The 57,671-nt window shown below is 50.6% G+C and carries 45 protein-coding genes (2 of these 45 cut by a window edge); 29 read left to right on the top strand and 16 right to left on the bottom strand.

The window, feature by feature from the left end:
- From B880_RS0103575 to B880_RS0103565, 3 genes are all read right to left on the bottom strand, one after another.
- Positions 1-364: the 5' end (the start) of an alpha/beta fold hydrolase gene (locus B880_RS0103575; RefSeq protein WP_017346000.1), read on the bottom strand. The gene continues 464 nt to the left of window position 1, outside the view; only the first 364 of its 828 coding nucleotides appear in the window; it begins with the start codon at positions 362-364; the stop codon falls past the left edge of the window.
- A gap of 63 nt (positions 365-427) precedes the next feature.
- Positions 428-883: a nuclear transport factor 2 family protein gene (locus B880_RS0103570; RefSeq protein ID WP_017345999.1), complete on the bottom strand. Its 456-nt coding sequence runs from the start codon at positions 881-883 to the stop codon at positions 428-430.
- A gap of 11 nt (positions 884-894) precedes the next feature.
- Positions 895-1,449, bottom strand: a complete 555-nt coding sequence (locus B880_RS0103565) for a VOC family protein (RefSeq protein ID WP_017345998.1) — start codon at positions 1,447-1,449, stop codon at positions 895-897.
- A 139-nt stretch (positions 1,450-1,588) separates the two neighbouring features.
- Between B880_RS0103565 and B880_RS0103560 the strand changes: the two genes are divergently transcribed.
- The 3 genes from B880_RS0103560 (at position 1,589) to B880_RS0103550 (ending at position 3,463) form a co-directional block, all read left to right on the top strand.
- Entirely contained in the window at positions 1,589-2,506 is a 918-nt protein-coding gene (locus B880_RS0103560; RefSeq protein ID WP_026042404.1) for a LysR family transcriptional regulator, read from the top strand.
- A gap of 129 nt (positions 2,507-2,635) precedes the next feature.
- Entirely contained in the window at positions 2,636-3,037 is a 402-nt protein-coding gene (locus tag B880_RS0103555; protein WP_017345996.1) for a nuclear transport factor 2 family protein, read from the top strand.
- A 33-nt stretch (positions 3,038-3,070) separates the two neighbouring features.
- A complete protein-coding gene (locus B880_RS0103550) occupies positions 3,071-3,463 on the top strand; it encodes a putative quinol monooxygenase (RefSeq protein WP_017345995.1) in 393 nt (130 codons plus the stop codon).
- Between the two features lie 233 nt (positions 3,464-3,696).
- Here the strand turns inward: B880_RS0103550 and B880_RS0103545 are convergent, their stop codons facing one another.
- Entirely contained in the window at positions 3,697-4,110 is a 414-nt protein-coding gene (locus tag B880_RS0103545) for a cupin domain-containing protein (RefSeq protein ID WP_017345994.1), read from the bottom strand.
- 673 nt (positions 4,111-4,783) lie between these two features.
- Here B880_RS0103545 and B880_RS0103535 point away from each other — a divergent pair.
- The gene (locus tag B880_RS0103535) at positions 4,784-4,999 is read left to right on the top strand and encodes a YdgH/BhsA/McbA-like domain containing protein (RefSeq protein ID WP_017345992.1); all 216 of its coding nucleotides are present in this window, start codon (positions 4,784-4,786) and stop codon (positions 4,997-4,999) included.
- A 60-nt stretch (positions 5,000-5,059) separates the two neighbouring features.
- Here the strand turns inward: B880_RS0103535 and B880_RS0103530 are convergent, their stop codons facing one another.
- Positions 5,060-5,656, bottom strand: a complete 597-nt coding sequence (locus tag B880_RS0103530) for an undecaprenyl-diphosphatase (protein ID WP_026042403.1) — start codon at positions 5,654-5,656, stop codon at positions 5,060-5,062.
- Positions 5,657-5,926: 270 nt separating this feature from the next.
- On the opposite strand from B880_RS0103530, the gene B880_RS0103525 reads away from it, so the two are divergent.
- The 4 genes from B880_RS0103525 to B880_RS0103505 all read left to right on the top strand — a co-directional run bounded on the left by B880_RS0103525 (position 5,927) and on the right by B880_RS0103505 (position 10,879).
- Positions 5,927-6,322 carry an acyl-CoA thioesterase gene (locus B880_RS0103525; protein WP_017345990.1) on the top strand — a complete coding sequence of 132 codons (396 nt, stop codon included), beginning with the start codon at positions 5,927-5,929 and terminating at the stop codon, positions 6,320-6,322.
- 779 nt (positions 6,323-7,101) lie between these two features.
- Positions 7,102-7,668 (top strand): sorbitol dehydrogenase family protein, encoded by a 567-nt coding sequence (locus B880_RS0103515; protein WP_017345988.1) that lies wholly within the window; start codon positions 7,102-7,104, stop codon positions 7,666-7,668.
- Positions 7,669-7,805: 137 nt separating this feature from the next.
- Positions 7,806-9,230, top strand: coding sequence for a cytochrome c (locus B880_RS24665; RefSeq protein ID WP_017345987.1), 1,425 nt, complete (start codon positions 7,806-7,808; stop codon positions 9,228-9,230).
- 17 nt (positions 9,231-9,247) lie between these two features.
- A complete protein-coding gene (locus tag B880_RS0103505) occupies positions 9,248-10,879 on the top strand; it encodes a GMC family oxidoreductase (protein WP_017345986.1) in 1,632 nt (543 codons plus the stop codon).
- Positions 10,880-10,927: 48 nt separating this feature from the next.
- Here B880_RS0103505 and B880_RS24660 read toward each other — a convergent pair whose 3' ends face one another.
- Positions 10,928-11,200: a DUF905 family protein gene (locus B880_RS24660; RefSeq protein ID WP_017345985.1), complete on the bottom strand. Its 273-nt coding sequence runs from the start codon at positions 11,198-11,200 to the stop codon at positions 10,928-10,930.
- Positions 11,201-11,873: 673 nt separating this feature from the next.
- Between B880_RS24660 and B880_RS0103495 the strand changes: the two genes are divergently transcribed.
- Positions 11,874-12,623 (top strand): LuxR family transcriptional regulator, encoded by a 750-nt coding sequence (locus tag B880_RS0103495; RefSeq protein WP_017345984.1) that lies wholly within the window; start codon positions 11,874-11,876, stop codon positions 12,621-12,623.
- Here the strand turns inward: B880_RS0103495 and B880_RS0103490 are convergent.
- From B880_RS0103490 to B880_RS0103475, 4 genes are all read right to left on the bottom strand, one after another.
- Positions 12,595-13,227: an acyl-homoserine-lactone synthase gene (locus B880_RS0103490; RefSeq protein ID WP_017345983.1), complete on the bottom strand. Its 633-nt coding sequence runs from the start codon at positions 13,225-13,227 to the stop codon at positions 12,595-12,597. The genes B880_RS0103495 and B880_RS0103490 overlap by 29 nt on opposite strands.
- 1,033 nt (positions 13,228-14,260) lie before the next feature.
- The gene (locus tag B880_RS0103485; protein WP_017345982.1) at positions 14,261-15,313 is read right to left on the bottom strand and encodes a RepB family plasmid replication initiator protein; all 1,053 of its coding nucleotides are present in this window, start codon (positions 15,311-15,313) and stop codon (positions 14,261-14,263) included.
- 947 nt (positions 15,314-16,260) lie between these two features.
- Positions 16,261-17,196, bottom strand: coding sequence for a ParB/RepB/Spo0J family partition protein (locus tag B880_RS0103480; RefSeq protein WP_036645313.1), 936 nt, complete (start codon positions 17,194-17,196; stop codon positions 16,261-16,263).
- Positions 17,197-17,231: 35 nt separating this feature from the next.
- Positions 17,232-18,434 (bottom strand): AAA family ATPase, encoded by a 1,203-nt coding sequence (locus B880_RS0103475; RefSeq protein ID WP_017345980.1) that lies wholly within the window; start codon positions 18,432-18,434, stop codon positions 17,232-17,234.
- A 685-nt stretch (positions 18,435-19,119) separates the two neighbouring features.
- Here B880_RS0103475 and B880_RS0103470 point away from each other — a divergent pair.
- Together B880_RS0103470 and B880_RS25865 are read left to right on the top strand one after the other, a co-directional pair.
- Positions 19,120-19,335 (top strand): DUF6500 family protein, encoded by a 216-nt coding sequence (locus tag B880_RS0103470; RefSeq protein WP_017345979.1) that lies wholly within the window; start codon positions 19,120-19,122, stop codon positions 19,333-19,335.
- Positions 19,336-19,613: 278 nt separating this feature from the next.
- Entirely contained in the window at positions 19,614-20,153 is a 540-nt protein-coding gene (locus B880_RS25865; protein ID WP_026042402.1) for an ATPase AAA, read from the top strand.
- Between the two features lie 1,023 nt (positions 20,154-21,176).
- Here B880_RS25865 and B880_RS0103455 read toward each other — a convergent pair.
- A complete protein-coding gene (locus tag B880_RS0103455) occupies positions 21,177-21,776 on the bottom strand; it encodes a hypothetical protein (RefSeq protein WP_017345977.1) in 600 nt (199 codons plus the stop codon).
- A gap of 531 nt (positions 21,777-22,307) precedes the next feature.
- The gene (gene ydiJ, locus B880_RS0103450) at positions 22,308-25,364 is read right to left on the bottom strand and encodes a D-2-hydroxyglutarate dehydrogenase YdiJ (protein ID WP_017345976.1); all 3,057 of its coding nucleotides are present in this window, start codon (positions 25,362-25,364) and stop codon (positions 22,308-22,310) included.
- A 367-nt stretch (positions 25,365-25,731) separates the two neighbouring features.
- Here ydiJ and B880_RS0103445 point away from each other — a divergent pair, with 367 nt between their 5' ends.
- The 12 genes from B880_RS0103445 (at position 25,732) to B880_RS24645 (ending at position 45,650) form a co-directional block, all read left to right on the top strand.
- Positions 25,732-27,834 carry a hydantoinase/oxoprolinase family protein gene (locus B880_RS0103445; RefSeq protein ID WP_017345975.1) on the top strand — a complete coding sequence of 701 codons (2,103 nt, stop codon included), beginning with the start codon at positions 25,732-25,734 and terminating at the stop codon, positions 27,832-27,834.
- Positions 27,835-27,857: 23 nt separating this feature from the next.
- Entirely contained in the window at positions 27,858-29,528 is a 1,671-nt protein-coding gene (locus B880_RS0103440) for a hydantoinase B/oxoprolinase family protein (RefSeq protein WP_017345974.1), read from the top strand.
- Between the two features lie 26 nt (positions 29,529-29,554).
- The gene (locus tag B880_RS0103435) at positions 29,555-30,760 is read left to right on the top strand and encodes a pyridoxal phosphate-dependent aminotransferase (RefSeq protein WP_202813416.1); all 1,206 of its coding nucleotides are present in this window, start codon (positions 29,555-29,557) and stop codon (positions 30,758-30,760) included.
- Positions 30,761-30,817: 57 nt separating this feature from the next.
- Positions 30,818-31,627: an NAD-dependent epimerase/dehydratase family protein gene (locus tag B880_RS0103430; protein ID WP_017345972.1), complete on the top strand. Its 810-nt coding sequence runs from the start codon at positions 30,818-30,820 to the stop codon at positions 31,625-31,627.
- A gap of 20 nt (positions 31,628-31,647) precedes the next feature.
- Entirely contained in the window at positions 31,648-32,835 is a 1,188-nt protein-coding gene (locus B880_RS0103425; RefSeq protein WP_017345971.1) for an NAD(P)/FAD-dependent oxidoreductase, read from the top strand.
- A gap of 14 nt (positions 32,836-32,849) precedes the next feature.
- A complete protein-coding gene (locus B880_RS0103420) occupies positions 32,850-34,526 on the top strand; it encodes a thiamine pyrophosphate-binding protein (RefSeq protein ID WP_017345970.1) in 1,677 nt (558 codons plus the stop codon).
- A gap of 306 nt (positions 34,527-34,832) precedes the next feature.
- Entirely contained in the window at positions 34,833-36,269 is a 1,437-nt protein-coding gene (locus B880_RS0103415; RefSeq protein WP_017345969.1) for an aldehyde dehydrogenase family protein, read from the top strand.
- Between the two features lie 25 nt (positions 36,270-36,294).
- The gene (locus B880_RS0103410; RefSeq protein ID WP_026042399.1) at positions 36,295-37,044 is read left to right on the top strand and encodes an electron transfer flavoprotein subunit beta/FixA family protein; all 750 of its coding nucleotides are present in this window, start codon (positions 36,295-36,297) and stop codon (positions 37,042-37,044) included.
- 2 nt (positions 37,045-37,046) lie between these two features.
- Positions 37,047-37,976 carry an electron transfer flavoprotein subunit alpha/FixB family protein gene (locus B880_RS0103405; RefSeq protein WP_017345967.1) on the top strand — a complete coding sequence of 310 codons (930 nt, stop codon included), beginning with the start codon at positions 37,047-37,049 and terminating at the stop codon, positions 37,974-37,976.
- Between the two features lie 134 nt (positions 37,977-38,110).
- Complete coding sequence (locus B880_RS24655) at positions 38,111-39,709, top strand: APC family permease (protein WP_051005674.1); 1,599 nt, start codon at positions 38,111-38,113, stop codon at positions 39,707-39,709.
- 230 nt (positions 39,710-39,939) lie between these two features.
- The gene (locus B880_RS24650) at positions 39,940-44,715 is read left to right on the top strand and encodes an NAD-glutamate dehydrogenase (protein ID WP_017345965.1); all 4,776 of its coding nucleotides are present in this window, start codon (positions 39,940-39,942) and stop codon (positions 44,713-44,715) included.
- Positions 44,716-44,882: 167 nt separating this feature from the next.
- On the top strand, positions 44,883-45,650 hold the full coding sequence (locus tag B880_RS24645; protein WP_017345964.1) for a FadR/GntR family transcriptional regulator: 768 nt from the start codon (positions 44,883-44,885) through the stop codon (positions 45,648-45,650).
- A 30-nt stretch (positions 45,651-45,680) separates the two neighbouring features.
- Here the strand turns inward: B880_RS24645 and B880_RS0103385 are convergent, their stop codons facing one another.
- A complete protein-coding gene (locus tag B880_RS0103385; protein WP_017345963.1) occupies positions 45,681-47,315 on the bottom strand; it encodes an electron transfer flavoprotein-ubiquinone oxidoreductase in 1,635 nt (544 codons plus the stop codon).
- A gap of 325 nt (positions 47,316-47,640) precedes the next feature.
- Here B880_RS0103385 and B880_RS24640 point away from each other — a divergent pair, with 325 nt between their 5' ends.
- On the top strand, positions 47,641-48,978 hold the full coding sequence (locus B880_RS24640) for an MFS transporter (RefSeq protein ID WP_017345962.1): 1,338 nt from the start codon (positions 47,641-47,643) through the stop codon (positions 48,976-48,978).
- Positions 48,979-49,026: 48 nt separating this feature from the next.
- On the opposite strand, the gene B880_RS0103375 is transcribed toward B880_RS24640, so the two are convergent.
- Positions 49,027-50,391 carry an MFS transporter gene (locus B880_RS0103375; RefSeq protein WP_017345961.1) on the bottom strand — a complete coding sequence of 455 codons (1,365 nt, stop codon included), beginning with the start codon at positions 50,389-50,391 and terminating at the stop codon, positions 49,027-49,029.
- Positions 50,392-50,675: 284 nt separating this feature from the next.
- A complete protein-coding gene (locus B880_RS0103365; RefSeq protein ID WP_017345959.1) occupies positions 50,676-51,602 on the bottom strand; it encodes a LysR family transcriptional regulator in 927 nt (308 codons plus the stop codon).
- A gap of 604 nt (positions 51,603-52,206) precedes the next feature.
- Between B880_RS0103365 and B880_RS0103360 the strand changes: the two genes are divergently transcribed.
- From B880_RS0103360 to B880_RS0103350, 3 genes are all read left to right on the top strand, one after another.
- Positions 52,207-52,956, top strand: coding sequence for an SDR family NAD(P)-dependent oxidoreductase (locus tag B880_RS0103360; protein WP_017345958.1), 750 nt, complete (start codon positions 52,207-52,209; stop codon positions 52,954-52,956).
- The gene (locus B880_RS0103355; RefSeq protein WP_017345957.1) at positions 52,949-53,692 is read left to right on the top strand and encodes an SDR family oxidoreductase; all 744 of its coding nucleotides are present in this window, start codon (positions 52,949-52,951) and stop codon (positions 53,690-53,692) included. Before B880_RS0103360 ends, B880_RS0103355 begins: the two co-directional genes overlap by 8 nt.
- A 329-nt stretch (positions 53,693-54,021) precedes the next feature.
- The gene (locus tag B880_RS0103350) at positions 54,022-54,717 is read left to right on the top strand and encodes a GntR family transcriptional regulator (protein WP_017345956.1); all 696 of its coding nucleotides are present in this window, start codon (positions 54,022-54,024) and stop codon (positions 54,715-54,717) included.
- A 223-nt stretch (positions 54,718-54,940) separates the two neighbouring features.
- On the opposite strand, the gene B880_RS0103345 is transcribed toward B880_RS0103350, so the two are convergent.
- The gene (locus B880_RS0103345; protein ID WP_017345955.1) at positions 54,941-56,566 is read right to left on the bottom strand and encodes a GMC family oxidoreductase; all 1,626 of its coding nucleotides are present in this window, start codon (positions 56,564-56,566) and stop codon (positions 54,941-54,943) included.
- Positions 56,567-56,770: 204 nt separating this feature from the next.
- Here B880_RS0103345 and B880_RS24635 point away from each other — a divergent pair, with 204 nt between their 5' ends.
- Together B880_RS24635 and B880_RS0103335 are read left to right on the top strand one after the other, a co-directional pair.
- A complete protein-coding gene (locus B880_RS24635; RefSeq protein ID WP_017345954.1) occupies positions 56,771-57,232 on the top strand; it encodes a MarR family winged helix-turn-helix transcriptional regulator in 462 nt (153 codons plus the stop codon).
- 290 nt (positions 57,233-57,522) lie between these two features.
- On the top strand, positions 57,523-57,671 hold the beginning of the coding sequence (locus B880_RS0103335; protein ID WP_237760981.1) for an MFS transporter. 1,081 nt of this gene lie beyond the right edge of the window; only the first 149 of its 1,230 coding nucleotides appear in the window; it begins with the start codon at positions 57,523-57,525; the stop codon falls past the right edge of the window.

Here is a 57,671-nt window from a genome sequence, read left to right as displayed (position 1 = left end):
CCACCAGTACGGCTTTTGCCACACGGTCGGTTCCATGACGTCCGATATAACGAGCCACTTCGCCGCCCCCGGTGGAGTGGCCGACCAGCACCGCGTTTTTGATCTCCAGCGCATTCAGCAGTGTTGCCAAATCATCCGCGTAGGTATTCATATCGTTACCATACGCCGGTTGATCAGAGCGGCCGTGTCCACGTCGGTCATGGGCAATAACACGGTAGCCCTGTTGCAGCAGAAACAGCATCTGCCCGTCCCATGCGTCTGAACTCAACGGCCAACCGTGGGAAAAAATCACCGGCTGGGCATTTTTGTCGCCCCAGTCTTTATAGAAGATGCGGGTGCTGTCTGATGTGGTAATAAAGCTCATGATGATATCTCCAGTAATTCTGTTTTTAGGGGGAATACTTATCTGACTTAAATGCTGACGACGTTACTGGCTGAGGAACACCCGGGCGCTCGAAAGCTTGCCGTGGCTGACGGTAAAAATATCCTCACCCCGCACCTGAACCGGGTTCTCCTTCGGGCCGTAACCCCAGGTCACACGGGCTATGCCGTGGTTCCACTCCACCGGGGCGGGGGTAAAACGGAAGCCGGGATGCTGTGACTGCACGTGACTGATGGCGGCATTAACCCGTTCTGCACCTTCATTCAGGCCGCCGGGATCAGCGACGAAAAAGTCTGATGTGTAAACTCCGGCGAACGCCTTCGCCCGTTCTGCGGCATCGGTGTTGTTCCAGATAGCAAAGTGGCGATCGATAAGCTGTTGCAGGCCCACAGGTGCTGCCTGAGTGGTTGTCACGTTCATGGTGATGTTCTCCGCAAATACGTTATGGGTGCCTGCCAGCAGCGCTGCCAGGAGTAAACCTCGGGTGATGTGCTTGTTCATATCGCCTCTTTTCACTGCGCTGTTTTCACTTTGCCGACCAGCTCAATCTGCGCACCCCATGGCGTCAGGAAGTAAAACCACTGGGTGCCATCGGCGTTAGTCACCGGCTCATTCAGGGTTTTCAGACCGGCTTGTTTGATGGCCCGATAGCTGGCGGCGACGTCATCGGTTTTCAGCGCGAGATGGGTTTCTGCATCATCATCCTGATGCGGGCGTTCATGGCTGATTTGCGCGCCACTGTACTGGAACAGCTCTACTCCAGTGCCATTCGGCAGGCGCATCATGACAAAACGCTTGAGTTCACTTGAGGTGCGCCAGTTAAAGGCGGTTTTCCACGCATCCGGGATAGCGCCGGGGGTGATGTCTGACGCCAGTTGTGCACCAAAGGTCGTCTGGAAGAAGCTGATGGCCTTGTCCAAATCCGGTACGTTGATCCCCACGTGATCCAGCCCAGCAACGGTGACCAGCGGTGTCTGAGTCGCACTGAAGGCCGGTGCGGAAAGGCTGATTGCGCCCACTAACAGTGAAGAAGCGAAAAGTGCAGAAGCGATGTGTTGGGTTTTCATAGCGTTAGTCCTGTTATGTCCATGAGCAAATGGCTGTGTGTTATCTGCGACAGCCAGCGTTGTTGCGATGGAAGAAGCATATCGACGGAAAGGGATTTTCAAAATAGAATGATTTGAAACTCATCATTGCAGATTTGAAATGACAAAATTCCCCGATTTCGAAGGACTCGCGATGTTTGCGAAAGTGGCAGAGGAAGGATCTTTTGCGGCAGCAGCTCGTGTCATGGGCGTTTCCGTGCCTACCGTGTCCCGCGCAGTGGCCCGTCTGGAGGAACGTCTGGGCGGAAGACTGTTTAACCGCACCTCACGCCAGATTGCGTTGACGGAGTTCGGCCAAAGCATGGCGGCCAAGGCCTCAGAAATGTATCGCCAGGCGGAGGAAGTAGAGAGTGAAGCCCATGAACTGTCGGTACAGCCGCGCGGCCAGGTCCGCTTAGCGGTGCCGATGTCGTTTGGCTTACGCTGGGTTGCTCCGCTGATGCCAGAGATTATTCGCCAGTTCCCCGAACTCAGCGTCGACTTACACCTGTCAGATGCGTCGGTTGATCTGATTGCAGAAGGCTTTGATGCCGCATTACGTATTGCGGCACTGCCGGACTCCTCTCTGGTGGCGCGTAAGTTATGTTCCGTCACACAGTATCTGGTTGCCTCTCCCGCTTACCTTGCTGAACACGGAATGCCTGAGCATCCGCGTGAGCTTTCGGCGCGGCAGTGTTTCAGTTATGCCTATCGCGCACGCAGTCAGGTATGGCGATTTACTCACCAGTCTGGTGCACAGGAAGATATTGTGCCCAGTGGCCCGCTTCGGGTGACAAACTCAGACGCGCTGATCCCGCCGCTGCTGGCAGGACTTGGTATTGCAGAGCTGCCTGAGTTTATGGTTGCGGAGTATCTGCAAGATGGTCGGCTGGTCCACCTGCTGAATGAGTGGTCCATGACGCAGGGTGGCCTGTACTTTGTCACGCCAACCTCGCGGAGTCGCCCGTTGAAAGTGAAAGTGCTGTCGGACTTTTTTGCCAGACATCTCGGCAATCCGGAATGGCGCTGGCCGCAGTGATCAGACCCTTTATTACAATAATGAAATGATGAGTTTCATTCTTTGCTATTTTGTGTACTCCTGATTTTCCCTATTGTTGTCCCATGTCGCCGATACCGGCCCGACACCGACAATGACAGGAGCACTCTGATGAAAACCGCCATACAGCTACTGCAAAGCTACCTCGACAATATCCAGGAACCTAAAGCCGCCGCAGCCTTCTTCGCCGCCGATGGCGTGCTGGAACTGCCTTACCTGGCAACACTGGGTCTGCCTCACCGCGTGCAGGGACCTGCTGAAATCGAAGCATTTATCGCCGGATTGCTGGTGAAAGTGCCTGATTTTCGCTTCCGCAATATTCAGTTTTTTATCGATACCCCGACCCAGGCATTCGGAGAGTACAGCGTAGAAGCCCCTCTCATCGGGACAGACCGGGTCTATAAACAGACCTATGCTGGCCGTCTGGTCGCTGAGGACGGAAAAATAAAACTGCTGCGTGAATCACTGGATACGCTGGCCGCATGGCGCGCTTTTAACGGCGAGCACGCCTGATCTTCCCTTTATTCCCTTTCTGGAGAGCAAAACATGAGTCTGAATACCTTTGATGCACGCATTTCAACCGCAGGCGATCACGATAAAACGCAGCCCACTGAGATTATAGTGAGTGCTTACTATCGAGTGCATCCTGATGATCGCGAAACCTTTATTAATGCCGTGAAACCGGAAATGCAGGCCGCCCAACAGCTGCCAGGCTGTGTGTTTTACGCCTTTTCGCAAGATCTGGTTAACCCTGATGCTTTCCATCTGTCCGAAGGCTGGGCAGATATTGACGCCTATGAGCGGCATGAGCACTCAGAAACCTTCTTAACCGCGCTGGCGACCGTGGTCCAACAGGTGCGGATCCTGCATCGCGAAGGCATTCGTTATGATGTGGCTAAGCAGCACATTGACGACCCGCGTGGCAAAGTATCTGGCTAGCCGGTGACGCACAAACGTCTCAATGTCTTGTTTGGGTAGGTTCCTGAGGTATTCATCTTCCGTTTGATGACTTCAGACTCTGCTGCGCGATATTTTCTGTCGCGCTGATGCCAAATCCTCACGACATCGGCCCTGCGACATTCAAAGCCAGGGCTATCTCTTTTCAGAGCAGATAGCCCCGTTTATGACCAGAGCACTCTGTCAGAGGAATGATATGTTCTGGTCACCGTCAATTACTTAACCGGTTGGGACAATGGCTGACCTTTAACACCGGCATAGAAGACAACTAATTCAACGGGTTTATCGCCCGTGGTAGCACGATAAGCGGCATCGACCATTTCAGGCACGGCCTGCCCGGCAACCAATTTTTCTGTTTTACCCGTCGCTTTTGATTCGACTGTGATCTCGCCCGAAATAATATAGCTGGCGTTTGGCATAGGGTTCGTGTGCCACGGTAAAGCCGAGTGCGGCGGAAGCGCGACTTTCAATACCGTCAGTTCCGGCTTTCCTGTTGCATATTCTTTATAGTCAGCGCCATCCCACGCTTTATCGCTTTGCATCAGAATTTCACTTTTAGCTGCCGTCGGTTGTGCCGCGACTGCCAAGCCAGAACATGCCAAAGCGAGTACTGCAATCATATATTTCATTCTAAGTCCTTAATTGACTACGGAATTATCAGAGCAGAGATAGTAATCAAATGCGAATGAGACGATTTCTTGTTTTAAGCTGTGTGGCTTTCGATAATGTTGCCAGGCAACTCAGGGATAACTGCCCTCCCTTCCCCAGACCTGATCAGCGCCGTTGGTGTGGCCATCCGCGTTAACTGACAGGGAAACTAACGCGCACTTTGCACAACCTCAACGCAAAAACTGGTCAAAATAGTTACACCATGCATAAAATTTACTCAATACCAATGCCCCCTTCGGGGGCACGCGGGCCGCCTTTTAGGGTGGAATTGGGCTTGATCCGTCATGATTCAGCGCGGGTCTCGGCTGAGAGGGGCAAGATCACTGCTGGAACCGGCTAAAGTTAGTAGAACGTGTAACGCGTGTTGTAACTAAGATGAAGACCGGCAGCAGGATTATAAACTTAGTCGCGTCTATTTCCACCCTTCCCTTTTCCCTAAGGGCAGCATGTGCCGCATGCATTGATGCCTTTTCCCATGGCAAATACTTTTGAGAAAACTTTCGCCTATCGCCGTGATAGTTACCACGATAACAATATCCGCATTTATTGTTAATTTGCTAATAGTAACCATAGGTATCATTATCTCATCGAAAGCAAACAGGCTTTCAACCATACCCACTAAGGATTCAGACCATGAAAACTATCAAAGCAATGTCTATCGCCGCTGTAGCCGCTCTTTCACTGATGTCTGCTGCAACCTTTGCTCAGAGCGTATCTGTTACCTCCTCTACCCTGGACGGTGCGGAAGCCCAAATCGCCGCTCAGGCAAAACAGAACGGTGAACACTACAAAATTACCGAAGCCAGCAACAACAACTTCGTGCACATGACCGCTGAACTGTACAAATAAGGAATGGTCGCAAAAGGAAGTGCCGGAAGAGGTCGCCCCCAGGGGCGGCCTTTTTCGCTTTTAGGGGGTTAATCTGGCTGGCAGCCAGGAGAAAAGACGGATGCTGAGGCTTTCACAAAGCGCAGTCAGTGCATCTCCCCAGCGATCCCAGAGCGGCCGGACGACCACACAAGCCAGCAAGGCCATTAGCGCAGCACCCACCATGTCCAGGGGGAAATGTACGCCAAGGAAGGCGCGTGACCAAGCGACAAAACCTGCGAGTATCAGTATGAAGATGCCACTTCTTTTTGCGCCTGACAGCAGCAGTGACAGCCCTGCACTGAAGAACAACGTCCCGTGATCGCTGGGGAATGAGTTGTCCGCAGCATGATAAATCCACGTATGACCCAGCGAAATCATAAACGGACGCGGATGCGGCCATAACATCGAGCAGATAAAGCCCAGCCCCATTGCCACTAAAATTGTCACCAGCGTCGACAAGACCAGACGGTGGCCCGTTTTTCCGCCAAGAAACCAGTGTCCCAAGAGGATCAATGGGATAACGGGCAAGGTATATTGCGCGCAAAACGTGGCGAAGGCTACCCAGCCCGCGGACGTTCCGGGCACGGCATTTAACAGCAGAAAGCCTTGCTGATTGAGGGATTCCAGGGAATTCATCATAGGATGACGATCTCCGGTCAGGTTAAACAATAAAACCGCATTCTGACCGGCGAAGATTAATAAAACCTTAACAGGGGCTTAAGCCTGAATTTGGCAAGATACAATACAAAAGAGCATCTCACCGCCCTCAATGCTGAGCCTTTTCGCACTTTTATCCTCTGACAAGACACAGGCGCTTTTCAACGCCGGAAAAACTGTAGTACCGTTCAAGCAGCTTGCCGAACCACACCGCATTTTTTCACGTCAAAATGACTTTAAGGGTTTGTAATGTTTACAAAAAACTATAGCGTAGATGAACAACACATTGATTTTCAGGGCGTCGTCGACGGACTTTACTATCCGTTTTATCTGGAGTGGGCACGTCACGCCTATATGAAGGAAGCTTTAGGTCTGGATTTGGAGCAAGAGTTTGCGGAAGGTCGTATGCACATGATCCTCGAGTACAATTTGCGCTTCAGAAAAAGCCTTGTGAAAGGCGATGAAGTGACCGTAACTTGTACTCTCGCGGCGAACGAAAAGCGTAATCGGGTTAACTTTATTCAACAAATTCTGGTAAATGACACCGTCTATGCCGAAGCGGTATTTGTTGCCACATGCCTGGCGAACGGCAGACCGGTTGTTCCCGATGCGGTTCGCAAGGCACTGGAGGCGTTAACCGCTTAATAATCCGCTACTGATTAACCAAACTGGTTGTCTTGAACTTCACAAAATAGCAGCCAGTTTAATCAAATTCCCGCCCGGTGTGCAGCAAAGTGCTTGCAACATATTTTATTGGACATCACCCCTGATACACCCAGCCAACTGACAGGAACATCATCCCTGTTGGAGGCGTTTTTGGATATCCTCGGCGGCCCGTAACAATAAGTCCTCACGCACTCGCAACGCCAGGCCAATCGGCATCCCATCTTTTTCGCAAAAGGTACTGCCACCGAAGGAAGTTACATTGGCACAACACGCAGCACGATGATCCTGCTCAGCGCTGGCTGCGAGACAGACTGCGTAGGCTATTAGTAGAAAAAGCACGATAAATCTCTCCTCTACGGGTGCTGTCGCGTGCAAACCGTTGGTGTATGGACGCATCAATAATTCTCTTGTGAGCACCACAATGAGCGACCAGGTAAGTTAAATTAATCTGCACTTTATCACGAACGATAATAGCCATCTCAAGAGGGGTGTTTACCGCGAAGAACAGGATTTCGGCAGTCTATCTGGCAGCCCACAGTACTGAGATTTACGGCACCCGGAACACCGCAAAATCACTATCATGCAATAAATCAGCCAGTTGTCTGTATTGCCGCCTGATTAAAGCGCAGATTACACAAAATGTATGAATTTGTGATCCTCGTCAATAAAAACCTTACTTATCGTGAGTTATCAGTTACCATCCTGTTGCGTGATTTGATGGACTATTTACATTCACTTATATCAACAGAATGGGACTCATGAAAAAAGATAATCATTTACTGCCCAATGACTTGACGCAGACAGGGGTGAGCAGACGGCGTTTTTTTGGCCAGTCTGGTAGTGTGGTTGCAACGTTTGCCCTTGGATCGCTGAACACAACAACGGCTGTAGCAGCGCAACCCGCCCCAACGGATGCGGCAACCCTCAATCAGTTTCTTAAGCTCTCCCGTTTTCTGACCGGACACCAAAACCTGGATACCACATTAGGCGAGCGGCTATGGACGGCATTTACTCAGCAATCTGCCGGGTTCTCCAGCCAGATGGAGGTTCTACAAAATCTGATCGGTCAGCATAAACTGCCTGATGTCGAAGCACTGGATACCCTGATCAAAGGACAACCACTGCACGATGTGATGATGGCAGTGATTCGCGGCTGGTATCTTGGCGTAACCGATGACAGCCACCATGCCAAAGTTTATGCCTATCAAAATGCGCTGATGTATCAGGTGCCACGAGATGGCATGGTGATCCCCACCTATGCCCATAACGGCCCGGACTACTGGACCAGTGAACCGCCGCCTGTCGACCGTCTGCTGACGTTCTGAGCGTAATAACACCGATTCCTACAGGTTTTTTTTACTTTTTAATGTTACCGGTAACTTTCCGCGTAATACGCAATGGAGTTAATGTGAGACAACAACCCTCGCCTGCTTTTTCGCTCAACAGGGTAGCCAGGCACTTGATGGCAACCACATTGAGCATCGGCTTGCTATCGTCCTTTTCCCTGTTTGCCGCTCAGGAAGTCCCGGTCAGCCCACCGGGAGAAAAGCAGGTACAAAACAGTGACATTGCACGCGGCGAATATCTGGCGATTGCCGCTGACTGCGCGGCCTGCCACACCAATCCTGCGACCAAACGCACCTTTGCCGGCGGTTACCCCATCCACTCTCCAATGGGCGTCATTTACTCCACCAACATTACGCCATCGAAACAGTTTGGCATTGGCAATTACACCGAACATCAGTTCGAACAAGCCGTGCGTCACGGCATTCGTGCCGATGGCGGTCATCTCTATCCGGCCATGCCTTATGCCTCGTATACGGGACTCTCCGATGAAGACGTGCATGCACTCTATCTCTACTTTATGCATGACGTGCAACCCCAGGAGGGGGCTACACCTGAAACGGCACTGAGTTTTCCGTTTAACATCCGACAGATGATGTGGGGATGGAACCTGCTGTTCTTGAAGAACGGTGCTTTCCAGCCAGATTCTTCGCAAAGTGAGGCCTGGAATCGGGGTAAATATCTGGTGGATAACCTCGAGCACTGCGGCGAATGCCATACGCCTCGCAATATGATGATGGCACAAATGCAGGGTAAAGATGCCCTGACAGGTGCAGCGCTGGGCAGTTGGTATGCGCCGAATTTAACCGCAGATAATTTAGGCGACTGGACGCGAGACCAGTTGAAACAGTATCTGAAAACCGGTGATGTGCCAGGAAAAGCACAGGCCGCAGGTCCAATGGCAGAAGCCGTCACCAACAGCTTGCAGTATCTGCATGATGACGATATTGATGCGATTATTACCTACCTGAAAACCCTGCCCGCTTCAATGCAGGCCCAGCCCGGCAAAACTATCGACAAAAATGGAACCGATACCAATGTTGATAGCCAGATTCGTAGTACACAGCCGCTGGGCAGTCATCTGCCCGACAACCTGAGTGGAGCCGCGCTGTATGACACGGCCTGTTCAAGTTGTCACCAGCCAGACGGTAAAGGGAGTGCCGATCACTTCTACCCTTCACTGACCAATAACAGTGCGACCGGCGGAAGCAGCCCAAACAACCTGGTGTCGACCATTTTGTTTGGTGTGGAGCGAGAAGTTAACGGCAAGCAGGTGTTAATGCCCGCTTTCGGTCCTGGCTCCCAGGTCCAGTCATTATCGGACCAGCAAATCGCCACGCTGAGCAACTTTGTTTTTCACCAGTACGGCAATTCCGCGCTGCAAGTGACGCCTGAGCAGGTAAAAAGTCTGCGAACAGGGGGGGATCAGCCACTGCTGACCCGCATTGCCGCACCTGCCACCCTGGGTGCTGGCGTGGTGGTGATCCTGATTGTCCTGCTGTTGAGTCTCCGGGCGTTACGTAAACGTCGTCAGGATAATTAATATTTTTAGAGGTTGTTATGTCAGAGCAATATAGCGCAGACGTTGTGGTGGTGGGTGCCGGTATTTGTGGGGGCACTGTTGCCAAAGAGTTGGCCGAAGCGGGGCTATCGGTGTTAGTACTGGAGGCGGGCCCGCGTTGGGAACGTGGCGAAGTGGTCGAAAACTGGCGCAGCATGCCGCCGGTCAACAAGGCCGAATCCGACTATGCCACCCCCTATCCTGCCGCGCCGTGGGCCATGCACCCACAGCTAAACCCCTATAACGCCTATCCTGAAGTGTCAGGCCCGGATGCCTCAGCGTTCCGTCAAGGTATGGTGCGCGGGGTTGGCGGCACAACCTGGCACTGGGCAGCGTCATGCTGGCGTTTCCTGCCCGCTGACCTGCAGTTAAAAAGCACCTACGGCGTCGGCCGCGACTGGGCAGTCACCTACGATGAGCTGGAGGATTATTACTATCGGGCTGAAGTGTTAATTGGCGTCAACGGGCCCAATGATACGTCCCTGAAATATGTCGCACCACGCAAAAAACCCTTCCCGATGGAGCCAATGCCCTACGGCCCGGCAGACCGCCGCTTTACCGAAGTGGTAGCGCAAAGTGGCTATATCAATACGCCAGTACCCCAGGGGCGTAACAGTCGGCCCTATGATGGTCGTCCGCAGTGCTGTGGCAACAACAACTGTATGCCCATCTGCCCGATTGGCGCGATGTTCAACGGCATTCACAGCGTGCTCAAAGCAGAAAAAGCCGGAGCGAAATTCGTCGAAAATGCGGTGGTATACCGGATTGATACCGATGAAAAAAATAACATCACGGCCATGCACTATTATGACCCCGATAAGGTTTCACACCGTGTGACGGCAAAAACCTTTGTGCTGGCGGGTAATGGTATTGAGACACCGAAATTGCTGCTGCTGGCTGCCAACGATCGTAACCCAAACGGCATTGCTAACAGTTCCGATCAGGTGGGCCGTAATATGATGGACCACCCCGGCATTCTGATGAGTTTCCAGTCGGCAGAACCGGTGTGGACCGGCGGCGGATCGGTACAGATGAGTTCAATTACCAACTTCCGTGACGGTGATTTCCGCCATGAGCATGCCGCTATTCAGATTGGTATGAATAACACCTCGCAGAACCATAAAGCCGGGGTAAAAGCGTTGCAAATGGGGCTGGTAGGCAAGAAGCTGGATGCAGAAATTCGTCGTCGTGCGGCCTGCGGCATGGATATTTATGTCAACCATGACGTGCTGGCGAACCCGGATAACCGACTGACCCTGAGTAAAACCCGACAGGATAAGTTAGGTATTCCCTTCCCCCATGTGACTTATGATGTAGGCGACTATGTGCGACGCTCTGCCGTATTTTCCCGTCAACATCTGATGACGATTGCCGGCCTGTTTGGCGCAACCGAAATTGAGATGACGCCGTGGTTCAATCCTAACAACCATATTATGGGCGGCACGATCATGGGTCATGATGCGAAAGACTCGGTGGTCGATGGGTGGATGCGTACTCACGACCACCAGAACCTGTATATCGCCTCGGGTGGAGCCATGGCCGCAGCAGGTACGGTGAATTCGACGCTGAGTATGGTCGCGCTCTCCCTACGAGCCTGCGATAGCATTATTAGCGATCACCAACACGCCTGATAGCCTGAACGCCTGCATACTGCAGGCGTTTTACCCGCTAGCTAGCCGTTAATTCAACGACTCCAGTACCTGCTTTTTTCTGCTCCTGGCCTCTCGGCGAATTAAGTCACCGTAACGTTGCAGGTATTTGTTGGCCCAAAACCCGGCGTTATCGTCGAAATTGAACGTTCGCCAGAGGACCCTCCCCTTACGATCGCGGATCACCAACTGACAATGAAAATCCAGATCGTTCTCTACCGTGACGTTGCGATAGGCTGCTGCGATGGCTCTGGCCTGTCCACGTGTAAATTCACCCTCTGGCAAGGTGGGTACAGTTTTCATGTTTTGAGCGGCTCCCGGTCAGAGTCCTGCTAGACAGGCACTCACTGTCTGAAAGAGTGTGGCGAATGGCGGCTCCTGGCGTCATCCATTGCAACTGATACTGTGTTGAATCCGAGGTGAATCGAGCATGGTCTTATGCAGCAACGCTTATCGATCGGTTTCCCTGGTGAAGGCCGAAGGTTAAGCATGCAGACGATATGCGTGCACATCACCCTTTCTGGTGTAATGGCGGCAACAGAGGCTGCTGGATTCCGGTGTAACTCGCGTAAGCAGGGAATACCAAAGAGAAAATGGAGATATGGGGGGAGAGTTTATAAGCATCGCTATTCTCTTCCCTGACCGAGAGGTCAGCGCAACCGCAGTACATCCCTGAGCCCTGCTGAAGCGAGATACATTCGTGTTAACCCGGCGTTTGCCTGATATATAACAAAAATGCTAATGTGTGAGTACGGCCAGCGGTGACTTTATAGTTCGTGTACCGTCTGGCCGTTATTCCCTGGTGTTAGCTGTTTTAGCAACCTGACCGGAAGGTCAGGTCTTTTTCTGCTCTAACAGCTGAAAATGATTGTACCCGGAGATGGTTTATATGTAAGTTGTTCTTAAGTGTTATCTCACCTGTACTAAAGTATAGGTTTGCTCACAAAACGAGCAGAAAACAGGTTATGGAGTGACGATGTTTGATTTTTTTTGTGCAAATAGAATGATTTCAGAAACGCTGCAAACGTATATCGAACGAAAATTGCAGCCGTATGGTTCACCGGATTACGCGTATACCGTCGTAAATAAGAAAAATCCTTCAGAAGTTCTTATTGTTTCCAGTTATCCTGACGAATGGGTCAGGCTCTACCGAGAGAACAATTTTCAGTTGACCGATCCCGTCATCCTCACGGCGTTTAAAAGGACCTCACCTTTTACGTGGGATGAAAACATCACGCTGATGTCTGATTTACGCTTTACCAAAATTTTCACCCTGGCGAAACAGTACGATATCGTCAATGGGTTCACGTTCGTGCTTCATGACCACATGAACAATCTTGCGCTGCTTTCGCTGATTATTAAGGGAACCGATCTTGATGTCCTGGAGCAGAAACTGGCGGCAGAAAAAGGTGCACTGCAAATACAGCTGATTGATTTTAACGAGCAGATGTATCGCCTCACCGGGGCGATGACGGATAAGTGGAGCCCAGAGGCCGACAGTGATAACTCGGCCATCTTTACCCTGAGAGAGAATGAAGTGCTCTACTGGGCCAGCATGGGCAAAACCTATGTTGAAACCTCAGCCATCACTGGGATCTCCGTGAGCACCGTCAAGTTCCACATAAAAAACGTGGTTTCTAAGCTCGGTGTCAGCAACGCCCGACAGGCAATCCGGCTGGGCGTTGAACTTGACCTTATCAGACCGGCAGCATCAGCGGCCAGGTAAATGCAGCGGATTCCGTCGAGCCGGTATGTTGCAATACCGATCCGGCGAGCTGCTCCTGGTCTTTCTTACCGGCAGGCAGATCCAGCAGATAGATTCGCTCTTTTTCCGTCAGGTAAGCTTCTTTCAATACCTCAATCTGCCAGCCCGAACGACGCAGAATCTTCAGCATAGCCCGGCTGACTATCGTATGAATGTTGGCGTGATGATTCTTCCTGCCCCAGTTAACCATTGCGAGAAACAGCGCCTGGCTGACGGGGTAGTCCTTGCCTAACAGGCTGCGCGCGCGCTCTTTATCAACAAAGAAGCGGCTTGACTCCGTCCCACCCGCGGGCAGTTCAACGGTATCGAAGCACTCACGGAACGTGTGGGTGATCATGTTGGGTTGAGACAGTGCAATAAATCTTACGCTGCAAATCAGATGCCCTTCGTAGATGCCTAAAATGTAACGTGTCCCTGGCACATCGAATTCATCGGACTCCATACCCTGGCTGCAGACCACATCCCAGCCCAACCGGTCACTGAAGGTCTGCTTACGCAGACGGTAGAGTTCAGTTGCGCGGGTGGTTTTAAGTTCCTCGTAGCTTACATCTATAAGTTCAAGCATTTACTGTTCCTAAAAAAAATCCGTCACTCGGTCATGACCCTGCCAATATTACAAACTTTCATTAATTTTTTCAGACTATTAAAGGTAATTAATTAATTTCTGTGGAGCAGGATCTGACAAGTGCAGATCATTAGCGTTGAAGGGGAAACAAACTGGAGAATTATGCTTTCTGTGGCCGGTATTGCAGGATCGCGTTGCCGGGTCTCATTGAAGGGAGCCGTGGCCGCCACAACCGGTACCTCTGCCCGGAAGGATCCGAGAAGGGGCTTATTTACATGCGCCCTGACAACCACTATGGAGAGTAGTTACTCTCTATAGTGGTTGTTAGATCCCTGGCACCCATGATCCAGTGATGATCTTTCCCATGCCCGGCGTACAGGCTGACAAAGATCTACTCTCTATAGCGGTTATTCGTGCGACCGTGATCGCAGTTCCTACAGATTCAGCCCCTTATGGTGGTTCAGCACCTGAGAAAGTTCAGCTGAACTATCCACTATAGAGAGCGGCTACTGACTACAGCGGATAGCAGCCCTTGAACGAGCTCTCAATGACACCAAAATCTCGTAACCTTATGTTTAATATTAAGATGTCGATGTGAATTGGCTCTCAAAAAACCCTATATCGTGCGTCAACTATTTATGAATATCGATGTAAATCAGTCAAATAGACGTCACAACGTCACTTCTCTCAAATAACCGCTATAGAGAGCAAACATCTACTCTCTATAGCGGTTACTGCCAGATGATCCGCGCGCAGCCCACTGCTACAAGGCGTGACATGAGCGCCCTCCCCTTCCACAAGGCCCGGAGCCCTGCAGGAGTAGGAGGAGGCCGCAACAGAGAAACGTAAGTGCGTGATTTGGGCATAACCGCTATAGAGAGCACTTACTTACTCTCCATAGCGGTTACAAGGTCACAAATGCCCGTAAAATCAGTATCAGAGGCAGATCGGGAGAGGATCATGGCGATGAATAACCGCTATAGAGAGTAGTTACTCTCTATAGCGGTTATCTCATCAGGGGAGTTACCGAGGGTTATTTCACTTTCCCTTTGCGAATTTCTTCAAGGATCTTCAGTTCTGCTTTTGACAGCATCACCATCTCACCCTGTGGCTCGCTGGCTGGGACAACCTCGTTAGTTTCGATCGGGTCATCGAGTTCCAGCTCATCCTCAAGAATATCAGGCAGTTTAAGTGGCAACTCAGCAGGTTTGAGCTTTGGCCGACGATAGTGGATATGGAAGACCACCGAGTTACCCCGTTTTAGTTCCGTGTAATCAAGGTAGCCAATATCCTTTAGCTGCTCCATGGCGCGGCGCACCGTCGCGTTCTGGGTAATCGGGCGGGATGTCAGGTTCAAACGCTGCCTGAGGCGTGCCATGGAGATAGGCACTGGGTTAGGTGGCAGGCTTTCAATAAACGTGTAGAGCGCCTGAGCAGACTCCTTGCGCGCAAGTGCGTTGATGGCTCGCAGTTGCAGCAACACCTTGCGATCAAATTGATAGAGTTCAAAGAGTTTGGGATCGGCCTGCAGTTCAACGGTATCTTTTTTTACGCTGTACTTCGCAGATTGCACCAGGTGTGTGACGTAGAGTTCGTCTTTGTCGGCAGTACCAAACTGAATGGTATTAGAGGCGATACGGATCAACGAGGCTTCAAGCCGCTGTCTTAGCTTGGCTGAGGATCGCGATGAAGGAATGCCACACAGTTTAACGAACTCAACAAAAGGCAAAACGACTTTGTCATTGGTCACATTGTACTTAGCGAATGCATGAATGATCCCAACCCAGGTCTTGAAATCATTGTCCATATCGAGCCGCTGGCCAATGATTTTAATTCTTTCATAACCTTCTGATTTTACTATAGAAAGAAGCTTTAACTCGTTGGTGACATCCGTTACCGCCGTTGTCTCATTTTTTCTGTTATTGGTGGATTTCAACGTGGGCACAAACAGGCCTAATCGCATTAACGCGACCGGCTGTACGGTGTTATCCCGGTTGGGGGTAAGTACCACCAGTTCGCCAGTTCGCTTATCAGTTTCTGAAAAGGCTTCGACTACCTTGTTGTTTTTTATCTCATTTTCAGACATTTTCGAGGATCCGGTTTATACACAGTGATGTATCGCGTTTACTCTCTATAGCGGATACTAGCACTCACTTCATCGGTTAGACTACTCTCTACAGAGGTTAATTTACTCTCCATAGCGGTTGGTTTACTCACTATAGCGGTTACTGATCCCCTCTCAGGGCTTGTAACACAAGGCCTCAGCGCTGCCGGGGATCTGTTAGGAACTTATTTGATCTCTTAGTGATCTGTTTTTTGATCTAAGCAATGAATAACGGGGATAAGATTTGCTGAAATCTCACCCAGAATCATCAAGTAATCCTGTTCACCTGAAGAAAAATTATCCACAAGCTCGCGAGTTAACCACAGAAGACAAACGACTCTACTCACTACAGCGGTTATTGAGCGCTCTCTTCATCGGTTGTTTTACTCATTTCATCGGTTATTCCACTCTCTACAGAGGTTACTCTACTCACCATAGCGGTTACTAACACCCTGTCAGGCCAGTAATATCAAGGCTTACAGCGATCCGGGATCTTCTTTGATCTCAGTGGGATCTCCTTATGATCGAGTAATTGGATCGAGCCTGTGGATAAAGGGGATAAAAATCAAAATGAAAGCCAGCATCAGTGGTGATTTTCCTTAATCCATGCGGTGATTCAGCGATCATTGCTGTTTTTTAATAACGATCGTTTGGGATGTATAACGTTGATCAAAACGCCACACGCACCTCCGTTGCTGTCAAAATGCAGAACCGCACCCCATAGAAGCATCTGTATGCGTTTTCTGGCGACGTTATGGAACGAGATGGCCCTGATTAGCATTTCTTTATCGGATCGTTTAGAAGGCGTCTGAGAGCGTTTAAATCCGTATGTAACAGATTGAATTGGGCTTTAAGCAGGAGGATAGGTGACAACTATGGACGCAAAATTCACGTCCATATTAAAAACAGCGATATAACGAAGACCGATATCAGGCCTTACTTAAAATCGCTTTGATCGCTGCATCGATCTCTTCAAGCGTGCCTGATGGCAAACGATGGAACTCATACTGCACATGGCGCTTTTCAACGTTGGTTTTCCGCTTAGCGTAAGCTGCACGGTCGGTGAAATGACCAAATTTTTCAGTCATCACGCTTTTGTTCTTTGCGGGTTTGACTAACTGTTTCTTAGCGGTGGTGAAAAATGACAAAATCCGGGTTTTCTGATCGTCAGAAGCGAGCTTATTCAGGGACTGATCTTCGCTAATCCGCACTTTCACCTGATCAACAAGATCCTCGACGCCAACACCTTCACATTTTGCCTCTTCTGCCACATCAAGCAGGAGTTTGTAATCCGGGATGCTGAGATCGGAAACCACCGGGATCAACGCAATAAATTCTGCCGGAACCCAGGCAGCCTGGAAAGCACGAGTGACCTTAGCGTTCGAGATCCCTTCAGCCTTCGCAATTTCCGTTTTATTCATCCCCTGCGCTTCCATCATCAGGAAACGTTGTCCCAGTTCACGTAGGTTGTGTTCTTTCGCGGTCTGGATATCAGCAGCCAGTTGGCGGGCATCGCTGATATCAATGTCATCTTCGGTCACCAGCACTTCTAAGCCGGTGTGTGTGAACAGACAGGCGGCACGACGACGGGAACCGTCCATGATCTCAATACGCCCATCCACCACCCTCCCGATCGCCGGGAAGAACTGTTGCAGTTCAATGGTACGCGTGATGTCTTTCACCGATTCTTCGGTTAATGCCGTCTGATCGCGGCCATTTACTTTTGCATCAACAAACGTGCGGGCTTCAACTTCGCCACTTGGGATTAGCTGGCGAACAAACGTTGCCGTACTTCCGGATTTTAACGTGAAAACGCGTGACTGATTGCCGCTGTTGATAAAGCTCGACATCTGGGATTGCCCCATGGTGCGGCCAATACGCTTGAGTGATTTTTGATCGGTCACTTGGTACTCCTGATATATTCAATTCGGTCGAAAACCGCGCGTGAAAAGTTCTCAGCTTCCTGCTTAGCCTTTCTGAGCGCATCAGCACTGCCGGGATAAGACGCGGGGTTGGCGCTGATAACGGTATCGAATGACTCACCACAGCGTTCAAAGCCATCCAGACGCGGCAAAACCGCATCCAGCATCGACTTGGTGAAGACCTCACGTGCGAAGCTGTGGGAGGTGACGTGGTCATGTTTGGTGGTCATCTTCGACATGAAACCGATATTCGCTTTCAGGCGCGGCTCAATGCCCTCATTCTCGATGCGTTCGAGCATTTCAGGCAGGCGCGTCAGATACTTCATGGTCGAGTGAAAATCGACTTGTGCAGGCGGTGTCGGGGTAAGGAGCAGATCGCTGGCAGCGATGGCGTTCAACATAAACGCATCCAGATGCGGCCCGGTATCGATGAAGATGAAATCATAGTCACCGGCCAGACGATCAATCACGTTCCGACGCAGGACTTCTGAAGGCGCTACGCCAGGCAGATTCTCCGCAACTAAAGCCTCCCAGTCGCTGGCAACAAAGCCATCATCAATGGATGCAGGCATAACATCGACACCGGGCATCACGGTTGGCTTCACAAACTGTTCGCGCAGTTGCTCAGTGCTGACGTCGTTAAGCATCGCCTGGGCAGCGGTTTCCAGCACAGAACCCACGCTGTTTGTATGACTCAGGAACATGGTGCTTGAAGCCTGGGGATCGAGATCGATAACCAGAATACGCAGGTCGTTGTGGAGTAAACCCGGATGGGCACGTAAACCATGTGCCAGGGTAACAGTCGTAACCGTTTTAGAGACCCCACCTTTCAGGTTTACCACGAAGATAACAAACGGTTCTTTATGCTTGTCGCGATACTTAGGCACTTTTCGATGCTTATAAATATCGACAACGTTTTGGATGCTCATGGCGTATTGCGAGGTGCTGCCCGTTTGCCGTCTGCCAAATTCATAACCGCCCTCTTCCATCTCGCTGATGGCGGCTGCGACAGCATGCTTACTGAGCAACGGCAGGTTGGCCACCGCATTACGCGTGAAGGTGTAGTAGTAGCCCTGCTGGTTAAATTCCTGGCGTTGTTGCTCTATGTGGCTGCTCAGACCGTGCAGCATTCCGTTAGCCCGGTTGGCGATATCAAACACATCACCGTAATCTCGCTTCATAAGCACCTCAATAGTAATGATTTCCGTTATTTTACTAAAAAAATCTCCACAAGCCAGTTTTTTGGTAAAAATACAGAAAACTGGCTTTTTTTAATGAAAATAGAAGGTGCTAATACAAGATGTTTTTATTGAAGTATCTTAAAATCAATAAGTTAAGTGTTTGTATTTTTGTTGGATGGTTTTTGAACACTATATTGGCAGTTATTGAGCGAAATGCAAATATCGAAATTTCAGATAAAAGTGTGTATAGCCATTTTAAGTCTGAAAAAACACCTTAAAAATATGCAGATCGCGCCGTTAGGGAAAAAATGCATGGCGACGCTTTTAATGCCAGGTGCAAGATTTTGTCCCCCCTGCCCTACTCCAACGTCACAAGAACACCGTGAAATTTTTCTCTGAGCCGCTAAACAAGAGAATCAAGGCGAGACTTTGCGAGAATAAGTATTATCCCTCGGCACAACGCAATTTATAGTTTTACCAGGTATTTTTGCGGGAGTATTCATATCTTCGGCGGAGAGAATATCAAAGCAAAAGATTATGCTATTTTTATTTCAAATTAGCCTTAGCCATTGAGATGGTGGCGAGAAAGTTATGAAACTGCTGATAGGAGAACATCTGTGTAAAAATAATCTCGAACTTTAGCGTAAACAAAAACCAGCGATCTCTGTATCAACAAGGAAAGTATATGCGACCAGAAATGAAGGAAAAAATCATCCGTATTTGTGAAGCCAAAATCAGGCAAAAAGGCAGCAATGTAGGCTTATCTTTTTATGCGTTCTTTGCCAACAAAAATGACGATCCTGAGTTGTTGATGGAGGTTACCCAGTGGTGGATTAGGGATATGAAACTAGACCATTTTGAGAAAGCAGAAAAGATTAAAGTATTGATCTCAGCCTTATAGCCATCATCTCACGGGCAAAGCCTGTTCAATGACCGTATAGGGATGTGAAATTGTGGTGTTTTTCAGCCTGAAAAATCCGTTTTTTTCATTATATTTCAAATGGATATGTGGATTTTTTCTTGGTGGGTTTTTTCTATTCCCGGACTTTAAGCAAAGCTATTACGCTAGGGAAACAGCACTCTCTTAACTAGCATCAAGTCAGGGGCCATATTTTGCTCCTGATCGCTTGTTGATGTATCTTTTTGTATTTGAATTTATTGCGCTTTAGGAATCGATGAATGAATACCACATTATCATTAGATGACCTGGGCCCACGCATATGTATCCTGGGGCCTTCAAATAGCGGTAAATCTACACTGGCAAAAGCAATTGCTTCTAAGGCGTTATTACCTTTAATTCATCTAGATCAATTGTATCATTTACCTGACACAAAATGGATTCCCCGTAATCCAGAAGATTTTTATCGGTTACATGAAGAGGCAGTTCGACAAAAAAGATGGGTCATTGAGGGCAACTACACAAAGTGTATATATCCCCGACTTGAACGTGCAACAGGGCTGATACTGCTTGATGTGCCAGTAGCTATAGCACTGCAGCGCTATATTCGGCGATGTTACTCGTCAAAGCCCAGGATCGGTGGTCTTACTGCCGGAAGGGAGAATCTGACCTGGGAAATGCTTAAATACATTGTGCATATTGCGCCTAAAAGCCACCTTCTCCACAGGAAACTTTTCGAGCAGGCAACTATTCCAAAGCTGATGTTGTCCCTACCCAGCGAGATTAATGCCTGCTATCAAAGCTGGGATATTTCATTGTAGTTTCAGAAGATTAATATGCTTCCGAATAGAGGCTATTATTCATCAGAGTCTGTAACTCGTAGAATTTAATCTGCCGGGTATCTTCAATGCACAGTGAAGGTGAGCAAGCCTATCTGCTATTCGAACACTACTGACCTTGAATCCTGATGTTTGGGAAAAATGCAAGTAGAGAACAGAAGCGCACTCCAGTCAAAGCAACGCTGAGCTGCATCCTGTAAATTCCCCTCTTTTGATACCGCCGGTTCTTTCCATGAAAGGCTCAAATTTAGGCTACGGCTTCATCCTCATTTCTACGTACTGTTCACTGAATACCAGCACTTGTTACGATTATCCTGGTGGTGATACCCGTGCGACCCTGTTGTTTCAGAAAGGATGGCTCAACAACTTTAAGGAATATTGTGAAGTTAACGTTGCTTAGTAAAACACGTTTGCCCAGAATGCTTGATCAGCTTGCGTCTGGCCGGAGACCATGTTGCTTTTATGTTTGTGCAAAGATGAAGTTATGCCATCACTCCCCTTTTTAGACCTCTTTACATATCATGAAACAGTGTGAGAAATGGCGATTTTCGGCCTGAAAATTTGAAAAAAATTCATACTATTCATTGCGTTATGGGTGTTTTTCTCTGGTGCATTTTCACGAATTCCCACCGATTTTCACCTCTTTTTTACGTGAAAATCTGCCTTCCCAAAGAAAAATAATGCCAGTTAAGCGGTCTGGACTATGCCGCAATGAAGCATGGCAGTTCAGACAAGAGCCAACCCATTCGCCAACCTTCGAGAGCGGGCTAAGACAGGCGGTTCAGAGAATGATAGACAAAAAGCGGGCTAATCTTCTGGGCTGATTTCATTAATAGTTACAACGTTTTTGGGAGCGGGACTTACCGGGATTGCTACCAAATATGAGGCCTTTGCCAAGGCCTCGCGGTGAGGGCGATGGACGAGCAGTGGATCTGTCACGCCAGCCTTAAGCCGTCGCTGTGTAACGTTTACGGTGCCTTAGATTTAGGGCAGGGCAGGCAGCGATCACGCATCAGGTGATAAAATATTTTCTGCCAGCTTACGCTGTACCAGACGCAGTGTACGGCGTCTGATCCAACCGCTGGCTGGGCGGATAAGCAGCCAATAGCAGCTAAAGCGTGCTTTTACTCCAGGTGTGGGACAGTAGACAAAGGTTTCAGTGCATAAGCGAGTTTCTCCAGCGGGATCGATGATGACCTTAAAACGCAGCACTAGCTTGGCAGCATTCGGGTCAGCGAACTGGAGAAATTGCTGGGCATCCTCTGGTTTGGGAAACATCAACGCTGACTGCCAAAAGCGGCCAACCAGTCCAAAAGAGAGTTCGTGGCTGCTTTGATGCAGCAAAGTAAAGCTGTCCAGGCTAAAGGACGGAGCGGGTGTTGTTCTGCGGCGCAACCGATCCGGTAGTTGACGCAGCGCCAATAAACGCTTAATCAGCGGGTCCTCATGCATATCCAGTGTCTGCACTACGTGAATAATTGACTCGGGCAGGGCGTTGAGTGGGGCTGACTGATGTTTCTCATGAAAGCTGAACATCGGTAAAAAAGGCGATGCATCTTGCCAGTGTCGACACGCCTGCGCGCTGATAAACCCTAAAAACGCCATTGTTCTCTCCCTGAGTATGTGGCGCATTTCTCATTTCGCTCTGCGAGAATTACACCTGCTCTGCACGGTAAAATCACCGGTGCCTGGAACGCAGACCATAATCACTCTTGAGACTACCCCTCGTCAAATTCTCTCCGAGTGGTTGCCTGTAGCGGGCAAGTGCGATAAACCCGAAGTGGGGAGTGGGGAGTGGGGAGTGGGGAGTGGGGAGTGGGGAGTGAGGAATAGGGAGTAGGGAGTAGGGAGTGAGGGCATTCTGGATATGTAACGACTTTGGATCCAGACATACCCCTGGGGTGACAATTATCCCCCGGCAATAGCCTCTCAACACCGATTCATCTCTCTTTTCATGTGAAAATTTGGCGATTTTCAGCCTGAAAATTCATAAAAAACCTATACGGTTCATGATGTTGCGGATGATTTTGACTGGTGTGTTTTCATGGCTTTTCACTCATTTGCCAACGCTGTTACCAGGAGGTGCGGATATGCCCCTTCCCTGGGGTAGGGGAAAACCGATAACGCCCTGACAGATTACGCCTGCCCCCCGGATTGCGCGGCGACAATGTCCAGCAGCGCCTGTAGCGGATGGAGCAACGTGGTGTGAGCAAATCGCTTCACCTGGCTACGGCAGGAGTAGCCGGTGCTCAGACACCGCTCTGCGGGCAGGCTTTCCAGCTTGCGTTGCCAGGAGAGCGAATAAATGCCGCGCGAGTTTTCCAGGTTAATCCGCTCATGTCCATAGGTTCCGGCCATGCCGCAACACCCGAGGTTTACCGCTTCCAACCGTGCGCCAAAATGGGCGAATATCATGGCCCACTCCTGAGCCGATCCCGGTAGCGCCGTGGCTTCAGTGCAATGGGTAAACAGATACCATGGCAGGGATTTCGGTTGCATGACGGCGGGTTGAAACGGCACGCTGCGCAACCACTCATGCATTAGCGCCACGGTAAAATGGCCGCGCTGGTCGCCCAGCACCCGTTGGTATTCGTCGCGAAAGCAGAGCACCAGCGCTGGGTCAACGCCCACCATCGGAATATTCAACCGGGCAATTTGATTCAGACGCTCTGAGGTCAAGCTGGCGGTGTGAGCAAAGCGCTGTAAAAACCCTTTCACATGTTGCGCTTTGCCATTCGGCGTGAAGGGCAGGATAACCGGGTGGAAACCCAAATGCGTAATCAGCTTAACTGCATCTTCAACCACCTTCGCATCATAAAAACTGGTAAAAGGATCCTGAATCAACACCACATACTTTGTTCTCTGCTGTTCACTGAGCTGGAACAACCTGCTTGCAGGCGTCAGTGCCGTAGGATGTGATGCAACACGCTGCTTTAATGTCGGCACGGATAGCAGCGGGAGATCAACCATTCCCGTGGTTTTACTGACTATCTGGTGAACGAGTTTTCTGCGCAGGAACAGGTTGGTCAAACGCGGGATGCGGGCGAGTAGCGGGGTGTAGCTCTCTACTGCGGCGACAATATGATCGCGCAGGGGGCGCAGATAGCGCGTATGGTAAAGTTGTAAAAAGCGGGAGCGAAAGTCGGGAACGTCTATTTTTACCGGACACTGGGTGGAACACGCTTTACAGGCAAGGCAGCCTGACATCGCCGCTTTGACCTCATGAGAAAAGTCATAACGCCCCCTTTTGGCGGCCAGCGTGTGGTGTAAGCGCAGCATAAACCCCGGGCGGGACGCCTCCACTGTTGCCGGATCGATGTTTTTCTCCGCCAGCAGACGCAGCCACTCTCTTACCATAGTGGCGCGGCCTTTGGGGGAGTGAAGGCGATTTTGCGTAATTTTCCAGGAAGGGCACATCGGGCTAAAGGTATCGTAGTTGAAACACAGCCCGTTGCCGTTGCATTCCAACGGCCCGCGCCAGTCGGTGCGGATATTCACCGGGATCTGCCGATCGTAAGTCCCGCGTTTTACCGCATCGACACGAAACATCGCGCGATCATCAGCCTGCAGCGGCGGGCATATTTTGCCGGGATTAAGACGATTGAGGGGATCGAAAGCGGTTTTAATGCTTCTGAGTTCCTGATACAACTCAGGCCCAAAAAATTCCGGACTGTATTCGGCGCGAAAACCTTTACCGTGTTCGCCCCAGAGCAGTCCGCCATATTTCCCGGTCAGCGCCACGACTTCGTCAGAGATATGCTTGTGCAGTATTTCGTGTTGGGGATCGGTCAGATCCAGCGCCGGTCTGACATGCAAAACGCCAGCGTCAACATGACCAAACATGCCATAACGCAGTTCATGTTTGTCGAGCAATGCCCTGAATTCTGCGATGTAATCCGCCAGTTTCTCCGGTGGCACGCAGGTATCTTCGACAAACGCCACCGGCTTACCCCGTCCACGGGCATTGCCGAGCAAACCCACGGCTTTTTTACGCATGGCGTAAATACGTTCGATTTCGTCCACTTCGGTGCAGAGCTGCCAGCCTATCACCCCGGCCTGCTGAGCAGTAATAAACTGATTAAGCCGCTCGCACATCACTGCCACACGCTGATCAATCTCCTCTTCATCGTCCCCGGCGAACTCAACCATATTCAGGCCGAGCAGCTGTTGGCCGGGAATATCAGTAATGAGTTTACTCACCGAGTGCCAGACAATATCTTCGCGCGCCAGGTTCAGTACGGTCGAATCTACAGTTTCCACCGAGAGCGCATTGGCCTCTACCATGAAGGTCGCATTGCGTAGCGCCGCATCAAACGAATCATACTTGACGTTAATCAGGCGTCTGACCTGCGGAATAGGGGTGATATTGAGCTTTGCGGCGGTGATCAAAGCCAGCGATCCTTCGGACCCGGCCAGAATGCGGCTGAGATTAAACTCCGTTAAGTCATCGCTATACACATGCCGCAGGTCATACCCGGTCAGAAAGCGGTTTAGTTGGGGAAATTTTTCCAGGATCAGGGCGCGTTGGGTACGGCAGCGCTCCACTACGGTACGGTAAATATGGCCTTCGCGGCTGCTGGCCATTCCCCGCGTGGCAGCTTCTGCCGCTGACATCGGGCCCGCCTCAATCGCCTCACCATTCACCAGTACGGCGGAGAGACCAATGACGTGATCGGAGGTTTTACCGTAGACCAGCGATCCCTGGCCTGAAGCGTCGGTATTGATCATTCCACCGAGGGTGGCACGGTTACTGGTGGATAATTCAGGCGAAAAAAAGAAGCCAAACGGTTTGAGATAGTCATTTAACTGGTCTTTCACCACGCCCGCCTGCGCGATCACCCACCTCTCTTCGATATTGATTTCGATGATGTGATGCATATAGCGGGATAAATCAACGATGACATTATGGTTCAGCGACTGGCCATTGGTGCCGGTGCCTCCACCGCGAGGCGTGAAAGTGATAGCAGGGAAGGACTCATCAGCCAGGCGGGTTAGTAATTCGATATCAGCGCTATGGCGTGGGAATAATAGCGCTTCCGGCAAACACTGATAAATACTGTTATCCGTGGCGAGAGTCAGTCTGTCACTGTATTGATCCGCAATATCACCGCTAAAACCTCGCACGCGAAGTTCCGCAAGAAAGCGCTTTGTCTCAGGGGGAATGCCGGGTACGTCATCAAGTCCTGGAATCATTTTAATTTGCTCACCTAAATAGAGTGCACATCGTACCGCTCGTGATTGCACCCGGTATTTGCACCCGGATTTCAACCGTATGAAGCGGCGGCACAACCTGTTTCAGAGTCGGGGGTTGGAATTTGAATAATGCTGAATTGAATAAAAAACACGATTTATCATGCTGTTAAACGAAAAATATTTTTTTTTCGCAAAACTGTGATCGATAAGAAAACCCTATCATGACGTCAGTTGTCAGACATCTTATCTCATGTTATAAGGATGTGACAATGTAGTTTCGTAGTGACTCAAACCGAGTGTGAGCTGGCACTTACCGATACTTCACCATGCTGTTAACCAGCTGGTCTGATGAAACTGGATATGAGAAATGATCGAACGTAATAATACAAAGCAGGCGGTGCGGATTGGGGTCGATATTGGGGGAACCTTCACCGATATTGCGCTGGAAATTGGCACGCAAATTTTCTCGACGAAGTTATTAACCAATTACTCAGCCCCCGAGCAGGCTATTCTGGACGGTATTCTGACGGTGGTAAAAGATGCCGATATTCACCTCAGTGATATCGACATGGTGATCCACGGCACCACGCTGGCAACCAACGCACTGATTGAACGTCGTGGTGCTAAAACCGCCTTTATTACGACAGAAGGTTTCCGGGACGTATTAGAAATGCGTACTGAGAACCGTTTTGAGCAGTACGATCTCAATATCACCTTGCCCAAGCCGCTGATTGCGCGTCCCGATCGTTACACCCTGAACGAACGTGTGGGGTCCAAAGGTCAGGTGCTGAAAGCACTGGATCTGGATGAAGCCGAGACGCTGGCCAGCGTCATCGAGCAGGGCGGTTACACCAGCGTGGCAATTGGCTTTATGCACAGCTACCTGAACGGTGAACATGAAGCTCGGGTGCGCGATATCCTGCTGCGCCGTAATCCATCTCTCTCTGTCAGCATTTCATCTGAAGTTTCACCGCAAATGCGCGAGTACGAGCGTTTCAACACCGTCTGCGCCAACGCCTATGTCCGTCCGGTCATGGAGTCTTATCTTCACTCGCTGGTTGATCGTCTGAAAGAGACCGGGATCGCCTGTCCGGTGTTTATGATCCACTCCGGCGGCGGCATCATCAGCGTGCAGAATGCTGCGGCCTTCCCGGTACGTCTGATGGAATCTGGCCCGGCAGGCGGAGCCATGTTTGCCGCTGATATTGCCAACCGTTTCAGTCTCGATTCCGTTATCTCGTTTGATATGGGCGGCACCACGGCAAAAATCTGTTTGATCGAGCAGGGCCGCCCGAAGACGGCAAAAACATTTGAAGTTGACCGCAGCTACCGTTTTAAGAAGGGCAGCGGCATGCCAATTTCAATCCCGGTAATCGAAATGGTTGAGATCGGGGCCGGTGGTGGCTCATTAGCCAGCGTCGACAGCATGAACCAGATCCGCGTCGGGCCTGAAAGTGCCGCGTCAGAACCGGGTCCGGCCTGTTATCAGCGTGGCGGTAAACGTCCGGCGGTAACGGATGCCGATTTAATACTGGGTCGCCTCGATGCGGATAACTTCGCCGGGGGAGCCATCAGGTTAAGTACTACCGCGGCTGAAACCGCCTTGAATGACGCCGTCGGTGAGAAGCTGGCACTGACGCCATCGCTGGCCGCTTTCGGTATCAGTGAAGTGGTAGATGAAAACATGGCAAATGCGGCGCGTGCTCACGCGGTAGAAAACGGCAAAGCGCTGGAGGCCTTTACCATGATCGCCTTCGGTGGTGCCGCGCCGGTACACGCTTCGCGCCTGTGCGAAAAACTCGGCATTGACCGTTTGCTGATCCCACGCAGTGCCGGTGTCGGTTCGGCGGTGGGCTTCCTGAAAGCACCGTTTGGCTACGAAGTGGTTAAAAGCGCTTTTATGCGCCTCGACCTGTGTGACATGAGCCAGGTGAACGCCACGCTGAATGAACTGGCCGCGAGCGCCGCGCAGGTGCTGGAAGAGGGCGCGCGCGATCAAACCATCATCTGGGAGCGTCGTGCTTATATGCGCTATCAGGGCCAGGGTTGGGAGATCCCCATCGAGCTGCCAGAAGGTCCCTATCAGGATGCGCAGCGCGAAACCTTTGCCCAACTGTTTGAGCAGGCTTATACCCAGTTCTTTGGTCGTCCGATTGAAGGATTGCCGATCGAAATCATCAGTTGGACCGTCAAAGCCAGTTCACAGCTGCCGCCGGTTGAAAAGGTGGATCCGCTTCAGGCTGTCACCGCCACGCAGAGTGCATTGATCCGCCCACTGTTTGATGCGGCGCTGGGGGACTATGTCGATGCGCAAATCTGTGAACGTGAAAGCCTGCGTCCCGGACAGCGTGTCAGCGGCCCGGCTATCGTCGTTGAACGCGAAACCTCCACCATCGTCACTTCCAGCTTCGATGTCATTGTGCAGAACGATGGCAGCCTGCTGGTGCAGAAAAAAAACCTGCTGAATTAAGCCCGGCTATCAGGACTATTACCATGACCAATCAGACGTTAGCAAAAGTACAGCAACAGGTGATGTGGAATCGCCTTATTTCCGTGGTTGAAGAGCAGGCCATGACGCTGATCCGCACGGCATTTTGCCCGAGCGTGCGAGAAGCAGGGGATTTGTCCGCCGGGGTATTCGACATTCACGGTCGAATGATCGCGCAGGCCGTTACCGGAACGCCGGGCCACGTGAATACCATGGCGGAATCCGTTGCACACTTCATTAAGGAATTTGGCCCGAAAAACATTCTGGAAGAGGATGTTTATATCACCAACGACCCCTGGAAAGGCACCGGGCACCTGCACGACATTACCATTGTCACCCCGACTTTCCGTCATCAGAAACTGATTGGCTTCTTCGCCTGTACAGCACACGTCGTTGACATCGGCGGGCGTGGCTTTGGCCCCGATTCACGTGAGCTGTATGAAGAAGGCCTGTTTATCCCTCTGTTGAAGCTGTTTGATCAGGGAGAAACTAACCGGGTTCTCATCAGCATTTTGCGCAATAACGTGCGTGAAGCCGATCAGGTGATTGGCGATATCTTCTCGCTGTCGGCCTGTAACGCGGTGGGCGCGCGTCGCCTGCTGGATATGATGGATGAGTTTGCGCTGGATGATTTACAGGAACTGGCCGATTTCATTTTCAGCAACAGTGCGGCGGCCACTGCCGAACGTCTGGCGCAGTTACCCGCCGGAGCAACGGCTTCGAATAGCATGACGCTGGATGGCTACGATGAGCCTGTCACGCTGGCCGTCACTCTGACGGTGGAAGATGGCACCATCATGGCCGATTTCGCAGGCACATCGGGTGCCAGCAAGTTTGGTATCAACGTCCCGCTGATCTACACCAAAGCCTACGCCTGTTATGGCCTGAAATGTGCGCTGGCCCCGGAAATCCCTAATAACGAAGCCTCGCTGGCGGCCTTCAAGGTGAAAGCGCCGGATAACTGCATCCTTAATGCGCGTCGTCCTGCTCCGGTTTCGGTGCGTCATGTACTGGGTCACTTTGTCCCGGACCTGGTACTCGGTGCGCTGCAAAAACTGGCGGGCATTGATGTGCCGGCAGAAGGCTCTGGCTGCCTGTGGAACCTGCATGTCAGCGCGCGCCCGACCGATGAAAACGCCGACCCTGCGCTGAATGCAGAAATTTTAATGTTTAACAGCGGGGGCACCGGTGCGCGGGCGCAGTTCGATGGCCTGAGTTCAACCGCTTTCCCAAGCGGTGTACACACTATGCCGGTAGAAGCCTCAGAGCATGTCGGCCCGATCACTATCTGGCGTAAAGAGTTGCGTCCTGGTTCAGGCGGCGCGGGTAAGTATCGCGGTGGTTTGGGTCAGATTATGGAAATCGCGCCAAATGAAGGTTTTGAGTTCCGTTTCAACGCGATGTTTGACCGCGTGCTCTATCCGGCACGCGGACGCGAGGGCGGGCTGAGTGGTGGCGCGGGACGCGTTTCACTGGCCGATGGCACGCTGTTAAAAGCGAAAGGCACCCAGCTGGTGCCACAAGGCAACGCGCTGGTGCTCGAGCTGCCAGGTGGTGGCGGTCATGGCGACCCGCGGCAACGCGACCGCGCTTTAGTACAGCGCGATATCGAATATGGCTTTATCACCGAAGCCGAAGCCCAGGAACTCTACGGATACTCTTCTAACGCCCGCTAACGGCGGCAGAATAACAGTGAGCGAAGATGATGAACTATCAATCAGAACGACTTTCCCGCATTCAGTCATCGCCGAGTATGGCGGTGTCGCAGGCAGCGAAAGAGATGACGCGTCAGGGCATTAATGTGGTCGACCTTAGTCTGGGTGAACCTGATTTCGATACGCCGCAGAATATTATTTCTGCCGCGATTCAGGGGATGCAGAAGGGCAAAACGCGCTATACCGCGTCAGCGGGCATGCCAGAGCTGAAAGAGGTGATTGTTCAGAAGCTGGCACAAGACAACGGATTAACCTATACCGCAGATGAAATCACGGTGGGTAACGGTGCCAAGCAGATTATTTTTAATGCGCTGATGGGCACGCTCGAAGAGGGCGATGAAGTGGTGATTCTGGCCCCTTATTTCGTCTCCTACCCGGACCTGATTAAACTGCACGGCGGTGTGCCGCGCATTGTGACCTGCCGTGCGGAAAATAATTTCCGTCCGACGCGGGAAGATCTGGCGGCGGCCATCAATGAAAAAACGCGCTGGATCATGCTGAATACACCGTCGAACCCTTCAGGTGCGGTGTTAAGCCAGGCGGATTTCCGCATGATTGGTGAGGTGGTGCGTCCATTCAGCAACCTGCTGGTCATGTCGGATGAAATCTATGAAAAAATTGTGTTTGAAGGCACAGAATTTGTTTCATTCGGCCAGGCCTGTCCCGATCTGCGTGACAGAACGTTGATCATTAACGGCGTCTCTAAAAGCTATGCGATGACCGGCTGGCGCATCGGTTACGGAGCCGGGCCCGCAGGCTTAATTCAGGTAATGAATAAGCTACAGTCGCAGAGCACCACCAATGCCTGTTCCATTTCGCAGGTTGCCAGTGCGGAAGCCATCAGTGGCAATCAGGATTTCGTTGAGCACTGCCGCATTCAGTATCAGATCCGCCGCGACCTCATGTTAGCGGAACTGCAGGCCATCCCGCAGCTTAAAGCGTTTTCGCCAGAAGGGGCGTTTTATCTGTTCGCCGACTGTGGATCGCTAATCGGCAAAAGTACGCAAGCGGGAAAAACCCTGCGTAACGATGCGGATGTGGCCACCTATTTTCTGACCGAAGCACATGTGGCCTGCGTGCCCGGTGCCGCTTACGGGCTGGAGCCTTTTGTCCGTTTCTCTTTTGCCACCTCTGAAGAACAGATCAGACTCGCGGTGAAGCAACTCGCGGCGGCAATCACCAAACTGGTTTAATCGTAAATATCGTGTTGCCTTGTATAAGGCAACCGTTGCAAAAAGTGTGGAGCTATTATGGCGAGATTTAAGCGTATTCTTATTACCGGTGCAGCGGGTCGTCTTGGTTCGGTATTAAGAAAAGAGTTGGCCGGTCTGGCAGATAAATTACGTCTGACTGATATTGCTGATATGGGCAAAGCCGCAGATAACGAAGAAATTATTCAGTGCGATCAGGGCGATTACGACAAAATACTTGAAATCACCCGTGATGTTGATGCAGTGGTGCATTTAGGCGGTATTCCGCTGGAAAATACCTTTGAGAATATTTTGCATGCCAATATTCGTGGCAGTTACAACGTGTATGAAGCCTGTCGTCGCAATGGCGTGAACCGTATTATTTACGGCAGCTCTAACCATGCGATCGGTTTTTATGCGCGTGAAGCGATGATTGGCTCTGAAGTGCCGCATCGACCGGACAGCCTGTACGGCCTGAGTAAAGCTTTTACCGAAGATTTGGCGCGTTATTACTACGACAAATTTGGCGTAGAGACGGTTTCGATCCGCATTGGTTCTTCTTTTGAGGAGCCAGTAGATCGCCGGATGTTAGCCACCTGGCTGAGTTTCCGCGACTTTGCCCAGATGGTTGAGCGTAGCCTTACCGTGCCACGGGTGGGCTTCACCGTGGTCTACGGCGTGTCAGATAACCGCGAACAGTTCTGGAACAACCAGCAGGCGAATTTCCTCGGCTACCAGCCGCAGGACAGCGCGGATGTATTCCGCGAAAAAGTGGAGGCCAATACCGCCGTGCCGGATCCAAAAGATATCGCCGTCGTGTATTGCGGAGGCAGTTTTCCTGCCGCTGGCCACTATGAAGATAACCACTAAATATTTGCTGGAGAAAGAACATGTCTGATATTAAATCCTATGATGTGGTGATTATTGGTGGTGCGGTGATTGGTAGTGCTACGGCGTATTTTCTCGCAGCCAATCCAGATTTTAATGGTTCGGTACTGGTGATTGAACGCGATCCAACCTATGCAAAATCGGCAACAGCGTTATCATCCAGTTCTATTCGCCATCAGTTTTCCAATGAAATTAATATTAAGATTTCACAGTACGGTTCAGAATTTATTAAGTCCTTTAATGACTATTGTGCTGTTGATGGTGATGTACCGGAGTTAGGCTTCCAGGAGAACGGCTATCTCTACATGGTGAGTGAAAAGGATCGCGCCATCCTGACGGAAAACTACCAACAGCAGGTCGCGTTAGGTTCTGAAATGGCATTACTGACGCCAGAACAGATCGAACAGCGTTTCCCCTGGATCAATGCGCAAGGTGTGGCCGCCGGTTGCCTGGGCTTATCCGGTGAAGGCTGGTTCGACAGCTTTGGTCTGTTGCAGGGCTTCCGTAAAAAAGCGCGCTCGCTGGGTGTTACCTACATTCACGATGAAGTGGTGGGCTTAACCCGCAACGACGACAAAATCGAACGCGTTCATCTGGCCTCGGGTGAGGTGATCAACTGCGGCTATGTGTTAAATGCTGCGGGCACGCGCGCCAGCAAAGTCTGCGAAATGGCTGACTTATCGATTCCGGTCGTACCGCGTAAGCGCTGCATTTTTGTCTTTGACTGTCGGGAAAAAGTGGCCGATAAAATGCCCGCTATCATCGACCCGACCGGGATTTTCTGTCGTCCGGAAGGGCGCTACTTCCTGAGTACCCTGGAGCCTACGCCCGATCCGGATGTCGATTTCAATGATTTTGACGTGATCCACTCTGAGTTTGAAGAACGTATCTGGCTGCCGCTGGCGGAGCGCGTTCCGGCCTTTGAAGCCATCAAAGTCGTCAACTCCTGGGCCGGTCATTATGACTACAACACCCTCGATCATAACGCCATTATTGGCCCACATACCCATGTGAAGAACTTCCTGTTTGCCAATGGCTACAGCGGCCATGGTTTACAACAGTCTCCGGCGGTAGGTCGTGGTCTGGCGGAGTTGATCACCTACGGTGAATACCGTTCGCTGGATCTCTCACCACTGGGCTACGAGCGTATCGCCACTCAGACGCCGTTCCTTGAAAAATTAATTATCTAGTCCGGAGCACAACCATGAAATCTGCAATGAATTCTACCGCGTCCGTGCGTAATGGCGGTCGCGTCCTGATTGATGCTCTGCGCAATAACGGCATGGACCGCGTGTTCTGTGTTCCGGGTGAAAGCTATCTCGCGGCGCTGGATGCCTTACATGATACGCCGGAAGTGGCACTGCATGTTTGCCGTAATGAAGGGGGCGCAGCCTACATGGCTGACGCCTACGGCAAGCTGACGGGCAAACCGGGTATCTGTTTTGTTACCCGTGGGCCAGGTGCCACTAACGCGAGCTGTGGGTTGCACGTTGCCCGTCAGGATTCGACGCCGATGATTCTGCTGATCGGTCAGGTTGCGCGTCAGGATATGGATCGCGAAGCCTTCCAGGAGATCGACTATCGCCGCATGTTTGGTGAAGTCGCCAAATGGGTTGCGCAAATCGAAGATGCCTCCCGTATACCGGAATATGTCAATCGCGCCTGGGCTACGGCTACGGCGGGACGCCCGGGGCCAGTGGTTCTGGTACTGCCAGAAGATATGTTGACCGATGAAACACAGGTTGCCGATCTCCCGGCATGGACTCCGGTTGTCACTTTGCCCGGTACGGCGGACGTTCAGCGCATTAGTGATGCCCTGGAAACCGCCGAGCGCCCGCTGGTGATTGTCGGCGGCAGCGGCTGGAGCGAAACCACGCGTCAGCAGCTCGAAAAATTTGCGGATACCTGGCAACTGCCGGTGGCCAACTCATTCCGCTGCCAGGACTATATCGATAACGATCACGCGGGGTATGTGGGTGACCTGGGCATTGGCATCAGCCCGGCGTTAACCGAGCAGGTCAAACAGGCGGATCTGCTGTTGGTGATTGGCGCTCGTCTGGGTGAGATGACCACCCGAGGCTATTCACTGATTAATATTCCGCAGCCGCAACAGCGTTTAATCCATATTCACGCCAGCGCGGAAGAGTTAGGAAGCGTCTATCACGCTGAAGTTGCGATTAATGCGGCTCCTGCGGCAGTCGTGGCGGCACTCAGCGAGACGAAACCCACGCGTACGCCAGCATGGCAGCAGCAGACGCGTCAGGCACGTGCGGCGTTTAACGCATGGAACCAGCCGATTACCGTCGCGGGTGATGTGCAAATGGCCCAGATTATCGACTGGCTCAACCGCAACGTGCCTGAAGACACCATCGTCTGTAATGGCGCAGGTAACTACACGGGATGGATCCACCGCTTCTGGCGCTTCCACCAGGTGCGTAGTCAACTGGCACCCACCAATGGGGCGATGGGCTACGGCACGCCAGCCGCGGTGGCAGCAAAACTGATCGCCCCTGAGCGTACCGTGATTGCCTTCGCCGGGGATGGCTGTTTTATGATGAATGGCCAGGAGCTGGCCACGGCCGCGCAATATGGTGCCAACATCATTGTTATCGTGGTGAATAACAGCATGTTTGGCACCATCCGTATGCACCAGGAACGTGAATATCCACGCCGGGTGGTGGCGACAGAATTGCAGAATCCAGACTTCTGTGCTCTGGCGCAAGCCTACGGTGCGCATGCCGAGTTGGTTACTCACACGGAAGCTTTTGCCGCCGCATTCGAACGTGCGCGCTCAGCGAACAAGCCTGCGGTGATCGAAATCAAACTGGAAAAAGAGATCATCTCCCATAACACCACACTGTCAGCACTGCGCGACCGTTAAGGTAAGAAGAAGAGGCAGTCACGATGTTGTCACTGCTTCAAGACGTTCTTTTTGCCTGTTATTTTGCTGCTATGGCCATTCGGGTAATAAGCCAGCGTTATGGCTGGACGGCAACTTTCAGATGCGGATTTTTTAAATTCAGTTAAATCAATGAATTAAATTATCGCATTGAGCAAAATAAGACCTGCGTCAAATTAATCAATAACGATTTTACATATCCGTAACGATCAAATTGCGCGTAATTACGAGATGCGATAAGTTGTCAGACATCTTATTACCGCACAACAGATGAATGAGAACCTCAAGATGGAATCATACAAGAGCTTCATCGGTGGAAAGTGGGTAGGCACTGAAGCGACGACACATAACGTTAATCCTTCAGACACCAAAGACCTGCTTGGGCTGGCGGCCCAGTCTGGTATTGAACATGTGAATCAGGCCGTGGCGGCCGCACGCGAGGCTTTCCCTGCGTGGTCTACCAGCCCCATTCAATTGCGTAGCCGCATTTTAGATGTGACCGGCAACGAAATTCTGGCGCGCCGTGACGAACTGGGACGCCTGCTGGCGAGTGAAGAGGGCAAGACCCTGCGTGAAGCCACTGGCGAGGTGATTCGCGCCGGTGAAATCTTTAAGTTTATGGCCGGTGAAGCCCTGCGCATCCCGGGTGAAGTACTGGACTCAACACGTCCGGGCATGACGGTGGAAATTACCCGTGAAGCCGTGGGGGTCATTGGCATGATTACGCCATGGAACTTCCCGATTGCGATTCCGGCATGGAAAACCGCACCTGCGCTGGCCTTTGGTAACTGTGTGGTGATCAAGCCCGCCGAACTGGTGCCGGCCAGTGCACAAGTGCTGGCGGACATTCTGCATCGTGCTGGCTTGCCGGATGGGGTGTTTAACCTGGTGCTGGGCAAAGGTTCCGTTGTCGGACAGGCACTGATTGAACATCCGGGCATTGATGCCATCTCCTTCACCGGCTCACAGGGCGTAGGCGAAAACATCGCGCAGATTGCCGCCTCACGCATGATTCGTTGCCAGTTGGAAATGGGCGGTAAAAACCCCCTGGTGGTGATGGATGATGCGGACATTGATATTGCCGTTGAGTGTGCGCTGGACGGCTCGTTCTTTGCCACCGGGCAGCGCTGCACCGCGTCTTCACGGCTGATTGTTCAGTCAGGCATTCACGATCAATTTGTCGAGCGTCTCGTCAGCCGCATGAAAGCGATCAACGTCGGACATGCGTTGGATCCGCAAACCCATATCGGCCCGGTGGTTGACCTGCGTCAGCTGGAAAGTAATTTCAGCCATGTACACAGCGCTCGCGCAGAGGGGGCCGAACTGATTTACGGCGGTGAGCGTCTTGACCTGGCGACACCGGGTTTCTACATGTCGCCAGCACTGCTGATCGCTACCCACAATGACATGAAGATCAACCAGGACGAAGTGTTTGGTCCGGTGGCTTCGGTGATCCCGGCGGCAGATTTTGATGAGGCGCTGGCGATTGCCAATAACACCCGCTTCGGCCTCTCTTCCGGGATTGTGACACGCTCCCTGAAACATGCCGCCGCATTTAAGCGGCACTCCCAGGCCGGGATGGTGATGGTGAATGCGCCTACGGCAGGTGTCGATCCGCATGTTCCTTTTGGTGGCCGTAAAGCATCCAGTTTTGGCCCGCGTGAGCAAGGTCGTTATGCCATCGAATTTTATACCTCGGTGAAAACCTCTTACATTCAGCCTTAATGGTTACAACATGAGTGACGCAAAGATGAAAATTTTGGTCGCAGTGAAGCGCGTTGTTGATTACAACGTAAAAATTTCGGTCAATGCCAGCCAGACTGGGGTTGAGACTACCAACCTGAAGATGTCGATGAATCCGTTCTGCGAAATTGCTGTGGAAGAGGCGATTCGTCAGAAAGAGAAAGGTTACGCCGACGAGGTCGTGGTGGTCTCGGTGGGAAGTCAGGCCAGCCAGGAACAACTGCGCGCTGCGCTGGCTCTGGGTGCCGATCGTGCCATTTTAGTTGAAGCGGAAGAGGGGCTGGAGTCTCTGGCGGTGGCAAAACTGCTGGCGGCAGTGGTCAGACAGGAACAGCCAGAGCTGGTGATTCTGGGCAAACAGGCGATCGATTCCGATGCCAACCAGACCGGCCAGATGCTGGCGGCGCTCACCGGTTATCCGCAGGGTACCTTCGCTTCAGAAGTTAACATCGTGGAGAAGAGCGTGGCGGTTACCCGTGAAATTGATGGTGGCCTACAGACGCTCTCGCTGGTATTGCCTGCCATCATCACCACCGACCTACGCCTGAATGAACCCCGCTATGCCTCGCTGCCCAACATCATGAAAGCGAAACGCAAACCGCTGGATGTGGTCTCTGCCGCAGATTATGACATTGATACTCGCCCGCGCTTAACCACGGTTTCCGTTGTGGCCCCTGCGCAACGTGAAAGTGGTATCCGCGTCTCCAGCGTGGATGAATTACTCAATAAACTGAAAAATGAAGCGAAGGTGATTTGATTATGAAAACGCTCATCATTGCTGAACACGATAACCTGCATCTGAATCCTGTCACCCTTAATACCGTGCAGGCTGCCACACAGATCGGTAACGAAATCCACTTACTGGTTGCCGGTTATGGTTGTCAGGCTGTCGCGCAAGCCGCGGCTAAAATTCACGGCGTGACGCAGGTATTCGTCGCTGATAATGAAGCCTATGCGCATCAGCTAGCGGAGAACGTTGCGCCGCTGATCGTGGATGTGGCACAGAGTTATAGCCACATTTTGGCCCCTGCCACGACTCAGGGTAAGAACGTGCTGCCGCGTGTGGCGGCACTGTACGATGTCGCCCAGATTTCAGACATTATCGCGGTGGTGTCAGCGGATACCTTTAAGCGCCCGATCTATGCCGGGAATGCCATTGCAACGGTAAAATCCGAAGATTGCCTGAAAGTCATCACCGTGCGTGGCTCAAGTTTTGCCCCTGTTGAGTCAGGTTCTGGCAATGCGTCAATCGAACCCCTCAGTCAGGTGTTTAAATCCGACAAAGTCAGCTTTGTCCGCGAGCAGCTGGAAAAAACCGCGCGTCCGGAACTGAATGCTGCGCGCATTGTGGTCTCCGGTGGACGCGGTGTAGGTAGCCGCGAGAACTTTGCGCTGCTGGAACAACTGGCAGACAAACTGGGTGCAGCGGTGGGCGCGTCTCGTGCGGCGGTTGACTCTGGCTATGCGCAAAATGATCTTCAGGTGGGTCAGACCGGTAAAATCGTTGCGCCCGATCTCTATATTGCCGTCGGTATTTCCGGTGCTATTCAGCATTTAGCCGGAATGAAAGAGTCTAAAATCATTGTTGCTATCAACAAAGATGATGAATCACCCATATTCCAGGTCGCTGATTATGGTTTAGTAGGCGATCTGTTCGATGTATTACCTGAACTAACCAGCAAAATATAATATTAATCATTATTTATAACGGGAGTGTTTTACACACTCCCGCTACTTTCTCTTTAATTAAACCCCAAGGTGATGCTGTTTATTTCGCTAGATAAACACGAGATAAAATGGCAGGCAGAAAGTCAGAGGTCATAATGGCAATACTTTTCAGAGGCGATGAAACGAGCGGCAACCAGGCGACGCATTTCAAAAAAGAGCTATCAACATTTGATTTGACATTTATTGGCCTTGGTACGGTTTTTGGATCGGGTTGGTTATTTTCAGCTAGTTATGTCGCCTCATATGCTGGCCCAGCGGGTATTCTTTCCTGGATATTTGCAGCTGTCGCAGTATTAGCACTGGGGCTGGTGTATTGTGAGCTGGGAGCTGCTCTTCCTCGTTCAGGAGGTGCAATAAGTTACCTGATGACATCCCACGGCCCTCTTATGAGTTATCTAATAGGGCTGATTACTGTTATTTATATGTCGAGCATGATTGCAATCGAGGTGGTAGCCGCAAGACAATACGCCGCCGCCTGGTTTCCTTCTCTCAATCATTTTGGATCCAGTACTCCAACAATGATGGGTTGGTTACTCCAGTTTGTTATGCTCTGTTTCTTTTTTTCGCTTAATTACCGCAGTATCAAAACCTTCTCGACGTTCAATAATCTTATAAGCATCCTTAAATTTGCCATCCCGGTCCTACTGATCATTGTTCTTTTTACCTTTTTTAAACCTGAAAACTTTACCTCACATGGATTTGCTCCAATGGGGTTCACCGGGGTAGAAATGGCGGTCTCAGCAGGCGGAGTAATTTTTGCCTTTCTTGGGTTAACACCGATTGTTTCTGTGGCCAGTGAAGTTAAGAATCCACAAAAAACGATCCCTATTGCACTGATTTTATCCATTGTGATTTCAGGAATCTTGTACATCCTGCTCCAGGTGGTTTTTCTCGGGGCTGTGCCAGTGGCATTCCTTGGGAATGGTTGGGCAGGGGTCGCTGCGCACTTTAAACTTCCTTTTCACGACATTGCCATTTACCTCGGCGTTGGCTGGCTGGCCATCCTTATTGTGATGGATGCCATCGTTTCACCCACCGGTTGCGGTAATATCCATATGAATGCGACGCCACGCATTGTTTATGCATGGTCACGTTCAGGCACCTTCTTCCGCATTTTTTCCAAAGTTGATGAAGAATCGGGAATTCCGCGCCCTGCGCTATGGCTAACATTCGCGCTTGCCGTGTTTTGGACCTTGCCGTTCCCTTCCTGGGAAGCGATGATCAGCGTGGTATCGGCCTCTCTGGTGTTGAGTTATGCGATTGCCCCGGTATGTGTGGCGGCGCTGCGGCGTAACGCTCCCGAACTTAAGCGTCCATTCTACTTAAGAAGTTTTGCGATAGTTGGCCCAGTTTCCTTCGTGATTGCCACGTTAATTGTTTACTGGTGTGGCTGGAATAACTTGAGTTGGCTGTTTGTCTCACAAATTGTGCTCTATATCGCTTATCTGTGCTTTAGCAAAGTGGTTCCGCAAGACTATGTCAGTCTTGGCCAGCAAATTAAATCGTCGCTGTGGTTAATTGGTTATTATATTTTGTTAACGGCTATCTCTTATCTTGGTTCATTTGGCGGGAAGAATATCATCCCACATCCTTATGATTTGTATGTTGTCGCGGCGATTGCGATTGTCTGTTACTACTGGGGAGCATTTACTGGTATCCCAAAAGGGAAAATAGACCTCTACGTATCGGAATGATGAGGTCAAATTTAATATTATTATTTCGTGACGAAGATAATCCATGTGTGTCGATCAAGGATGATCATTTTTTCATAGCAATGGCAGTAACAGGCAGTGATAGCCCCCTGGTTACAGCGGCATGAATCTGGCTATTGGCAGTGTGGCTGCCAATATTTTATGGTCTTCATCAGCAGCGCATAATAAGAGCAGTTGTACTCTGAATGCCTGTTCTCCGAGAGAATGTATCAATGACAAACAGACGTTCACAAGATAAACAGCCGTTAATCAGGCAGGCGCTGTCTCTGGCGGCCGGACATGATGCTCAGGTTAATGATGAGGACTATCTCCGCTTTTCCCGGCTATTTTTGCGCGCGCTGCCGGTTGAAACGTTAAATGAAAAGAGCCCGGCACAGCATGCGGTCATTTTACGGCAATGCTGGAAAGCCATGAAACATTCACCGGCAGAGCGCGCCACTCTGCGGCTTATTACGCCAGCCAGCCACGAACACAGCGATCTTTCGTCACCTTCCTGTATCGTGATTGTTGCGCGAGATATGCCCTGGCTGATTGAGTCGGTTCGCACTGAACTGAATCGCAAGAACATCACAATGCATTACTTACAAAATGCAGTCATCGATGTCGTGCGCGATGCAGAAGGCCGCGTGACCTGTTACCAGGATCCGATGTCACCTGTGGTACAGGATGCGCGAGCAGAGGCGATTATCTATGTTGAGATTGACCGCCACAGTGACGCAACGATGCTGCACGATATCGAGTCCGGGTTGACAGAAACCTTGCGCTTCTTGTATCAGGCCAGACAACAGCGTACTACGATGATCAGAATGCTGTCCGTACAGGTCACGAAGCGCATCGCCAATGATCAGACGCTGACAGAAACCGAGATTCACGAGTCCAGAGCGTTTATCGACTGGTTGCGCGAAGAAAATTTCTTGTTCCTCGCGCATGAAGAGTTAGCGATCAATCATGATGATAAGACCGCCACAGTAACCAGACAAACCGGACCACTCGACTTCACACCCGGCGACAGTGAATATGCCTCTCTGAACCTCGGTCAGCATAACCCGATCTTCAGTGTAAAAAGGGATCGCCGACGCTGTGACTTCTACCGTAATCACTATTTCCACCAGATTATTGTTGACCATAATGACGGGAAAAACCTGTCACGTTTTTATGGCATTTTCACCACCACGGCGATACTGACGCCACCGGAACAGATCCCCCTGGTCAGGGAAAAAATTGTCCGGGTTAAAAAGCTGAGCGGCCTGCAAACCACCGGGCACCGATCGCGAGAGTTAGCCAGAATTCTGCATACCTATCCGTGGGAAGAGTTGCTCATCGCAACCACCAGCGAATTATTGCAGACCGCGATGAGCATTTATAATTTACAAGAGCGTCGGGGAGCATCGGTGTTTGCCCGTATCGATCCCGGCCAGGCGTACATTTCCGTTTTATATTACGTGCCGAAGGATACCTACTGCACGGCCCTGCGACTCCGGGTGCAAAAGGTCTTGCTCGACTATTTTTCCGCCACGACGCTGACGTTCAGTACCACCTACAGTAATTCTATTTTGTCCCGGACTCACTTTTACCTCTCGCGCGATCCGGGGCAGCCGCCGGTTGAGAGTATTGAAGGGTTACAGACGCTGATTGCCGCGGTTTCCCTGTCCTGGGACGATCAACTGCACGCAGCGTTGCAGGAACGCCTCGGGGAGGAAGCAGGCAATGCGTTGTTTTATCGCTTTGGCAGAGCCTTCTCGCTCGGATATCAGGAACATCATTCGGCGCAGGACGCGGTAAACGATATTCTCTGTCTGGCCGCATTATCACCGGATAGCCCACCGGCCCTGCGGGTTGATCGTGGTGCCGACGTGCAGTCCGAAAGGATGGGATTAAAAATTTTCAGTACGACAAATCCCCTGATGCTGTCAGAGGTGGTGCCGGTACTCGATAATGCTGGCGTGCAGGTTGAAAGTGAAAATACCTGGATGATTGATACCCAGCTGACAGGGAAATGCTGGATACATCAGTTTTCATTGATTTATAGCGGTAATGCAGACAACCTCACCTCTCAGGTTCTGCAGCAGTGGCAAGATAATCTCGCTGATGTGATGAACAAAAATAGTGAGAACGATCGCCTCAACCGGCTGGTACTGGATGCCGGACTGCGTGGGTTTGACGTGATGATTTTGCGCGCGCTCTCTCGCTATATGCATCAGCTACGCCTGGGGTTCAGTCAGCCCTTTATCATCGAAACCCTGAACAATTACCCCGCCGTGGCCGCGATCTTCTCCTCGCTGTTCAACAGCCGCTTTGCACCGGACATCGCCCAACGTGAGCAACACTGCGAACAACAAAAACAGACGTTGGAACGTTGCCTGGAGGGGGTAAAGAGCCTGAATGAAGAGCGGGTGTTGCGGTCATTCACCGAAGTCCTGTTTGCCATTGTGCGCACCTCTGGCTGGCAACAGACCGAAACGCCTCAGGCACGACCTTTTATCGCTTTCAAATTCAGCCCTCAGTCAATCAGTGGGGTGCGTCAGCCTTGCCCACTCTTTGAAATGTTTGTCTACAACGCCGAGATGGAAGGGGTACACCTGCGCTTCGGTAAAGTTGCGCGCGGTGGGTTGCGCTGGTCTGATCGCAGTGAAGACTACCGCACCGAAGTCCTTGGGTTGGTCAAAGCGCAGCGCGTCAAAAATGCCGTTATTGTTCCGGTCGGTGCCAAAGGGGGATTCATTGTTCGCCAGCCAGTCAGAAATGCCACCCGGGCAGAAACCGTGGCGCAGGGGATCAGCTGCTATCGCCTCTTCATCCGTGGCTTATTATCGCTTACCGACAATCTGATCGACGGTCAGACCGTTCCCCCCGCCAACACACTGTGTTACGACGATGAAGATCCCTATTTAGTCGTGGCCGCCGATAAAGGCACCGCCACCTTTTCTGATATCGCTAACCAGCTCGCCAGCGAGGCAAATTTCTGGCTGGACGATGCGTTTGCTTCTGGTGGAAGCCAGGGCTATGACCATAAAAAAATCGGCATCACCGCAAAAGGCGCGTGGGAATCGGTCAGACAGCATTTTTATGAACGGGGGCTGGATGCGCAAAAAGACGCCTTCAGCGTCATTGGCATTGGGGACATGGCCGGTGATGTGTTTGGCAACGGCATGTTGCTCTCCGCGGCAATCAAACTGATTGCGGCGTTCAACCACAATCACATTTTCATCGATCCTGCGCCTGACTGTAAAACCAGCTATCAGGAACGTGTCAGGCTGTTTAATTTGCCGGGTTCGGCATGGAGTGATTATCGTCCCGAGCTTCTCTCTGCGGGAGGCGGTATTTTCTCCCGCGATCTGAAGCGCATCACGTTGTCGCCTGAAATCCAGCAACGCTTTGACATCAGCGCATCGGTACTGTCGCCTGATGAGCTGATCAAACACATTCTTTGCGCCGAGTGTGACATGTTATGGAGTGGCGGTATTGGCACCTATGTGAAGGCCAGCCAGGAGAGTGACAGTGATGTAGGGGATAAGAACAACGATACGTTACGCATTAATGGCCGGGATCTGCGAACACATATTGTGGCGGAAGGCGGCAATCTTGGACTCACCCAACTGGCGCGCATCGAATTTGCCGCGCAGGGCGGCACCATTAACACTGACTTTATTGATAATGCCGGCGGTGTCGATTGCTCTGATCATGAAGTGAATATCAAAATCCTGCTGAATCTGCGGGTTGCCCGTCACCAGATGACGATTGACGAGCGTAATACGCTGTTAAAATCGATGACAGATTCTGTAGCAAGCTGCGTGCTCAGTAATAACCGGCACCAGGCTCTGGCACTGAGTCTGGCTCAGCAGATGGCCGTTGAGCAGGCGGAAAGCAACATCAAGTTAATCCGCTATCTGGAAACACAGGCTGGGCTTGATCGCGACCTGGAATATCTCCCCGATGAGGCCACCCTGATGCTACGCAGAAAAGAGGGTAAAGGCCTCAGCCGACCAGAACTGGCGGTATTGATTTCATATACCAAAAGTTCACTGAAACAAGCATTTATCGATGAGAAACTCGCCAGCCATCCGTTTGCCCGGAAGTCCGCTTTTTCAGCTTTTCCGCTGGAACTGGCCAGGTTATATCCGGAAGATATTTTGGACCATCCGCTGCTGAGTGAAATCGTTGCGACTCAGGTGGCCAATGAGATGGTCAATCGGTTGGGTATCAGCTTCGTGTGGCAGTTACAGCAGCAGCGCCAGATGTCGGCAGCCAATATTGCGCTGATATGGTTAGGACTCAAAGAGCTGTTCTCCCTTGATGTGTTGTGGTGTGAAGCGGAGCGCGCGGGCAACAGCCTGACATGGGCAGAGCAGTCGGACATTTATGGCCTGTTAATGCGCTTTGTCAGCCATGCTGCGCGCCGCATCTCACTGAATATGGCTGATCCAGAGCAGTTCTTACTGCGCTTACCGCAACTTAAGCGTGATTTAGTGAGCTATGAAGCATTGCTGCCGCAGCTGTCACTTCAGCTGAAAAGTGAGACGAAGCCTGATGCAGGGCGGGAAGGTGTGCATCCGCAGCTGCTAAAGATCATTGACTGCTACGACCTTTATCTCTCTTTCCTTGATATCGCCAATACGGCGTCAACCTCCCAAAAGCCGGTGACGCAGGTCGCCCCGCTTTATATCTTTATGCAAAAAAGGCTCAAGCTTGATCAGCTGGCAACGGCCGTCGAAAACTATAACCCGCAAAACGAATGGCAGTCTCTGGCGCGTGAAACCTGGTTGTATGACCTCACACTTTGTCAGCGCAATATTTCACGCAGTATTATCGAACAGGGCGATGATGCCGACTATTCTGGCGAACAGCTGGTTAATCGGTGGCTGGAGAAATATAAGAAATCGCTACAAAAATGGGATGAAATGACAGGGGAGGCACCGGGAATTAGAGCGGATGAACTGTCTGCCTTTGCGATGATGCTGCGAGAACTGGAAGGTTTTATATATAACTAGCTGATTTAAATCGGTTAAATTTCCAACTCAGCCTGGGTGCTGCATGACAGTGCCCGGGCTGCATTTTTATTAAAGATTATGTTAATTTTAAGTACTTATTGCCTCCCAATGTCAGATCATATGATATCATCTGACATATCTAAAATAATCAAATGTCGAGCAAACTTATGTTTTATAACGACCCCTTACACATTGATAATACTGAAGCTTTTGGCCGCAAAGGTAGCCTGACTGAACGTCTGGTTGAAATAATCAGCTCGGATATTCGTTCCGGTAAGTACAGTCCGGGAGAGAAACTTCCTACGGAAAAAGAATTTATAAGTAAATATAATGTAAGCCGCAGCGTCGTCCGTGAAGCTATCGCCTCGCTAAAATCCGATGGATTACTGCAGTCGCGTCAGGGTATTGGCGTTTTCGTCATTGATCCTTTGCCTTCTGAGCCATTCAAGATCTCCACGAAAGATGTCAAAGATCTCGAAAATATTGCCCTGATGCAGGAATTGCGTAAGGCAGTTGAAATTGAGTCTGCCGGTCTTGCCGCCGAACGACGCAGCACCCAGCAAATGAAGAAGATTACTGCCGCTTATAAAAAACTCGAGAAAGCATATTCAGAAAATGAGAGTGATATCGGCCTGGAAGATTTCGATTTTCACCTTGCTATCGCTGAGGCCACCGGCAATAAATATTTCTCTGAGTTTTTGGTCTATCTGCGAAATCAGATCACATTAGGACTGAGTATTAAATACAAGGGCGCGCGCCGTTTCTCCAACAATGCTTACCGTGCGAATTCCATCGCGGAACATTTAGCGCTGCTCCAGGCGATAGAAAAGCAGGATTGTACAGAAGCCCGTGATTTAATGCGCGCGCACCTGTCCAACGCGTCGCAGTATTACAGCGACCTGGAAAGTTATTTATCGGATGAACAGAGTAACTGACACTGGAAGAGGGCTCTTCCAGTGCACCGATTACATATTTGGATAATTGGGGCCGCCAGCACCTTCTGGTACGGTCCAGTCAATGTTCTGACAAGGATCTTTAATGTCACAGGTTTTACAGTGGACGCAGTTCTGTGCATTGATTTGTAGTTTTTTATTATCCCCTTCACCGGTTATTTCATAAACCCCCGCCGGGCAATAACGTTGGGCGGGTTCTGCATAAATCGGCAGATTCAGGCTGATGGGTAACGCAGGATCGCGTAACACCAGATGGCACGGTTGGTCTTCTTCATGGTTCGTATTTGACAGATAAACGGATGATAATTTATCAAAACTCAGAATACCATCAGGTTTAGGATAGGTTATCTGTTTACAAAGACTGGCTTTTTTCAAACGTTGATAATCCGGTGTCCGATCGTGCAAGGTAAACGGCAGTTTGCCCTTAAACCAGTTCTGATCGAGATAATTAAATGCGCCACCCAACAGCGTGCCGAAACGGTGCATGGCCGGACCAAAGTTGCGGGCTGAATGCAGCTCATCATAAACCCAGGATTGAGCGAACAGGGCGCTGAATGCCGTCAGGTCAGCGGGTGGCTGTTCATGTTGACTCAGGGCATCAACAATCGCTGTTGCAGCGATCATGCCCGTTTTCATAGCGGTATGCGTACCTTTAATCTTGGCGAAATTCAGCGTTCCCGCATCACAACCAATCAGTAACCCCCCAGGAAAATGCATTTTGGGCAGTGAGTTCAACCCCCCTTTAGCGATCGCCCTGGCGCCGTAGGCTACCCGTTTCCCGTGCTGCAAATAGTGGCTAAACACCGGATGATGCTTAAGGCGCTGGAATTCATCGAAGGGGCTGAGGTAAGGGTTGCTGTAAGACAAATCAGTGATGAGGCCCAGCGAAACCTGCCCGTTCTCGCAGTGATAAAGGAATGAACCGCCGGTCGCACCTTCATTCAGCGGCCAGCCACTGCCATGGATCACTAATCCAGGCTGATGCAGTTCCTGGGGTATATCCCACAGCTCCTTAATGCCGAGCGCATAATGTTGCGGATCGACGTCTTTATCGAGTTGGAATTGCTTGATCAGCTGTTTTCCCAGATGTCCCCGGCATCCTTCAGCAAACAGGGTGTATTTTGCCAACAGCTCCATGCCGGGCGTGTAGCTGTGTTTTAATTCACCGTTCGATTTAATCCCCATATCACCGGTTAATACCCCTTTTACCGTGCCAGCTTCATCATAGATGATCTCTTTAGCCGCAAAGCCCGGGAATATATCGACGCCGGCCGCTTCCGCCTGCTGTGCCAGCCAACGGCAGAAATTACCCAGGCTGATAATGGTGTTGCCCGTATTATGCATCGGCGCGGGGATCAATGAATGAGGAAGCTGGCGCGCTGATTCTTCACCCGTGAAATAATAAATCTCATCTTTTGACACCGGCACGCCAAGTGGCGCACCGCGCTCTATATAATCCGGAAACAGTTCCTGAAGGGCACGAGGGTCAAGAATAGCGCCGGAAAGTGTATGTGCACCAATTTCTGAGCCTTTTTCAATCACGCATACGCTAATCTCTTGTTTCTTCTCTTTGGCCTGATTCATTAACGCACATGCTGCTGAAAGCCCGGCAGGGCCGCCGCCAACAATGACGACGTCAAACTCCATCGATTCACGTTCCACTTATTTGCTCCCGACATTGACTGCCTAAAATCGAACATATTGATTACGTATCACTGTTAACGGTGTCATATGATTTTCCGATAACACTTTAACATCGTTAACATAGCATATATTCTGGTCAGGTTATCAGATGACAGACAACTAAACAAATTGAAAATGCGAACCTCATCACACCTATTCATATGATTATTAACATTATTTAAATTGTTAATGTTAACCTGGCATCATGAAAACATCTTATTATCGATATTTTAAACTTCTCAATGCATGCGCTTCTGGTCTGCCTTGCTGCTATTTACTGGAGTGATTGATGAGTAAAATTAATGTTGAAAATGCGATTCCTTTGACGGTTAACAGTGCATCAGGCCAACATACAGGGAGTAAAGCGTTAAAGAGGGTGGTGGTAGCGGCAATGGCGGGTAGTTTTATCGAGTGGTTCGAATTCTCGGTGTATGGATATATGGCTGCCGTTATGGGTAAAATTTTCTTCACCAATGCCGCACCGTCAGTTCAGTTGATTGCTTCTTTTGCGACCTTTGCCGTGGCTTTTATCGCCAGACCGGTAGGGGGAATGGTTTTCGGGATCATCGGCGATAAAATCGGCCGTAAAACCGCACTCAATATCACCTTGTTGTTGATGGCCGCCGCGACATTCTGTATCGGCCTGTTACCTTCAGAGTCCAGTATTGGGGTTACCGCGCCGGTTTTGCTGATCCTGTTGCGGCTGATTCAGGGGTTTTCCAGTGGCGGTGAGGTTGCCGGTGCTTCCATCTTTGTTGCCGAACACAGTCAGGATAAACATCGTACGTTTATGACCAGTTGGGTCGAAGTGGGCTGTATAAGCGGCTTTATCTTCGGTGCACTGACCACGGCAGTGTTACATTTCAGCTTCACTGAAGACGATCTGTTGCAATGGGCCTGGCGACTGCCATTCATGCTGGCAGCACCGATGGCGTTGATAGGCCTCTACATTCGCCATAAGCTGGAAGAGTCCCCCCTGTTTGTTAAAGAAAGTCAGGCTGCTAAATCTGTATCACGCCCCCGCCTGGCCACACAGAAAAAATCGCTGCTTATCTCTTCAGGCTTAATCATTGGTGCCAATATCCCGTTGTTTATTATTCTGACCTATATGCCAAGCTGGTTGGTGAGCACCTTGAATTTAACCGCAGAGAAAAGCCTGCTGATGACGGTGGTGCCGATGTTTTTCCTGATGGTGACCATTCCTCTGTTCGGTAAGCTTGCTGACCGACTTAGCCGTAAAAAAATCATGTCGTACGGCTATCTGGGCATGATGATTTTTTCTTTCCCTTGTTTTATGGCATTACGCTCGGGGGAGATTGCCTTGCAGTTTCTGGCCTTGCTCAGTTTGAATATACTTCTCTCGATGTTGCTGTCATGCATACTGGCTAAAATCCCCTCACTGTTCCAGGTTGCATTCCGTTTTACCGGTATGGCCATCAGCTACAATGTGGCGGTCGCGTTATTTGCCGGCACGGCGCCGATGTTTAACGCCTGGCTTATTAAAGTCACGGGGAACCCTTTCATTACGGCCTGGTATCTTATCGCCGGTGCCGCTGTGGGCTTAGTTGCGGTCATGGCGGCGGAAGACAAAACCGGGCAACCTATGTCTGGCGATCGTCGCCGCTGATGTTTCGAGTGGCGGTTCACCCGCCACTCATCAGTTCTCTTCAGGACATCAGGATTGATCCGCAGGCAGGGGTTTCCCGGTGTAGTCCTTCATTCCCCACATCGCCAGAATACCCATCAAGGCGCCCGCCATTAAATAATAGGCTGGGACCAGCGTCGATCCCGTCTTCTCAATCAGCATGGTATTTAACAGGGGTGCGGTTCCGCCAAGCAGGGATACCGAAAGGTTATAACTGATCGCAAAGCAGCTATAGCGAGCCTTGTGTCCAAACAGGGAGGTTAAGGTTGCGGGGATGGTGCCTTCAAAAAAGAGCATTCCCGCAATTAACACGCACATGCTGATGATAATGAATACGGTGTCACCGCTCTTAAGCGCCATAAATGCCGGAACAGAAAAAAGAATCATCACGATGCAGCCAATCTGCAACAGGCGCTTCCTGCCAAAAATATCACCGAAATAACCAAAGAGTGGGATGAAAACTAATAATCCCAGCGTCGAAATAAGGGAGAGGTTGGCGCTAAACTCTTGTGACTTGCCCAAGAAGCTGGATAAGTACCCAGGGATGTAACCTAATATAATGTAGTAACTGATGTTGAAGGCTGCCACGATACCGGCGCAGCGCAATAACTGTTTCCACTCTTTGGCGATAATAGTGACAAAAGAGGTTTTTATCTGCGGAGAACGCTTTTTCTCACTCTGCATCTCTTTAAATATTGGCGTCTCATCAACCCGCATACGGATGAAAATTGCCACAATCCCCATCAATCCGGCGATAGCAAAGGGTACACGCCAACCCCATGCGAGCATCACTGATTCACCTAAAGTATGGCTGATGATACTGACAATAATACCCCCAACGAGAAAACCAAGAATATTACCGAACTCTAACCAACTGGTGAGGAACGTTCTTTTTTTGTCCGGGCTGTGTTCCGAGATGAAAATACAGGAACCACCATATTCCCCCCCGGTTGACAGCCCCTGCAGCATCCTGCACAACACTAGCAGAACCGGTGCCAGCATCCCAATGGAATGATAGGAAGGAATGATAGAAATCAACAACGTAGATAAAGACATCACGCTAATACTTGCCACTAAAGCAGTACGACGACCAAACTTATCCCCAATGGGACCGAAGATGAACCCGCCTAAAGGTCGTATGACAAATCCCGCCGCAAAGGTGGCATAAATAGCGATCATCTCTGTTTTATTGTTTGAAACCGGGAAGAAAACTTTCGCCATGATCATGGCCATCGCGGAGTAAATGGCAAAATCAAACCATTCCACCATATTGCCTAGCGTCACACCTGCAACCGTTTTTGGCAGCGTGGTTTTGTTAATGGTTAACTTATCATTGTATCCAGTATCATAACAACGAGACCCCTCGGAATAAGGAGTTATAAGAGTATCTTTCATTTTATTATCCTGTCTGATTTGATCTGATAGGCGAAAATAATCTTCAAGCATGGGCCCTGAAAAATAAGCCTTTTCTCATAAACTTCAGATATTATGTGACGATAATCACCAGTCATAATTAAAATGGACAGGGTGATTAAATCCATTTTTACAACGCTCTAAAAACTCTTTCTCCCCATACTATGCCTGTGCAATGCTTGATATAGTTCTAGGCTGTATAACCCAGGTTATGAACAGGGGTAAAATTTTGGGTCATATAGGTTCCACCTATAAAGCCGATGGGTTCATAGGTTTTCCATATCTTCACTTGAGGCTTTTAAGCGACTGAGATAGCGTTTCATCATCTGAATAATCTCGCGTGTAGCGGGTGAAATCGCGGTATCAGCACGGTGAATAAATGCGAATTTCTCAAAGACAGGCGGCGTGATCGCTGTCCATTTCAGTCTTTCGCCATAACCCAGATGATGCAAAATGGGTTTAGAGGCCAACATATCACCGACGCCACGCGAGGCTAATTCGAATGCCGTTTGTTGATGCTCAATTTCAATGACGGGTTTCAATGTTGCACCTACCGCTTCCGCACGCTGATTTAAAATTTTGCGGATCGGATCACTATTGCGCCACGTGGCTTCGGTCAGTATCAACGGTGAATTTAGCAAGGCGTGAATATCCTTTGTTCCTTTCGCTCGCTCACTATCTGCGGTGACGTAACCCAGTTCGGTGGACCAGACAGGTTCACTGACGGATAAATTTTTCGCGTTAACAGGCAACATCACCAGGCCCGCTTCGATTTCGCCATCAATCACCGCCTGAGCCACTTCCGCTGAGTTAGGACCAATAATCTTCAGGTTAACACCGGGGTAGTTTGCATGAAATTCACAGATTAAATCGGTCAGGAAATACTGGTAAGCAGAACTGAATGTGCCGAAGGAGGCGATACCATCTTTCAGCTCTCTCACCGATTGCACGGCCTGATTGCCGTTTTGCGCCGCCTGAATCGCAATTCTGGCATGGGGCTCCAGCTTCTGTCCTGCTTCGGTCAGAATTAAGCGACGGTTGGTACGGATAAAAAGATTCGTGCCTAATTCATTTTCCAGTCTGAGAATTTGATCCGAAATAGAAGGCTGAGAAATCTTCAACATCTCTGCCGCTTTAGAAATAGTACCGGATTCGATTGCAGTGAGAAAATAGTTAAGCTGTTGAAGTGTCATGGATTTCTCTCATTACCGTCTATACATTCAATGTGGCTTTTATAAGCGTGATTTTAATACCACATTTTTAATTTATTTATCCATGGATATATTTTTTCCTGAAATATTGTCAAACTTACCGAACAATGGTATTCGCGCGTGATAATAAGAAAATACCCTTATTTTTATTTATCGGGCTGGATATAGGCACTTTTTAGTTTAAACACAAGAGTGACATTGCCGGGGTTGTGGAGGATGCCTGATAGTTTTGCGCATACCGGGCTTAAGGCACGGATACTGTCATCGCGATTTCCTATGACCAAACCCAGCGGGCAACCGGGGTTAATCAACGCTCAATAAAATATAATTCATTAAATTCAATCATTTAATGATTCACCTGACGTTGAAATAGCGAAAAAACCGCTGTTTTGAAGCCGATCACAGAAGCCGCATAACGAGAAACTTTGAGTTGACGAGTTGTCTGACATCATTCATCTTACATCTTATGAGTTCAGTTCAAAGCACAGGTTAAATACTCAGGTTGATTCACTTAATGACAGCTATCTGAGGGTTTAATTTAACGTCATTTCTGGAAGTTATTTTAGTTTTCATTCAGGAGTCTTTTATGGATAACCAGACAGTTGTCATTGTGGGCGGGGCATCTGGTCTTGGCCTTGCTACCGCAAAACTTTTCTGTAAAAACGGGGCAAGTAAAATTGGCATCATTGATCGTAATGAAGAATTGATGAACCTTGCAGCCGATGAGCTACGAAAATCTGGCGTCATTGTTGCCACGGCGGTGGGGGATATATCCCGTAAAGAGAGTGCACACGCTGCATTTAATCAGTTAGTCGATGAATTAGGCCGCATCCATTGTCTGGTGAACAGCGCCGCGATTTATCCTCGTGAAGATATCTTCAATATCAGTGATGAACAGTGGGATGTTGAGAACGCGGTAAATATTAAAGGGACTTACCACATGATGGTCGCCGCAGTGCGTCACATGCAACAGTTCGTAGATGCGCCCGCAGTCACTGGCCGAATTGTTAATGTCACCTCCGTGGATGCCTTCAAAGCTCACCCGCAAAACGCGCACTATGCTGCTACAAAAGCAGCGGTTGTCAGCCTCACTAAATCTTTTGCTCAGGCCTGCGCGCAGGATCAGATATTAGTGAACTCCGTTGCGCCGGCAGGTTTTGCTACGGAACGTGCGCGGCAGCTTGGCTTCCTGGGCGAGCTGGCTTCGGCAAACCCACTGGGACGTGCGGCCGAGCCAGAGGAGATCGCTGAATGGATTTTGATGATGGGCAGCGCGCGTAATAGTTACGCCACCGGTGAAAATGTTATTGTGAGCGGCGGATATATCTATGCTTGATACCCCCTATAAAACCGCACTGGTGACCGGTGCAACCAGCGGCATTGGCAAAGCCATTGTTGAGGCTCTGAGTGCAGCAGAATATTCAGTGATTGCTCTCGGACGTAATAAAGAGAAGCTGTCAGCGCTGAGTAGCCTCGCGGGTGTCAAAGCGATTGCTGCGGATGTGACCGATCGTGCAACGATCAGTGCACTGATAGCGGAGTATGATATTGATGTGGTGATCAATAATGCCGGCGTGTTATCAACACGAGCATCATTTCAGGAGATTGATCCGGCAGAAATTGAAAATATGCTCGATATCAATTTAAAAGCCCCACTTCAGTTGACGCGAGATGTGTTACCACAGATGGTGGCACGTAAAAAAGGGCATATTTTCTTTGTGGGTTCCAGCGCGGGGAGAGTCGCGCATCCTAATGCCGCCGTGTACGGCGCATCCAAGGCGGGGATCAGTCTTTTTTGCGATGCCTTACGCTGCGATCTGTTAGGCACCGGGATCCGCGTGACTGAAATCGCACCGGGTAGGGTGCAAACCGATCTCTATCGTTCGGCGATCAGCGCCGAAAATATCAATAGCGAATTGTACGACGGTTATGAAGCCATCCAGCCTGAGGATATCGCAAAGCTGTTGCTGACAGCCTTGCAACTGCCTAAAAATGTTGATGTTTCCCGTCTTGAAGTCTTCCCTACGACACAGGCTACCGGCGGTTCACGCATGGTTAAGACACTGAGCTAAAGCGGCTGGGTGAGTGTAAAGTTAATGAATAAGCACCTTTCGGGGTGCTTTATTTTTCGCGAACCTCGCGCTAAGCCATTATACAGGCAGCGCTACGTGAAATCTGACCAGGAAACAGGGAAGAGTATCACCAGATTTTACGCAGCGTATAAACTCCCAGGGAGGATGCAAAATGACCAAAGCGAACACGCTTTCTAATCTGCCGGTGGGTCGCGATGCAAGTCAGCCTTGCGAGCCGTGTATAACAAGCATGTTCTGTTGCTTGAGGCGTGTAGCAAGACCCACACAATTGTTTGACAACAGACTCTGTGCAACCGTAAATTGCTCAGATGGAAAATACATCGTTTAAAATCAAAAAAGTCCAAAAGCGCAGTGCCGAAGTTCAGGCGGCTGATGTGCTGCGTGAAGCGATCGTCTCTGGAGAGATCCCGCTGGGCACGCGCCTGACCGAAATCCACTCTTCGGAACAGCTGGGCGTTTCCCGCAGCACCATCCGTACTGCGTTTCATCAACTCGTTCAGGAGGGATTGATTGTCCAGATCCCCTATACGGGCTGGAGTGTGATGACGCTGGGGCCAGAAGATGCGTGGGAATTGTATACGCTCAGAGCCAGCCTGGAAGCGCTGGCGGCAAAAATCGTGGCGAAAAAAGTCGGTGAAGACACCGCTTCTGGTCACGTCACCAGCGCTATCACCGACGCATTCGGCTTATTGAAAGCGGCGTGCCAGCAGGGCAGCAAAGGTGAAATCGCCACGGCTGATATGAATTTGCACAGCACCATCGTCCAGCTCTCAGGGCACAGCCGTTTGATCGATCAGTATTCCAGAATACAGTCTCAAATCCTTATCTGTATTCGTTCAAGTGATGCGCTGGTGGCCAGCCCGGCACACATTGTCGAGCAGCACCTGCCGCTCATTAATGCACTTAATAATGGCAATGCGGAAGAGGCGGCGAAAGAAGCCATACTGCACAATGAAACGGAAGGCGCAATTCTGGTCAGCCATCTGCAACAGCGAGATAAATAAACGCCTTTAGCAAAGATGCCAGTAAGTTATTCTTTACTGGCATCTGAGATTATTAGTGAAATAACAGCCTTCCAGAAATTTTTAATATCCGTAGCGAGCCAATAAATACGCTGGCAGGAAGCACATACAGCGCAATGTCCATGCTGCGGATAATATCTTTAATCCAACCGACAAATACCGGTGTTATTTTGCACTCGCCGCTCAGGGTGCACTGATTATCACATCAGGATGCTTGCGCCTGCAAAATAAGATCTGCCGCTTTCTCGGCCACGGCGATCACCGGGGCATTGGTGTTACCGCTGGTGATCGAGGGGAAAACCGAGGAGTCGACCACGCGCAGCTTCTGAATACCGTGCACTTTCAACGCCAGATCCACCACGGACGTTTTAGGATCACTTCCCATACGGCAGGTGCCGACCGGGTGATAAACAGTTTTACAGGTTTGCCGCACAAAGGCCTCGATGGCGTCATCGGAGAGTGAATAACTGTTCCCCTGATCAACGACGTTCCCCGGTGAAAAAATGCGTTTGGTGTACTGACGCAGCGCCGGGGTATTCAAAAATTGCAGGGCAAGCTTTACGGCGCGGACCTGACCGGCAAGGTCATCAGGATGATGCAAAATATTGGCGCGGATTTTTACGCTGTCCGTGGGTGAGGCACTGCTTAACGCCAGTACACCGCGTGAACGCGGTCTGAGATGGCCCACCTTCAGGGTGATCCCGTGCGTTTCATCTTTGCCGTAACCCTCTGGATCATCCCAGCTATCCAGGGCTGGTAAAAAATGGATCTGTACGTCAGGTCGACCTTGATCGGCAGTGTCAACAAATGCTGCTCCTTCAAGAATGTTGGAGGTCACCACCCCAGTGCGGAATGCCATCCATTGCAGGCCATTTTTGACGGCATTTAATCCACGGTCCTGACCATACAGGGACAACGGCAGCTTGAGTGAGGCGTTCACCGACAGGTGCATATGGTCATGATAGTTTTGCCCCACCGGCAACTCCGCATGGCAGGGGAGGTTGAAGGTCGCTAAATGCGCTTTTTCCCCAATCCCGGATAACATCAGTAATTTAGGGGATCCGATGGCACCCGCCGCGACGATCACTTCTTTATTCGCGCTGGCCGTCGTCTTATGCCCGGCGTGATCCTGGAAGACAACGCCAGTGGCGGTTCCATTTTCAATCACAATCTGGTGAACCAGCGTATTTAGCTCCAAGTGCAGCCGGGGGTTATTCTGCACGCTGCGTAGATAGGTTTTCGCTGTACTGGCGCGTTCGCCATTGTGCGTCGTGGTCTGGTAAAATCCCACGCCTTGCTGGTCGTCACCATTGAAATCATTCCGGTAGGAATAACCGAGTTGCTGTCCGGCACGAATAAAACTTTCGCTTAACGGATGGCGATAGCGATTCTCACTGACAAAAAGGGGGCCATGGTTGCCGTGCTGCTCGCCCGCCAGACTCTCATTGTTCTCTGACTTCCTGAAATAGGGCAGCAAGTCATCGTAACCCCAGCCAGTACAACCGTACTCCTCCTGCCAACTGTCATAATCTTCGCGCTGCCCGCGAATGTAGATCATGCCATTCACCGAACTGCTGCCGCCAAGAAGTTTACCCTGAGCAACCGTCATGCGCCGATTGGACGTCGCAGGGTCCGGTTCAGTGGTGTAGTCCCAGGTTTTGGTCAAAATCGCTTTACCGACGCCTGCCGGCATTTTAACGAACAGACTATTGTCTTTTCCGCCCGCTTCCAACAGCAGTACCCTGGCATCGGTTTTCTGAAGCAGACGCGCGGCGATGACGCAACCGGCTGAACCAGCACCGACAATGATGTAGTCGTAAACGTGTTCCATGTCGTTCTCTCGCGTTAATGTGAGTAAAATAGTTAGCTTAGCTAGCTAATTACATTTTACATGATATTCACATTTGCGCGATGTGTTAATGCAATCTGTTAACAATTTGTTGTGCGGGATGCGGGTCTTGTCTGTCACCGGGTGGGCATGAAAACCCCTAAAAACAGGGGGTTTCAGTGCTATACTGCCGCGCGGAGGGCAACTATGCACAAGCAAGATGAGATCATGGATATCCATGAAGAGCTGGGTATCGGGCTGTTGGTTATTTCGCGTCTCTACCGGCGCGAGCTGGATAATGCGTTGATGAAGTACGGTTTAACGGAAGCGAGTGCGTTGCCGTTACGTTTCCTCGCCAAAGTGGGCAAACCCCTGAAGCAAAAAGAGCTTGCGGAACATCTGAACATAGAAAGCGCTACCCTGGTTAAAGTCCTGCTGTTACTGGAAAACCGAGGATTCATCATTCGCCATTCACCCGAAGGGGATAAGCGAGTGCGTCTGGTGAGCCTGAGTGAAGCGGGAAAAGCCTTTAACGATCGCCTGCATCAGGAGCTGCTGTATATTCGCATGAATCTGTTTAAAGGGCTGGAGAAGCAAGAACTGGAAACGGTGATCGGATTTCTTAACACCCTGGATTATAACCTGCGTCATATAGACAGGCAGGGGTAAACCGCCTCTGTCGGGAGTCCGTATACCGGCAAATCCCACACCGTCCCCCCTGTACCAGGCATCTTTTTTTCACCTCATTTTTCGTCTGCCCCCCTTCGGAATTGCACCAATAATGACAGTCGATATTGAAAACACTGGGGTTTTCATGCCCCGTTTAAGTGCCTTCGCACCGCGCTGGTGCTTTGATAAATAAGCAATTCTGCGCTCTGAAATTATCACTTGTTGGCCCCTGGCATTGCTGCGCAACATGCTCTGAAAAGCGCGTGTCATTTACTTTTCGGGGCAGCAAAATGATGAAGACCAAATTTCTGACTCACCCTATGTTCGCATTCAGCCTGCTCTATTTAGGCTACATGATCTCGTATGTGGATCGCGGGGCTATCTCTCTGGCGCTGGCGCACATCGGTAAAGATTTTAATGTTGGCCCGGCGGAGCTGGG

Origin of the sequence: Pantoea sp. A4 (assembly GCF_000295955.2) — a bacterium.
GTDB classification, from domain to species: domain Bacteria; phylum Pseudomonadota; class Gammaproteobacteria; order Enterobacterales; family Enterobacteriaceae; genus Pantoea; species Pantoea multigeneris.
Note: the sequence above shows the minus strand (reverse complement) of the source record. Positions and strands in the feature narration are given on the sequence as shown.

Coding starts and splice junctions, on each gene's coding strand:
- B880_RS0103570 (WP_017345999.1), bottom strand. CDS start 883: ATGAACAAGCACATCACCCGAGGTTTACTCCTGGCAGCGCTGCTGGCA.
- B880_RS0103565 (WP_017345998.1), bottom strand. CDS start 1,449: ATGAAAACCCAACACATCGCTTCTGCACTTTTCGCTTCTTCACTGTTA.
- B880_RS0103560 (WP_026042404.1), top strand. CDS start 1,589: ATGACAAAATTCCCCGATTTCGAAGGACTCGCGATGTTTGCGAAAGTG.
- B880_RS0103555 (WP_017345996.1), top strand. CDS start 2,636: ATGAAAACCGCCATACAGCTACTGCAAAGCTACCTCGACAATATCCAG.
- B880_RS0103550 (WP_017345995.1), top strand. CDS start 3,071: ATGAGTCTGAATACCTTTGATGCACGCATTTCAACCGCAGGCGATCAC.
- B880_RS0103545 (WP_017345994.1), bottom strand. CDS start 4,110: ATGAAATATATGATTGCAGTACTCGCTTTGGCATGTTCTGGCTTGGCA.
- B880_RS0103535 (WP_017345992.1), top strand. CDS start 4,784: ATGAAAACTATCAAAGCAATGTCTATCGCCGCTGTAGCCGCTCTTTCA.
- B880_RS0103530 (WP_026042403.1), bottom strand. CDS start 5,656: ATGAATTCCCTGGAATCCCTCAATCAGCAAGGCTTTCTGCTGTTAAAT.
- B880_RS0103525 (WP_017345990.1), top strand. CDS start 5,927: ATGTTTACAAAAAACTATAGCGTAGATGAACAACACATTGATTTTCAG.
- B880_RS0103515 (WP_017345988.1), top strand. CDS start 7,102: ATGAAAAAAGATAATCATTTACTGCCCAATGACTTGACGCAGACAGGG.
- B880_RS24665 (WP_017345987.1), top strand. CDS start 7,806: ATGGCAACCACATTGAGCATCGGCTTGCTATCGTCCTTTTCCCTGTTT.
- B880_RS0103505 (WP_017345986.1), top strand. CDS start 9,248: ATGTCAGAGCAATATAGCGCAGACGTTGTGGTGGTGGGTGCCGGTATT.
- B880_RS24660 (WP_017345985.1), bottom strand. CDS start 11,200: ATGAAAACTGTACCCACCTTGCCAGAGGGTGAATTTACACGTGGACAG.
- B880_RS0103495 (WP_017345984.1), top strand. CDS start 11,874: ATGTTTGATTTTTTTTGTGCAAATAGAATGATTTCAGAAACGCTGCAA.
- B880_RS0103490 (WP_017345983.1), bottom strand. CDS start 13,227: ATGCTTGAACTTATAGATGTAAGCTACGAGGAACTTAAAACCACCCGC.
- B880_RS0103485 (WP_017345982.1), bottom strand. CDS start 15,313: ATGTCTGAAAATGAGATAAAAAACAACAAGGTAGTCGAAGCCTTTTCA.
- B880_RS0103480 (WP_036645313.1), bottom strand. CDS start 17,196: ATGGGGCAATCCCAGATGTCGAGCTTTATCAACAGCGGCAATCAGTCA.
- B880_RS0103475 (WP_017345980.1), bottom strand. CDS start 18,434: ATGAAGCGAGATTACGGTGATGTGTTTGATATCGCCAACCGGGCTAAC.
- B880_RS0103470 (WP_017345979.1), top strand. CDS start 19,120: ATGCGACCAGAAATGAAGGAAAAAATCATCCGTATTTGTGAAGCCAAA.
- B880_RS25865 (WP_026042402.1), top strand. CDS start 19,614: ATGAATACCACATTATCATTAGATGACCTGGGCCCACGCATATGTATC.
- B880_RS0103455 (WP_017345977.1), bottom strand. CDS start 21,776: ATGGCGTTTTTAGGGTTTATCAGCGCGCAGGCGTGTCGACACTGGCAA.
- ydiJ (WP_017345976.1), bottom strand. CDS start 25,364: ATGATTCCAGGACTTGATGACGTACCCGGCATTCCCCCTGAGACAAAG.
- B880_RS0103445 (WP_017345975.1), top strand. CDS start 25,732: ATGATCGAACGTAATAATACAAAGCAGGCGGTGCGGATTGGGGTCGAT.
- B880_RS0103440 (WP_017345974.1), top strand. CDS start 27,858: ATGACCAATCAGACGTTAGCAAAAGTACAGCAACAGGTGATGTGGAAT.
- B880_RS0103435 (WP_202813416.1), top strand. CDS start 29,555: ATGATGAACTATCAATCAGAACGACTTTCCCGCATTCAGTCATCGCCG.
- B880_RS0103430 (WP_017345972.1), top strand. CDS start 30,818: ATGGCGAGATTTAAGCGTATTCTTATTACCGGTGCAGCGGGTCGTCTT.
- B880_RS0103425 (WP_017345971.1), top strand. CDS start 31,648: ATGTCTGATATTAAATCCTATGATGTGGTGATTATTGGTGGTGCGGTG.
- B880_RS0103420 (WP_017345970.1), top strand. CDS start 32,850: ATGAAATCTGCAATGAATTCTACCGCGTCCGTGCGTAATGGCGGTCGC.
- B880_RS0103415 (WP_017345969.1), top strand. CDS start 34,833: ATGGAATCATACAAGAGCTTCATCGGTGGAAAGTGGGTAGGCACTGAA.
- B880_RS0103410 (WP_026042399.1), top strand. CDS start 36,295: ATGAAAATTTTGGTCGCAGTGAAGCGCGTTGTTGATTACAACGTAAAA.
- B880_RS0103405 (WP_017345967.1), top strand. CDS start 37,047: ATGAAAACGCTCATCATTGCTGAACACGATAACCTGCATCTGAATCCT.
- B880_RS24655 (WP_051005674.1), top strand. CDS start 38,111: ATGGCAATACTTTTCAGAGGCGATGAAACGAGCGGCAACCAGGCGACG.
- B880_RS24650 (WP_017345965.1), top strand. CDS start 39,940: ATGACAAACAGACGTTCACAAGATAAACAGCCGTTAATCAGGCAGGCG.
- B880_RS24645 (WP_017345964.1), top strand. CDS start 44,883: ATGTTTTATAACGACCCCTTACACATTGATAATACTGAAGCTTTTGGC.
- B880_RS0103385 (WP_017345963.1), bottom strand. CDS start 47,315: ATGGAGTTTGACGTCGTCATTGTTGGCGGCGGCCCTGCCGGGCTTTCA.
- B880_RS24640 (WP_017345962.1), top strand. CDS start 47,641: ATGAGTAAAATTAATGTTGAAAATGCGATTCCTTTGACGGTTAACAGT.
- B880_RS0103375 (WP_017345961.1), bottom strand. CDS start 50,391: ATGAAAGATACTCTTATAACTCCTTATTCCGAGGGGTCTCGTTGTTAT.
- B880_RS0103365 (WP_017345959.1), bottom strand. CDS start 51,602: ATGACACTTCAACAGCTTAACTATTTTCTCACTGCAATCGAATCCGGT.
- B880_RS0103360 (WP_017345958.1), top strand. CDS start 52,207: ATGGATAACCAGACAGTTGTCATTGTGGGCGGGGCATCTGGTCTTGGC.
- B880_RS0103355 (WP_017345957.1), top strand. CDS start 52,949: ATGCTTGATACCCCCTATAAAACCGCACTGGTGACCGGTGCAACCAGC.
- B880_RS0103350 (WP_017345956.1), top strand. CDS start 54,022: ATGGAAAATACATCGTTTAAAATCAAAAAAGTCCAAAAGCGCAGTGCC.
- B880_RS0103345 (WP_017345955.1), bottom strand. CDS start 56,566: ATGGAACACGTTTACGACTACATCATTGTCGGTGCTGGTTCAGCCGGT.
- B880_RS24635 (WP_017345954.1), top strand. CDS start 56,771: ATGCACAAGCAAGATGAGATCATGGATATCCATGAAGAGCTGGGTATC.